This is a genomic window from Halomonas sp. A11-A (assembly GCF_003182195.1).
GTDB classification, from domain to species: domain Bacteria; phylum Pseudomonadota; class Gammaproteobacteria; order Pseudomonadales; family Halomonadaceae; genus Halomonas; species Halomonas alkalicola.
Window position 1 is genome coordinate 1 of the sequence record NZ_QGTM01000015.1, and the last position, 57671, is coordinate 57671.

At 65.3% G+C, this 57671-nt stretch carries 46 protein-coding genes, 1 tRNA gene and 1 pseudogene (1 of these 48 running past the window's edge); 38 read left to right on the forward strand and 10 right to left on the reverse strand.

Annotated features, from left to right (window positions below; genetic code table 11):
* Positions 1-192: 192 nt before the first annotated feature.
* The 6 genes and pseudogenes from DER72_RS10495 to DER72_RS10515 form a co-directional block, all read left to right on the forward strand.
* Positions 193-387, forward strand: a pseudogene (locus DER72_RS10495) (TIGR03751 family conjugal transfer lipoprotein); the annotation flags it as partial.
* Entirely contained in the window at positions 387-3314 is a 2928-nt protein-coding gene (locus tag DER72_RS10500; protein ID WP_110069945.1) for a conjugative transfer ATPase, read from the forward strand. The pseudogene DER72_RS10495 and the gene DER72_RS10500, both read left to right, overlap by 1 nt.
* A gap of 109 nt (positions 3315-3423) precedes the next feature.
* Positions 3424-4209 (forward strand): type IV toxin-antitoxin system AbiEi family antitoxin domain-containing protein, encoded by a 786-nt coding sequence (locus DER72_RS10505; protein WP_110069946.1) that lies wholly within the window; start codon positions 3424-3426, stop codon positions 4207-4209.
* On the forward strand, positions 4199-5119 hold the full coding sequence (locus DER72_RS10510) for a nucleotidyl transferase AbiEii/AbiGii toxin family protein (RefSeq protein WP_110069947.1): 921 nt from the start codon (positions 4199-4201) through the stop codon (positions 5117-5119). Before DER72_RS10505 ends, DER72_RS10510 begins: the two co-directional genes overlap by 11 nt.
* 303 nt (positions 5120-5422) lie before the next feature.
* The gene (locus DER72_RS16030; protein WP_146209049.1) at positions 5423-5710 is read left to right on the forward strand and encodes a hypothetical protein; all 288 of its coding nucleotides are present in this window, start codon (positions 5423-5425) and stop codon (positions 5708-5710) included.
* 123 nt (positions 5711-5833) lie between these two features.
* On the forward strand, positions 5834-6661 hold the full coding sequence (locus DER72_RS10515) for an SH3 domain-containing protein (RefSeq protein ID WP_146209050.1): 828 nt from the start codon (positions 5834-5836) through the stop codon (positions 6659-6661).
* Between the two features lie 132 nt (positions 6662-6793).
* On the opposite strand, the gene DER72_RS10520 is transcribed toward DER72_RS10515, so the two are convergent.
* On the reverse strand, positions 6794-7165 hold the full coding sequence (locus tag DER72_RS10520) for a histone-like nucleoid-structuring protein, MvaT/MvaU family (RefSeq protein ID WP_110069949.1): 372 nt from the start codon (positions 7163-7165) through the stop codon (positions 6794-6796).
* A gap of 238 nt (positions 7166-7403) precedes the next feature.
* Here DER72_RS10520 and DER72_RS10525 point away from each other — a divergent pair, with 238 nt between their 5' ends.
* Genes DER72_RS10525 through DER72_RS10545 form a run of 5 tightly spaced genes read left to right on the forward strand, consistent with a single transcriptional unit; the run spans position 7404 to position 12207 of the window.
* On the forward strand, positions 7404-7838 hold the full coding sequence (locus tag DER72_RS10525; RefSeq protein WP_110069950.1) for a TIGR03757 family integrating conjugative element protein: 435 nt from the start codon (positions 7404-7406) through the stop codon (positions 7836-7838).
* Positions 7835-8785: a TIGR03756 family integrating conjugative element protein gene (locus DER72_RS10530; protein WP_110069951.1), complete on the forward strand. Its 951-nt coding sequence runs from the start codon at positions 7835-7837 to the stop codon at positions 8783-8785. Before DER72_RS10525 ends, DER72_RS10530 begins: the two co-directional genes overlap by 4 nt.
* 13 nt (positions 8786-8798) lie before the next feature.
* Positions 8799-10283, forward strand: a complete 1485-nt coding sequence (locus DER72_RS10535) for an integrating conjugative element protein (protein WP_110069952.1) — start codon at positions 8799-8801, stop codon at positions 10281-10283.
* Positions 10283-10663, forward strand: a complete 381-nt coding sequence (locus tag DER72_RS10540; RefSeq protein ID WP_110069953.1) for a hypothetical protein — start codon at positions 10283-10285, stop codon at positions 10661-10663. The genes DER72_RS10535 and DER72_RS10540 overlap by 1 nt, the downstream gene beginning before the upstream one ends.
* On the forward strand, positions 10663-12207 hold the full coding sequence (locus tag DER72_RS10545) for a conjugal transfer protein TraG N-terminal domain-containing protein (RefSeq protein ID WP_110069954.1): 1545 nt from the start codon (positions 10663-10665) through the stop codon (positions 12205-12207). Before DER72_RS10540 ends, DER72_RS10545 begins: the two co-directional genes overlap by 1 nt.
* 29 nt (positions 12208-12236) lie before the next feature.
* On the opposite strand, the gene DER72_RS10550 is transcribed toward DER72_RS10545, so the two are convergent.
* Positions 12237-12626, reverse strand: coding sequence for a hypothetical protein (locus tag DER72_RS10550; protein WP_110069955.1), 390 nt, complete (start codon positions 12624-12626; stop codon positions 12237-12239).
* A 393-nt stretch (positions 12627-13019) separates the two neighbouring features.
* On the opposite strand from DER72_RS10550, the gene DER72_RS10555 reads away from it, so the two are divergent.
* The 10 genes from DER72_RS10555 to DER72_RS10600 all read left to right on the forward strand — a co-directional run bounded on the left by DER72_RS10555 (position 13020) and on the right by DER72_RS10600 (position 29922).
* Entirely contained in the window at positions 13020-14249 is a 1230-nt protein-coding gene (locus DER72_RS10555; RefSeq protein WP_110069956.1) for a DUF4236 domain-containing protein, read from the forward strand.
* A 131-nt stretch (positions 14250-14380) separates the two neighbouring features.
* Complete coding sequence (locus tag DER72_RS10560) at positions 14381-17647, forward strand: DUF499 domain-containing protein (protein ID WP_110069957.1); 3267 nt, start codon at positions 14381-14383, stop codon at positions 17645-17647.
* 9 nt (positions 17648-17656) lie between these two features.
* Complete coding sequence (locus tag DER72_RS10565) at positions 17657-18289, forward strand: hypothetical protein (protein ID WP_110069958.1); 633 nt, start codon at positions 17657-17659, stop codon at positions 18287-18289.
* 122 nt (positions 18290-18411) lie between these two features.
* Entirely contained in the window at positions 18412-21513 is a 3102-nt protein-coding gene (locus tag DER72_RS10570; protein WP_110069959.1) for a DUF1156 domain-containing protein, read from the forward strand.
* Positions 21514-21525: 12 nt separating this feature from the next.
* The gene (locus DER72_RS10575; RefSeq protein WP_110069960.1) at positions 21526-22920 is read left to right on the forward strand and encodes a DUF3696 domain-containing protein; all 1395 of its coding nucleotides are present in this window, start codon (positions 21526-21528) and stop codon (positions 22918-22920) included.
* Entirely contained in the window at positions 22917-23459 is a 543-nt protein-coding gene (locus DER72_RS10580; RefSeq protein WP_110069961.1) for a hypothetical protein, read from the forward strand. The genes DER72_RS10575 and DER72_RS10580 overlap by 4 nt, the downstream gene beginning before the upstream one ends.
* The gene (locus tag DER72_RS10585) at positions 23452-24135 is read left to right on the forward strand and encodes an RNA ligase family protein (protein ID WP_110069962.1); all 684 of its coding nucleotides are present in this window, start codon (positions 23452-23454) and stop codon (positions 24133-24135) included. The genes DER72_RS10580 and DER72_RS10585 overlap by 8 nt, the downstream gene beginning before the upstream one ends.
* 31 nt (positions 24136-24166) lie before the next feature.
* A complete protein-coding gene (locus DER72_RS10590; protein WP_110069963.1) occupies positions 24167-25864 on the forward strand; it encodes a DUF262 domain-containing protein in 1698 nt (565 codons plus the stop codon).
* Between the two features lie 15 nt (positions 25865-25879).
* Positions 25880-29650, forward strand: coding sequence for a helicase-related protein (locus tag DER72_RS10595; protein WP_110069964.1), 3771 nt, complete (start codon positions 25880-25882; stop codon positions 29648-29650).
* Positions 29651-29682: 32 nt separating this feature from the next.
* Positions 29683-29922 (forward strand): hypothetical protein, encoded by a 240-nt coding sequence (locus tag DER72_RS10600; RefSeq protein ID WP_110069965.1) that lies wholly within the window; start codon positions 29683-29685, stop codon positions 29920-29922.
* Positions 29923-30488: 566 nt separating this feature from the next.
* Here the strand turns inward: DER72_RS10600 and istB are convergent.
* From istB to DER72_RS10615, 3 genes are all read right to left on the reverse strand, one after another.
* A complete protein-coding gene (istB, locus tag DER72_RS10605; protein WP_110069966.1) occupies positions 30489-31244 on the reverse strand; it encodes an IS21-like element helper ATPase IstB in 756 nt (251 codons plus the stop codon).
* 16 nt (positions 31245-31260) lie between these two features.
* On the reverse strand, positions 31261-32799 hold the full coding sequence (istA, locus tag DER72_RS10610) for an IS21 family transposase (RefSeq protein WP_110069967.1): 1539 nt from the start codon (positions 32797-32799) through the stop codon (positions 31261-31263).
* Positions 32800-33060: 261 nt separating this feature from the next.
* Positions 33061-33137 (reverse strand) — tRNA-Met (locus tag DER72_RS10615).
* 188 nt (positions 33138-33325) lie between these two features.
* On the opposite strand from DER72_RS10615, the gene phbB reads away from it, so the two are divergent.
* A complete protein-coding gene (phbB, locus tag DER72_RS10620) occupies positions 33326-34072 on the forward strand; it encodes an acetoacetyl-CoA reductase (RefSeq protein WP_110069968.1) in 747 nt (248 codons plus the stop codon).
* A gap of 114 nt (positions 34073-34186) precedes the next feature.
* Here the strand turns inward: phbB and DER72_RS10625 are convergent, their stop codons facing one another.
* Positions 34187-36973 (reverse strand): DUF349 domain-containing protein, encoded by a 2787-nt coding sequence (locus DER72_RS10625; RefSeq protein WP_110069969.1) that lies wholly within the window; start codon positions 36971-36973, stop codon positions 34187-34189.
* Positions 36974-37235: 262 nt separating this feature from the next.
* Between DER72_RS10625 and minC the strand changes: the two genes are divergently transcribed.
* The 4 genes from minC (at position 37236) to sbcB (ending at position 40672) form a co-directional block, all read left to right on the forward strand.
* Positions 37236-37985 (forward strand): septum site-determining protein MinC, encoded by a 750-nt coding sequence (gene minC, locus DER72_RS10630; RefSeq protein WP_110069970.1) that lies wholly within the window; start codon positions 37236-37238, stop codon positions 37983-37985.
* A gap of 60 nt (positions 37986-38045) precedes the next feature.
* A complete protein-coding gene (minD, locus tag DER72_RS10635; protein WP_110069971.1) occupies positions 38046-38864 on the forward strand; it encodes a septum site-determining protein MinD in 819 nt (272 codons plus the stop codon).
* Positions 38861-39121 (forward strand): cell division topological specificity factor MinE, encoded by a 261-nt coding sequence (minE, locus tag DER72_RS10640; protein ID WP_110069972.1) that lies wholly within the window; start codon positions 38861-38863, stop codon positions 39119-39121. Before minD ends, minE begins: the two co-directional genes overlap by 4 nt.
* A gap of 63 nt (positions 39122-39184) precedes the next feature.
* Entirely contained in the window at positions 39185-40672 is a 1488-nt protein-coding gene (sbcB, locus tag DER72_RS10645; RefSeq protein ID WP_110069973.1) for an exodeoxyribonuclease I, read from the forward strand.
* A 199-nt stretch (positions 40673-40871) separates the two neighbouring features.
* On the opposite strand, the gene DER72_RS10650 is transcribed toward sbcB, so the two are convergent.
* Together DER72_RS10650 and DER72_RS10655 are read right to left on the reverse strand one after the other, a co-directional pair.
* Positions 40872-43706: an insulinase family protein gene (locus DER72_RS10650; protein WP_110069974.1), complete on the reverse strand. Its 2835-nt coding sequence runs from the start codon at positions 43704-43706 to the stop codon at positions 40872-40874.
* A gap of 46 nt (positions 43707-43752) precedes the next feature.
* Entirely contained in the window at positions 43753-44427 is a 675-nt protein-coding gene (locus tag DER72_RS10655; protein WP_110069975.1) for an SOS response-associated peptidase, read from the reverse strand.
* 220 nt (positions 44428-44647) lie between these two features.
* Here DER72_RS10655 and DER72_RS10660 point away from each other — a divergent pair, with 220 nt between their 5' ends.
* A complete protein-coding gene (locus DER72_RS10660) occupies positions 44648-45265 on the forward strand; it encodes a TetR/AcrR family transcriptional regulator (RefSeq protein WP_110069976.1) in 618 nt (205 codons plus the stop codon).
* Between the two features lie 2 nt (positions 45266-45267).
* Entirely contained in the window at positions 45268-45993 is a 726-nt protein-coding gene (locus DER72_RS10665; protein WP_110069977.1) for a 1-acyl-sn-glycerol-3-phosphate acyltransferase, read from the forward strand.
* Positions 45994-46064: 71 nt separating this feature from the next.
* Here DER72_RS10665 and DER72_RS10670 read toward each other — a convergent pair whose 3' ends face one another.
* Together DER72_RS10670 and DER72_RS10675 are read right to left on the reverse strand one after the other, a co-directional pair.
* On the reverse strand, positions 46065-47336 hold the full coding sequence (locus DER72_RS10670) for an HlyC/CorC family transporter (protein WP_110069978.1): 1272 nt from the start codon (positions 47334-47336) through the stop codon (positions 46065-46067).
* Positions 47337-47413: 77 nt separating this feature from the next.
* A complete protein-coding gene (locus tag DER72_RS10675) occupies positions 47414-48214 on the reverse strand; it encodes an inner membrane protein YpjD (RefSeq protein WP_110069979.1) in 801 nt (266 codons plus the stop codon).
* Between the two features lie 205 nt (positions 48215-48419).
* Between DER72_RS10675 and ffh the strand changes: the two genes are divergently transcribed.
* From ffh to DER72_RS10725, 10 genes are all read left to right on the forward strand, one after another.
* Positions 48420-49820 carry a signal recognition particle protein gene (gene ffh, locus DER72_RS10680; RefSeq protein ID WP_110069980.1) on the forward strand — a complete coding sequence of 467 codons (1401 nt, stop codon included), beginning with the start codon at positions 48420-48422 and terminating at the stop codon, positions 49818-49820.
* Between the two features lie 122 nt (positions 49821-49942).
* A complete protein-coding gene (gene rpsP, locus DER72_RS10685; RefSeq protein ID WP_110069981.1) occupies positions 49943-50191 on the forward strand; it encodes a 30S ribosomal protein S16 in 249 nt (82 codons plus the stop codon).
* A 37-nt stretch (positions 50192-50228) separates the two neighbouring features.
* Positions 50229-50780, forward strand: coding sequence for a ribosome maturation factor RimM (gene rimM / locus DER72_RS10690; protein ID WP_110069982.1), 552 nt, complete (start codon positions 50229-50231; stop codon positions 50778-50780).
* A gap of 29 nt (positions 50781-50809) precedes the next feature.
* Positions 50810-51571, forward strand: coding sequence for a tRNA (guanosine(37)-N1)-methyltransferase TrmD (gene trmD / locus DER72_RS10695; RefSeq protein ID WP_110069998.1), 762 nt, complete (start codon positions 50810-50812; stop codon positions 51569-51571).
* A 156-nt stretch (positions 51572-51727) separates the two neighbouring features.
* Entirely contained in the window at positions 51728-52084 is a 357-nt protein-coding gene (gene rplS, locus DER72_RS10700) for a 50S ribosomal protein L19 (RefSeq protein ID WP_110069983.1), read from the forward strand.
* Between the two features lie 113 nt (positions 52085-52197).
* Positions 52198-53097 (forward strand): site-specific tyrosine recombinase XerD, encoded by a 900-nt coding sequence (xerD, locus tag DER72_RS10705; protein ID WP_110069984.1) that lies wholly within the window; start codon positions 52198-52200, stop codon positions 53095-53097.
* A 3-nt stretch (positions 53098-53100) separates the two neighbouring features.
* A complete protein-coding gene (locus DER72_RS10710; protein WP_110069985.1) occupies positions 53101-53853 on the forward strand; it encodes a DsbC family protein in 753 nt (250 codons plus the stop codon).
* 163 nt (positions 53854-54016) lie between these two features.
* A complete protein-coding gene (locus tag DER72_RS10715; RefSeq protein ID WP_110069986.1) occupies positions 54017-55333 on the forward strand; it encodes a homoserine dehydrogenase in 1317 nt (438 codons plus the stop codon).
* 3 nt (positions 55334-55336) lie between these two features.
* Positions 55337-56725 carry a threonine synthase gene (thrC, locus tag DER72_RS10720; protein WP_110069987.1) on the forward strand — a complete coding sequence of 463 codons (1389 nt, stop codon included), beginning with the start codon at positions 55337-55339 and terminating at the stop codon, positions 56723-56725.
* An 11-nt stretch (positions 56726-56736) separates the two neighbouring features.
* Positions 56737-57671, forward strand: the 5' portion of a protein-coding gene (locus tag DER72_RS10725) for a DHH family phosphoesterase (RefSeq protein WP_110069988.1). It continues 868 nt past the right edge of the window; 935 of the gene's 1803 nt are visible here — the first part of the coding sequence; its start codon is at positions 56737-56739; the stop codon falls past the right edge of the window.

The following is a 57671-nucleotide window of genomic DNA, read 5'->3' on the forward strand; positions in this document are numbered from 1 at the left end:
GCGGCACGCAGCGACGGCGAGACCGTCTGGTCTTCCTTGAGCTGCTGCCGGACCCGCTCCAGGGCCTCGTCGACGTTGATATCGCTGATGGTCATATCACCGCATAGGTGTGCCGAATGATGCTGTGCACTATGCCAGAAAAATCAGCTGGTTGGCGATACCCCATCCGCAGCCACCTGAATAGTTACCAGCCAGTTTCGTCGCCTGCCCAACCCGGATCTGGTGATGTACGTCTTCCCTCATCTGGCCGGGTCCGAGCAGGTGCCGGTCCCTGGCTACTCCACGGTGTTTCCCCTCTACCAGCGCACCCAGTACGCCATGCCCGGCGAGAGCGCTCGCCCGAACGCGCTGCTGGAGGGTCGGGGTAACGAGGGGAGGGCGCGCTGATGTCCAAGTTCGACGACCTGATGAACCGGCTGTTTGGCAGCGCCCCGGCCGGCGACAGCGAGCCGGGCCAGACGCAGGAAGCCGTGCTTTCAGACCGGGATAAGGCCGAGCAGGGTGAGACGCAGGCGACCGAGACGCAGGCGCTGGCCACGCTCAACAGCGACGTTAACGGCCGGCCGCTGGCCCTGCCCCGGGGCAAGGCGCCCTCGGTGGCCGAGCTGCGCGCGCACTTCCGCCGGGCGCCCTCGTTCAGCAACTACCTGCCCTGGGTGGAGTACCTGCCCGAGTCGGGCTGCTTTCTGCTGGAAGACGGCGTCTCGGTGGGGGTGGTGGCCGAGGTCTTCCCCATCGCCACCGAGGGCCGCGCTCCAGAGTCTCTGGAGGCGATTCGCGACCAGATTGAGGCCGCCTTTCAGGACAGCCTGCCGGAGTATGAGCAGCACCCCTGGGTGGTGCAGCTCTTTGTCAAGGATGAGGTCGATGCTCGCCCCGACCTGGAGCGCATGCGCGACTATGTGCGACCCCGGGCCCGGGAGACCGAGTTCACCCAGGACTGGCTGGCGAGCATGGGTGCCCACCTCAAGGCCATCTCCAAGCCGGGCGGGCTGTTCCAGGATGACGGGGTGACCCAGACCCGCTGGCGGGGCCAGACCCGCCGCACGCGCCTGGTGCTCTACCGCTGGCTCGGCAAGAAGCGCCAGGCGGGAGAGCGTCAGCGGGGGCTCTCCCCCGAGCAGGCCGCCAATCAGGTCTACGACCGGCTGGCCGCCGCGCTGCACGGCGCGGGCCTGCGCCTGGAGCGCTACGACGGGCGCGCCTTTCACCGCTGGCTGCTGCCCCGCTTCAACCCGCGGCCGCGGCTGGCCCCCGATGACCCGGCGCGCTTCTACGCCCTGTGCGACTACCCCGAGGACGCCGATGACGTGGCCTGGAACTATGACCTGGCCGAGGGAATGCTCTTCAACTCGCCCCGGGGCGATGTGGAGACGGGGCTCTGGTGGTTCGATGGGCTGCCCCAGTGCTGCGTGGTGGTGGAGGAGATGCGCCGTGCGCCGGTGGTGGGCCACCTCACCGGCGAGGTGCGCCGCTCCGACGGCCAGGCGAGCAACGCCCTGATGGACAAGCTGCCCGAGGGCACCGAGGCGGTGCTGACCATCGTCGCGACGCCTCAGGAGCCCCTGGAGGACCATATCAATCGCCTGCACAGCAAGGCGGTGGGCGACAGCGTGCTGGCCCGCCAGGTGCGCGAGGACTGCGACACCGCCCGCCGCTACCTGGGCCAGAACCACAAGCTCTACCAGAGTACCCTGGCTTTCTTCCTGATGGGTGAGAACGAGCAGGACCTCCAGCAGCGCAGCATGGCGCTGGCCACTCAGCTGCTGCAGGTGAACCTCTCGCCGGTGGATCCTGAAGATGAAGTCGCCGGCCTGAACACCTACCTGCGCTGGCTGCCGATGAACTTCGATCCGGAGCAGGATCGCAAGAACCGCTGGTACACGCAGTTCAACTACGTCCACCACCTGGCCAACCTGGCGCCGGTGTTCGGGCGCGGCCGCGGGACCGGGCGTCCCGGGATGACCTTCTTCAACCGCGGTGGCGAGTCCTTCAGCTTCGACCCGCTGAGCCTCGAGGACCGCTCGGCCAACGCCCACATGCTGGTGTTCGGCCCCACCGGTGCCGGCAAGTCGGCCACCCTGAACGGTGTGCTGAGCCAGGTCATGGCCATGCATCGCCCGCGGCTCTTCATCATCGAGGTGGGCAACAGCTTCGGGCTGCTGGGCCAGTATTTCGAGCGCAAGGGGATGAGCGTCAACCAGGTCAAGCTCTCGCCGGGCTGCGGGGCCAGGCTGCCGCCGTTTGCGGCGGCCACGCGGCTGCTGGAGAACGAGGTGGAGGAGCGGCGTCTGGCCCGGGATGCCGAGGATGCCAACCCCTTTGAGGAGGCGCCTCTGGAGGAGGACGAGGAGCAGCCCGACGAGGAGCGCGACCTGCTGGGCGAGATGGAGATCACCGCCCGGCTGATGATCACCGGCGGCGACCCCAAGGAGGAGCGGGAGTTTCGCCGCGCCGACCGACGCATGGTGCGCGACGCCATCTACCGGGCGGCGGAGAGCTGTCGGGAAGAGGGCCGCGACTGCATGACCCAGGACGTGCGCGAGGCGCTCTATGCAATCTCCCGCGACACGGAGATCCCGGAGGAGCGGCAGCGCCGCGCCTATGACATGGGCGAGGCCATGGGGCTGTTCTGCGACGGCTTTGACGGCGAGGTGTTCAACCGCCCCGGTACCGCCTGGCCCGAGTGCGACGTGACCATCATTGACCTGGCCCACTTCGCCCGGGAGGGCTACGAGGCACAGCTCGCCCTGGCAGTGATCAGCGTGACCAACATGATCACCAACCTGGCCGAGCGCGACCAGTACAGCGGGCGGCCTATCGTCCAGGTCATCGACGAGTGCCACCTGCTCACCGTCAACCCGCTGCTCAGCCCCTATCTGGTCAAGGTGGGCAAGATGGGCCGCAAGCTCTCCCACTGGATCTGGATGGCCACCCAGAACCTTGAGGACTTCCCGGACGCGGCCCGCAAGCTGCTCAACATGATCGAGTTCTGGCTGTGCCTCTACATGCCCCCGGACGAGATCGAGCAGGTCAGCCGCTTCAAGGAGCTCACCGCCACCCAGCGCAAGCTGATGGCCTCCGCCACCAAGGTCTCCAAGAAATACACCGAGGGGGTGGTGCTGTCAGGTCGTCTGGAAGCGCTGTTCCGGGTGGTGCCCCCCAGCCTCTACCTGGCCCTGGCCGGCACGGAAGGCGAGGAGAAGGCCGAGCGCATGCGGGTGATGCGCGAGCAGTGCTGCTCGGAGCTTGAGGCGGTGCTGCACATCACCCAGCGGTTGGACGAGGCCCGGGGTATGGGGTCCGCGACGTAGGCACGGGTTTAGAAAATTCGCTGAGGTTGGCCTAATATTCCAATTCTGATGCTCAAATTAAACTGCTTTGGTTTATGATGAGCATCACAGTTAGCTGATTGGGCAATCTATGGCGACGAAAGTAAACCGGCTGTGGCAGCAGATCCCCCATGGCGCCGTGGTCACCACGGCGTGGCTGGAGACCCACGGCATCAGCGCCAACCATGCTGCCAAGCTCACAGAGGCCGGCTGGTTGAGGCGCCTTGGGCGCGGCGCTTACTGCCGGGCAGGCGACCCGCTGACCTGGGAGAGCGGGGTCTTTGCGCTGCAGGCGCTCAGCGACCCCGCTGCACCGCCGTTCTGGCCGGGCGGCCAGACAGCCCTGGCTCTGCAGGGCTTTGCCCACTACCTGCCCATGGGGCACGACACCACTCACTTGTATGGGGCGGGGCGCCGCTTGCAGCTGCCGCTGTGGCTGAGCTCAGCCGACTGGGCCGGGGCGATCGATCTGCATCAGGACAAGGGGCTGCCGGAGGATCTTTCCGGCAGCCTCATGGACTACAACCCGCCCGGGGTGGGGTTTGCCCTGCGGATCTCGACGCCGGAGCGCGCTATCCTCGAGTGGATCGCCATCACGCCAAACGAGCTGCTGTTCAGCAGCGAGCTGGTGGACACCTTCACCGGGCTCAATACGCTGCGCCCGCGCCGGCTGCAGGCGCTGCTGGCAGGGTGCCGCTCGGTGAAGACCAAGCGCGCTTTCCTGGTGCTGGCTCGTCATGCCGGCCACGCCTGGTACCATCGACTTGAAACCCACAGCCTCGACCTGGGGAAGGGCAAGCGGCAGCTCTGCAAGGGAGGGCGGTTGGACAAGGAATATCAGGTCACGGTCCCGGAGGCGTTCACGGATGAGCATTGAGGCCCGCTATCACGAACAGGTGCGCCTGTTGGTCGCGCTGTTGCCCTTTCTGAACGACGAGCCCTGCTTTGCCCTTAAGGGAGGCACGGCCATCAACCTCTTCGTCCAGCCCTTCCCGCGGCTGTCCGTCGATATCGACCTCGCCTACCTGCCGCTGGAGCCTCGTGACGAGGCACTGCAATGCTGCCGCCAGGCGCTGCAGCGGCTGGCACAGGCCATCGGCACCCAACTGCCCGGGGTAAAGGCCGAGCTCCAGGATAACCGCCGCGATGAGCTGAGGATCCTGGTGCGCCGCGGCCGCAGCCAGGTGAAGGTCGAAGTCTCACCGGTGCTGCGCGGCACCGTGCACCCGCCTCAGCAGCTTGACGTGGTCGAGGCCGTGGAAGACGAGTACGGCTTTGCCTCGGTGCCGGTCGTGTCGTTGCCAGACCTCTATGGCGGCAAGCTCTGCGCTTCGCTGGATCGTCAGCATCCTCGCGATCTCTTCGATGTGAAGCTGTTGCTGGACCAAGGCGGCCTGGATCGCAGCGTCTTCGAAGGCTTTCTGGTCTACCTGCTCGGCCACCCCAGGCCAATAAACGAAGTTATCAACCCGAGGATGAAGCCGCTGGAGGCCATCTACCGCGAGGAGTTTGTCGGTATGGCCATAACCGACATCCCGCTGCCGCAGCTGGAGGAAGTACAGTCCAGGCTGCTGGAACGGCTGGCCCAGCTGTTCACCGATGACGATGCTCGCTTTCTACTTTCGTTCAAGCAAGGTATGCCTGATTGGTCGTTATTCCCTGTTCAGGGTGTTGGCCAGCTGCCCGCTGTGATGTGGAAGCTTGCCAATATCAGGAAGATGAGGGCTGAGAAGCATGGTCAAGCCCTGGAGGCGCTTGATGAGGTTCTGAGAAAGCTCAGGTGTTAATAGACATAATGTACACTGGACAGTATCTAGCCAGTGCGCTAGGTTTCATTAGATATTTTTCATTGGCTGCTATCGACCCAAAGCCGACATGGTGGCAAAGGCTGCATGTTCGTTCATCGGGGATATGTAGCATGCATGATGATTGGTGTTATACTGCCGAGCTATACTTAAGTCATAGGGTTTTCAATGGGTTGTGAGTGTTTTTGCGTGCGGTATAATATTGTTGAACGCGCATGCTCGTTCAAGTCAATAAACGAGCGCGCTATCTAATACCTGTTATGCATGTCGCATGGAGTTCCTATAATGATTGAAACTATAAAAATACTTGCAGCAATTAGCAGCATCATCGGGTCTGCAATTCTTGCTTATCGTGTCACGGGTATATTGTCTTCGCTTTCGTTCGTGGCGAATTGCCATGAACTGAACATCCAGCAGTTGATGCCAGATCATCAGGGGGACATCTATAACCTAGGAAATTCAACCGCCCATGTTGAGAAGGCCCAGAAAAAGGGGCTTTTAATTACAGGCTTTGTGTTACTAATAGCATCTGGCGTGCTGCAGCTCGTCGCTTTGGTAATGGTGAATGCATAACCAAGCGCAGCACTTCGCAGCCTTCGGCTGCCGGACGCTCGCAAGCTCGCGCCGGTGTGCGCGGCGTTAAGGCTATATGGCGACAGTCCAAGTCACAGCTATCGATGATCTATAGGAAGAGCTTTGAGTAACCGATTCCGTTTCAATTCGATTATTGATGATATTGAGAAGTTCAACAAAGCTCTCAATCAGCAGCTTTCGCCCACCATTAAAGCTGTAAACGAGCTGAACAGGCAAATGGGTCCATATGCTGAATTTGCGAAGAATTTGCAAAAGCAATTGGCTCCATTCCGGAGCCAAGCTCTGGAAATCCAGGAGAACCTGAACCTATTCTCAAAAGGGCTCAATCAAGCACTTTTTCAGAATTCCGATTTTCTGAAAGCTTCTCGGCAAGCATCCGAAATCGCCCGAAGAATTTCGGCGTTACAGCCTGAAAATTTATCTGAGATTTATTCCCATGTGCTGCGTGAGTATGCAGATGGTACTGCTTCTGACCCGATTGAGAACTCGATCAATGAGATCGAGCAAAAGGCCTCATCATCCAGAACGACTCTGAGTCTTGAGTTTTACATAAGCCTAGTTTTTACTCTTCTGCTCGCGTTGATCCAGCAGAATGAGTCAAATGAATTCAATGACGAATTGATGCAGAGGCTGGATAGGCTAGAATCGGAACTAGTTGAAAAGTATGAAGTAGTTGCTAACGAAGAACAGGATTCATCGTTTTATATAGTGCAATTGAATGTTAACTTTCGCGAAGGGCCTTCTACCAAACACTCAGTTTTGGATGTTCTCTATCCGAATCAGAAGGTCAGGCTCGTAGAGCGAAAACAAAAATGGATCAAGGTTGAATTCTACGACCATATTGAAGACGTGCATAAGCAGGGTTGGGTTTACAAAAAATATTTGCGCTTACTCAATCCAAAAATACCGAGTACATATCAAAGGCCTTAACAAGTACGGTCAAGGGACGCTCCTGACGTCGCGCCCCTGCCGCTGGCGTTAAATATCAGAAATATCTCAATAGCCGCTTCTGGCCGAAAACTGCCCTGCCTGCCATGTTTCCGGCAGGCAGGACGAAGAAAGTTAGTCCTCAGTCCTCACCAGCCAACTCTCAACCGTCTCGGCACCATGCTCCTCTTTCCACGCCTTCAGCGTCTTCTGGTTGCCGCCACGGGTTTCGACGACTTCGCCGGTGTTCGGGTTCTTGTAGATCTTCAGCTTGCGCTTGGCGCGGCCGGTACTTGTGGTGCTAGCGGCCTTGGCGGTGGCCGGCTTCGGGTCCAGCAGCTTGATGACGTCAGCGGCTGATTTGTCGAACTCGCGCATCAGCGCCTCTAGCTTGTCCTTGAACTCCAGCTCGGCCTTGAGGCGGTCGTCGTTCTTCAGCTTGTCGAGCTCTTCCTGGAGCTGCTTGAGCTGCTGTTCTTTCTGCATGTAGGTGTTGAGAATGGACATGCGTTTCCTTGCGTTGGGTGAGTGTTGGAGACAAGTATGGTGGCTGCTGTTATTTGAATCAATGCCTCTCTTCAATTAGCCGGGGCTGTGGCAGTTGCCAGCATGATGATGGGTGCGCTGAGCTATTGATGGGTGATGCTTAAGAAAACACCCTGCGGCCGAGTTAACATTTCCTGGTGCCGCCCTTGATGGTCTCGGTAATGCTGTGTCAGTTCCTTGTTCTACTGGAGTGGCAAGCATGGAGAGACACCACCCGCGCCGCTGGCTGGCCGCTTTCGTGCTATTCCCTTGCCTCGCAGGCCCTGCACTTGCCGAGCCAGCTATCGAGGTCTTTACCACTGCCGGGGCGCCGGCAGTCAATGTGCCCTCGGGCGTGGCGGTGATCGAACTCGATGCCTCCGGTCGCCTGGATGCCGAGCTGTCGCAAGATCTTCCTGCTGATCCCGAACTCGCGGAGGCCATGATGCGTGAGCGCATGGCGACGCCTGAGTGGCAGGAGACGGCCGACCGCTATGCCGATAGCTATCTCGGGCTGGCCAGGGCCTGGCAGCTGGGTATCGAGAAAGTCCCTGCCGTGGTGATCGATGGCCGCTACGTGATCTACGGCCAGCCTGATGTGGCGGCGGTGCTGAGAGAAGCCGAGCGGTTAATGGGACAGGGGGGCCGCCGATGAGGCCCTTCAAGACCGTGGTGGCCGTGCTGGGCGGTGCGCTGCTGAGTCTGGGCGTAGTGGAGCGGCCTGCCCAGGCGCTGACGACGCCGCAGATCGTTGCCTCGTCGCTATCTACCCAGTGCCTGGACTATCAGGTCATCGGCATCTGCGTCTGGCTCAACTGCTCCTGGTCGGGCTGCTCGATCCGCACTTCGGTGCAGGTGCGCCACTATATCCCCGAGCTGGTGGTCTCCAGCTACGAGAACACCGGCGACAACCCCTGGTGGGAGGTAGCGGCGCTGTCGCCGCCGCTGGGCGAGGCGCTGGCTGGTGGGCAGAGTACGTCCGATGCCAACCGGGCTCAGCACGAGCACCTGCGCTTCAAGAACGTGGACGCCATCGGCCATCCGGCCGGCAAGGCCTTCAGCAGCTTCGCCAGCGCCTTCGGCATGACCTGCGCCGGGGCAGCGACGCCTTTTCAGCCCTACCACCTCTCGACCCTGGACGTCCTAGCGTGGCGCAGCGGCATTCCCGAGTCGCTCTACCCGGAGGCGCTGACGCCCGGCGTGCGTGAGCTGGGCCAGCCCGGCGACCTGTGGGGCAACATCTACCCGCGTAGCGGCTTTCTGACCCAGGTACACGACTACAAGACCGCGGCGACCACCGCCCAGCGCTCCGCCGATGTCGTCACCCGCCCCGGGCAGCCCCACGTCTACACGCCGCTGGTGGCCGCCAGCCGCGACGGCTATTGGCCGCCCGGGCCGGTCAAGGAGGGCGATGCCTCCACCCATCGCTGGCAGCGCCTGACCCCCAATATGAGCAACGCCTGCCGAGTGTGGCCGGACCGCGGCGTCACCGACACCTACGCCGACCGCCTGGACGCGGGCGGTGACTACGCCTGGTCGCTGTGGCGTCCCTATCGCTGCTGCCAGCGCCGCGGCCAGACCCTGCTCTACGCCGTCCCCTGAAGGAGAGAAGTCGATGAAAGGATCTCGCACGCGACGCTTCACCCTCACGCCGCTGGCCGGCGCCCTGGTGGCGGGGCTGCTGTCTACCCATGCTGCCCAGGCTCAGGCGCAATCCGCCGATGCCCTTTACTACCAGATCGGCGGCGCCTCGCCTTTTAGCGTCTCCGCCGGACGGGGCTACAACCCCAACAGCCGTGGAATCGGCATTAGCTGGAACATGAATGCCACCTGCGGCAACTTCGATATCGGCGCCACAGTCTCCAACCAGCTCAACGGCATCACCAACGGCTTCCAGAACCTGATGGGGACGGTGGTTCAGAACGCCCAGAGTGCCGTGGCCTCGTTGCCTGCCATGGTCATCCAGCGGGCCAACCCGGGTCTCTATGACCTGCTAAGCAACGGCGTGCTGCAGGGGCGGGTGGACTTCGACCGCGCCTCCATGTCCTGCCGCCAGATGTCCGAGCGCATGGCCGACATGGTCACCGGGCAGGGGTGGCAGCAGATGGCCGCGGCCGAGAGCTGGCAGAGCGCGGCGCAGTCCAACGCCGACGTGGTCTCGGCCCAGGAGCAGGTCGACCAGTCTGGCGGCAACCAGGGCGTGACCTGGGTGGGTGGCCAGCGTCGCGGAGGCAGCGGCCAGGAGCCGATTCGGGTGGTCGAGGACACTGCACGCGCTGGCTACAACCTGCTGCACGGCCGTGACGACACCACCAGCACGGCCCCCATTGCCGGGGGCGGTGGCGGCTGGGGATCGGTGGCCACCAACGAGGGCTCCTGGATTGGCGGCGGTGGGCTGGCCGGCGCTTCCGGTGGGAGCGGTGGCGGCGCAGGGTCAGGCAGCGGGGCAGGAAGCTGCCTGGGCGGCATGTGCACGGTCTGGCAGAGCCCGGAGGAGGCCGCCGAGTGGACCCAGACGGTAATCGGCGAGCAGTCGATTCGCACCTGCGACGGCTGCGAGCGCAGCGAGACCCGGGCCGGCAGTGGCCTGGTGCGCGAGCTGGAGCGTGAGCAGCAGGAGGTCTATGAGCTGCTTCAGGGGCTGGTCGACGGCAGCGAGCCGCTGACCCCGGAGAACCTGCGCCAGGTCTCCGCCGGCGACGGCCTGACCGTCTCCCGCGGAGTGATCGAGTCGCTGCGCAGCGACCCCGAGGCCTCGCTGCTGATCCACCGCCTGAGCGGTGAGATGGCCCTGGCCAGAACCCTGACCAAGGCGCTGTGGGCGCGCCGGCTGCTGCTGGCCGGCAGCAGCGACCCGGGCATCGCCGACAACGAGCAGGGCGTGACGGCGCTGGATCGCAAGCTGGTGGCCCTGGATCGGGATATCGAGTCGCTGCGCTCGGAGATGGAGATCCGCCAGGCGCTGGGCAACAGCGCTGCCGGCATCGCCCTGGAGCGGGCCGCCCGGCGCAGCCAGAGCGCCTCGCAGGGCGAGACCTTCCGCCCGGATGCGGCCCTGGACGGTCGCGGCCGCCCAGCCGGCGAGGAGGATGGTGACTGATGGCCCCACGTGTTTTCTCCTGGCTGAATCCGGCCCGCTGGCCATCGCTGCTGCTCGCCATGGCGGTGCTGGTCGTCATGTTCCTGCTGAGCGGCGCCATTCTCGCCGTCAGCGTGCGGCTGCTGGGCGGGCTCGAGGCCCACCATAGCGCCTGGCAGGCCGCCTGGCCGTGGCTGCTGGCCTGGCGGCTGAGCCTCTACGCCGCGCTGGCCTTGGTCTGGTGGCGCAGGGTGCGCCCCCTGGCGGTGGCGCGGCTACGCCGAGATCGCGACGATGGGCAGCAGGCGCTCGCCAAGCTGCGGCGGCTCGAGCTGATGGCTCTGGGCATCCTCGTCCTGCTGGAGGTCACCAACCTGATCAACCAGTTGGGAGGTGCCTGATGGGGGGCCTGCTGACCGCGCCGCTGGTGGTGTTCGACTACTTCGCCAACGCCATGACGCTGCTGGGCTGGATCATCAACAACGCCATCTGGAACGTCATGGTCGGCACCGGCATCGCCGCGGTGCCGTTCATCACCCTGGTGCTCTCCGAGTGGTTCAAGGCCCGCCAGGAGGGCGATGAGGCGGGGACCAAGGGCATCCTCACGGTCAACCGCATCGAGACCCGGCTCTACGCCATGATCCTGGCCTACGCCTTCACCTGCCTGCCGCTGCTGCAGGTCCAGCTGGCCACCGCCGATATCGACGAGAGCCGCTCGCTGGAGTGCGGCACTCGACAGTTCGCCTCGGGCGGCTGGTCCGAGGGGGCGTTCGGTGCGACCGAGAGCTCGATCGGTGGCCAGCAGGCCAGGATTCCGCTGTGGTGGGCGGGGGTGCATGCGGTGTCCCACGGGCTCACCGCCGCGGCGATTCACGCCATTCCCTGCTCGACGGACTTCGAGTCCATCCGCATGGAGCTGGACCTGCACAGCGTTGAAGACCCGGGGCTGCAACAGGAGGTCGGCGAGTTTCAGCGCCAGTGCTTCGGACCGGCGCGCAACCGGCTGCTGCAGGAGGGCGGTACCATCGAGGCGACCCGCGCCGTGGACGTGGACTGGATCGGCTCGAACTACTTCCAGACCACGCCCGGCTACTACGACAGCTTCTACGCCGGGCGGCCCATCGCCGGCTTCCCCTACGATGCCGACCGGGACGTCTCCCGGCCCAACACCGGCCCGGGGATGCCGGGCTACCCCTCCTGCCGGGAGTGGTGGTCCGCCGAGAGCGTTGGCCTGCGGGCCCGGCTGCACGAGGAGGTAAGCCCCGGGTTCTGGGACGACTTTCGCAGTGTCTTCACCAGCAGCGACGCCGAGGACTACGTGATCCGGCGCCTGGTCAGCCCTCGCTCGGGTGCGGCCAGCGGCAACCTGGATCAGGCGGTGGTGGGCTTTCGTGGGCTGGACGGCGGCGGCTTCTGGGATGCCACCGTGACCGCCGGCGCCATGGTGGGCGGCACCCTGTCGATCCTGCCCTTCCAGGCCGGCATGGACATGCTCAAGCAGGCGCTGCCCATGGTGCAGGGCATCCTGGTGATGGCCATCATCATCTGCCTGCCCTTCGTGATGGTCATCTCCAGCTACAGCTTCAAGGTTGCCGGCATGGCCACCTTCGGGCTCTTCGCCATGTGGTTCCTAACCTTCTGGTGGGAGCTCGCCCGCTGGATCAACGCCAACCTGGTGGATCTGCTCTACCGCAGCGATGCCGCCAAGCTGAGCTGGCTCTCCGCCGCCAATAACCTCTACGACCGCATGGTGCTGCAGTTCGTGGAGGGGATGATGTTCCTGGTGCTGCCGACGATCTGGGTGGCGGTGCTGGGATGGGCAGGCCTGAAGTCTGGTGCTGCTGTGGCCAAGGGCATCGGCGACGGCGGTAATCCATCACGACAGTCGGGAGAGAAAGGCGGCGGGCAGATGCAGTCTTCGGGTTCTGGAGGGAGGCTCAAGTGATGGGAGCGAGCCAGCTCAGCTGGCTCGGCTCAGTACATCCACTCGCCATCCTGATCGTAGACGGTGCCATAGCCGTCATCGTTGAGACTAGCTGAGGCTTCTTGGGCTGTTTCGTCATCCATACTGGCCGATAGCCCCTGAGCTACACCCCCAGCCACTACTGCCGCTCCTCCGGCCACCCTGCCGGCTCCACGGGCGATGCGCCTCCACCCCTCCTGGGTAGTGGCCGTTTGGGCGGTGGACTTGGCCACGCCCGCGGCAGAGTCGCGCAGCACGCTCAGCGACTCTATCGTACTCGCCTGGGTGTGCCAGCCATCGGACCAGCCATCCTGCTGCACACCGTCGAGAGCCTTCCGAGCTTTCCAAGCTGCCTGGCGGCCAGCGCTGGCGGCTTGGTTGAGAAGTGATTTCAGCGCCATGGGCGTCCCTCCCTGGGTACATCAGCCTTCTAGCATAGACGCTTGAAGGGTGAGCCTCCACCGGGTGGAGCTCACAAAGGCGCGAGGGCAAAGGCTGAAAGGCAAAAGGCCGGAAGGGAAGGGGGCTCAAGGGGAAGGGGCTTGCCCCGAAAGGCCGGGGAGGGTGCGGGCAACAAAGGGAAAGGGCAAAGGGTTGCTGCCGGCGCTGGTCGCTTCTCACCTTACCGTAGCGCCGCCTGCTTGAAGCGGCGCTGCAGAAAGAAACAGCAGCTTTTGCAGAAAGCCTCCTACCTAAATCACTGATTCTGCTGTTTTTGCACTATGCGCTTCCCCTGCGTCGGCGCACCTGTGCAGAATGAAGCGCTGTCTGCATCTACCGACAAGGAGGTCGCCGTGGGATTTCGCTTCCAGCGCCGCATCACCCTCGCGCCGGGTATCCGTCTCAATCTAAGCAAGCGGGGCCTCGGGCTTTCGGTGGGCCCGCGAGGCGCGAGCCTCAGCGTGGGGCCAAGGGGCGTTCACGGCCACGCGGGCATTCCCGGCACCGGGCTGGCCTATCGCCAGAAGCTCAACGCCCGGGGCCGTTCTGCCGGGCGCGGGAGCAGCGGCGCCGGCCGCGCAAGCCCCGCGGCGGGCCTGGAGGCGCTGCTGGCTCAGGGCGAGTCGCTGCCTATCCGGCTCGATATCGACGGTGATGGCGGCATCCATTACGCCCACGGTGACGGCACGCCCATGAGCGACGACGAGGCGCGGGTGCTGCGGCGGCATGCCGGGGAGTCTCTGCGCGAGCAGCTGGCACAGCACTGCGAGCGCCTCAATGCCGACCTGGATCGCCTGGGGCGGCTCCACGAGGAGACGCCCCATCCGGATATCACCGGCTACGTCACCCGAGACTTCGCCGAGGCGCCGCCGGCGCCACCGGCGCTGCGTCAGCCCGCCTGGTGGCATCGGCTATGGCCGCCCGCCAGGCGGCGCGTTGAGGAGGAGAACCGGCGCCGACAAGCGGCCTTTGATCGGGCCTACCGGGACTGGGAGTGGCGCAAGGCGACGCACGACGAGGCTGAGTTCGCACGCCACCTTCGCGAGGCGGAGGGTGTGCTGCACGACCCGGACGCCATGGAGCAGACGCTGCGTGAACGCCTGGAGGAGATCGACTGGCCCCGTGAAACCGCCATCGACTTCGACCTCGGCAGCGACGTCAGCACCATTGCCGTGGATATCGACCTCCCCTGTGAGGACGAGATGCCCGACCGCTACTGGACCATGCCTGCCAAGCAGATCAAGCTGACGCCTCGCCGGCTCAGCGACACCCGGCAGCGTGAGCTCTATCGAGATCACGTCCACGGCATCGCCTTTCGCGTGCTGGGCGCGGTGTTCGCACGCCTGCCCGCCGTGCAGGAGGCGAGAATCTCCGGCTATCGCCAGATCACCGACCCGGCCACCGGCGGTGAGCGCGACCAGTACCTGTTCAGCGTCAAGGTCACTCGCGAGCAGTGGAACAGGATCCACTTCGACAGGCTGGAGCAGGTGGATCCGGTAGCGGCCATGGAGGCCTTCACCCTGCGCCGCGACATGACCAAGACCGGCATCTTCCGCGACATCGAGCCGTTCAAGCTGGTGTAGCAACCGACTCTCAGTTCCCCTTACCCATCCGACGTGGCTGGCGTAACATTGCGTGCAAAGAGCCATAAACGAGCTGGCCAGGGCTCCAGGCCTCGTGGAGGCAGCTCTGGCGCCACTGCAGGGAGCAACCGATGCGCGACGTTCTATCCACCTGTCAGCCACGCCCCGAGATCCTGGCGGGCACCTTCAACCCCGAGATCTTCACCGCCAGCCTGAGCAAGGTGCTGGGTGACTATCGTAAGGGGGAAGCTCGCGAGGGAGCCGCTTCGCTTTACTCCGATCCGGTGGCCTTCTTCCGCGATGCCACGCACCCCACCCAGGGGCTGTGTACCATCCTGGACAACGCCCTGGCGCGGCTGACCAACGGTGACCTGTCGCGTCCAGCCATGCAGCGCCTCGATACTGCCTTCGGGGGCGGCAAGACCCACACACTCATCGCCTTGGCCCATGCCGCCATGCAGGGGCAGCCGCTGGCTGAGCACATGGCCGGCATCCTCGCGCCCGAGCGCTTGCCGGCGCCGGGCCAGGTGCAGGTGGTTGGCATCATCGGCGACACCGTGGATACGCTGCGTGAAACTGCCGGTGGCGCTGCGCCCAAACCGAATACCCTGTGGTGGATGATCGCCCAGCAGACGCTCTCCTCGGAGCAGCAGGCCTCGATTCAGTCGCGCCTGGACGATGCCTCGGCGCCGGCGTCGGATGAGTTCTTCGAGACGCTGTTCGGCGACCGACCGACGCTGATTATCATCGACGAGATCGCCCAGTATCTCTCACGCATGGAGGCGGCCTTCCCTGGTGTAGGCGCCGAGCAGTCGGCGGCCTTCCTGATGTCGCTCTCCACCTATGCGGCAGGCAGGGCCAATGTCTCGGTGGTGCTGAGCCTGGCCTCGGCCACCAATGCCTTCGGCGACTTCAACAAGCTGATCCGCAAGCTGCAGTCCACCCACAGCATGAGCTCGGCCGAGGCAGAGGCTGTAGTGCGCGAGGCGCAGCGCGGCGTGCTGGACGTGGTCAACCGAACCTCGGAGGCCACCACCCCGGTGCAGGAGGGGGATCTCTCTCGCATCATGGCCAAGCGCTTGTTTGTCTCCGTGGATCATGCGGCAGCCAGTGAAGTGGCCTCGGCATTTATCGAGACCTACCGCCAGGCTGGTACCGATCTTCCTGCCGGTGCCAATGACCCGCAGCTGCACGATCGTCTGGTGGCGCACTATCCGTTCCACCCCACGCTGATCGAGTTTCTCTCAGAGGAGCTGGCCCAGGTGGAGAGCTTCCAGGGCACCCGCGGCCTGCTGCGTACCCTGGCGCGCGCCGTGCGCCGTATCTGGGAGGCTAAGCTCGCCATCCCGCTGATCCAGACCGGTCATATCGATCTCTCGGACAGCACCATCCGCAATGAGCTGCTGGGCAAGACCGAGAACAGCGACCTCGTCCCCGTGCTGGACTCCGATATCAGCAAGGCTTCTGGCACCCAGGCCACCAGCCGCACCGTGGCCGGCGAGCTGGATGCCGCCAACCCTCATCCGGATGGCTACCCGGTGCATGAGTGGGCCTGGCGTGCGGTTTTCCTGCACAGCTTGATCGGCCGTGGAGGAGGCCTGCAGGACGAGAAGTTCGGTATCGACATCACCTCGGCGGTCTACGAGATGGCCTCGCCGGCCATCAAGCCCGCTACCGTGCGCTCGGCGCTGGAAACCATTGAGCGAGAGGCCAACTACCTGCGTGAGCGCAATGGGCGCCTCTACGCCGATACCGTGCCGACTCTCAACAACATTCTGCGCCGCATCGAGGGCAACGTCGCCCATGCCGAAGCGATGACGCGGGTCGAGCAGGTGGTGCGCAGCCTGATCAAGGGCTCCTCTGTGTTCGATGTTCACCCCAACATCGATAACAGCGAAGGCATCCCTGACAAGACCCCTAAGCCGCAGCTGGGCATCCTCGCCTTCGAGGTGGAAGAGATGGACCCGGCGCGCTTCATCGAGCGGCGCGGTGACGCGGTGCGTCAGTACCAGAACCAGGTCTTCCTGCTGGCCCCCAGCACCACTCATATCGCCGGCACTACCTGGACGGAATCGCGCACCCACCAGGAGCACCGCACCCGGCAGAACATCCTCACCCTGGCGCGCAAGGCCATCGCCGTGGAGCGCCTCAAGGAGAACCCCGAGAACTGGGGCGTCAGCCATGAGCAACTGCAGAAGGGTGAATTCAGGGAGCGGGCCGCCAAGAGCCCGGCCGAGCTGCGTACCGCCATCGACGAAAGCTATCGCTTCCTGATTTACCCGGGCCGTGAGGGCGGCCGAGTCGTGGTCCGCGATCTCGGCAAGCGTGGTGCCGGCCCCACCGCGGGCGGCTCCGGCGGTATGCACCTGGAGGATGCCATCCTCAAGCAGCTGGCCGATGAGGGAGAGCTGATCACCGACGATCGCGCCTCCACGGCAGAAGCCATCACTCTGCTCGGCAAGCTGTTCTTCGATAGCCTCAAGCAGGTCAACGTCAGCGACTTGATCGAGCGCTTCGCGACTCGCCGGAACTGGCCGATCCTGCAGCGCCCCGCGCTGTTGGCCACCGTGCTGGTGGAAGGCGCCAAGCGCAGCAGCTGGTGCCTTGGCCATATGCCCGACAAGGACAGCCACAAGCCTGATCCGCTCTACCATAAAGACAACCCGCCTCCGCTCACGGTAGAGCCTCTAGAGAAAGGTGGTGAAGGCTGGATCCTCTGCACCAAGGAGCATGCCAAGCAGCTTGGCTGGCTGGAGAGCATTGTCCGCGACCCCAACACCGTGGGTGCCTGGATACGTCAGGTGATCGATAGCCGCGATCAGGTCGATCTCGGCCAACTGCCACAGATCATCGAGCAGGAGCACGACAAGGTCGATGCTCACGTCTACCAGCAGCAGTTGGAAAACCTCTTCGCCCAGCGGCAGCTGGTGGCCTACCCGCGGGAGGCCTTTAATGAAGAGGGTGATGCCGACCCCGACCAGGCGATGACCGGTGACAGCGTGCCGGTGGGCGGGGTCACCAGCGGCATCGTGGTGCCCTACCAGACGGCCCAGGCCCGCGGATGGATCACCAAGCCCAAGGTAGAGAACCGATCCTTCGTGCTGCGTACGCCCGAGAAGATCAAGCAGCTCTTCAACCTGCTCTCCGGCACCGGGCTGGCCCAATCGCAGACCGAGGTGCAGGCGCTACAGATCCGTGCGGAAACCCCCGACAAGGCTCCTTTCCAGTTGATGTTTGGCCAAACTAAGGTAGGTGCTCTAGTCGAGAGCCGCGCCCTGTTTGCGGCGCTGAATAACCGCGTACGCTTTACGACCGAGAAGCATGAGGTTCGCCTGACGCTGGGTGAGCTGGACCCGAACTGCAAGTTCACCAAGATGCTAGAGCAACTGGAAGGATAATCACCGTCGATGGCCACTACCGCAAAGAAGGCGGCCCCCCGCGCGCGCCGCAAGAGTCACCAGGCCGATGAGGCGCAGCTGGCCAAGCTGGCCAAACGCTCGCCCTATGTGCTGCGCCTGACGCGCCACAAGGACCTGCCGCCGCCGGTGCTGATCATCAAGGAGCGCATTGCCCCGGAGGACCGCGACGACATCGAAGGGCTCACCAACCCGCGCGCCAAGCACGTGGAGCGCGGTACCCTGCATGGCGAGAGCGTGCGCGCCTGCCTGCCGGTGCTCAAACGCATCCTGGAAGAGGTGAAAGACGAGCAGGGCATTCCCCTTGGCCTGGAGAGCTATATGTCTACCCAGGGGCTCAAGCGGAGTGATCTCAACTTCCCCCTGGATGAGGCCGCCGGTGCACGCCTGGCGCTGTTCTTTCGCCTGCAGAGCAAGGTGAAGGACATCGACCGCATCGAGCTGATCGGCCGCCGGGTGGCGATGTTCTCCCGGGAGGAGGCCGTCTACTGGCTGGCCAACGTCACCACCGCCGACCCGGCGCTGCGCAGCTGGGCCACCAGTGGCCTGCGCATGCTGCTGTGCGGTGAGGCCGGTGACAAACGCGTGCCGCGCATCCTGGAGAAAGTGCGTGCTCGCGGCTGAGCAATGACATAGCAGTTGCCTGGCGGGTACCGCCAGGCACGCAAGGTAACCGGGCGCCAAGCGCCGCCGACATCATCAGCCAGGCCCGCCGCCTGGCTGTCGCTTTACAAGGAAGCAGCACCATGGATTTCAGCAACGACCAGCGCCTGATCGAAGCCGGCTTTCCCTGCCACCAGGTGGGGGCGGAGACCCAGCGTGAGCGCGGTGCCAGCTCGGCACTGCCGCCGCTCTACTACCTGCACGTCTGGTGGGCCCGGCGCCCCCTTACGCCTAGCCGTGCGGCCATCCTGGCCTCTCTGCTGCCTGCTGATGCCGACTCCGAGGAGTTTGTGAAAGGCCTTGGTATTCGACTGCAAGTAGCCGAAGTGGGTGGTGTTGGTTGGGTGCTGAATGAAGCCAAGCTTCGTGATCGCGTCACTGTGCAGGATGGTCAAGCGATACTGGAAGTGGATGGCGTCATTCACCGTGCCCTGATCAAGGAGCAGGAAGCACGTTACGAGCAGCAGTCACTAATCGGGGAGATGCTCAACAAGACACCTGAGCTTGCAGAGGAAGAGGCGATACAGAAATGGCAACAGCTAGTTAAGGATTTTCCTTATTTGCCCCAGAAGGGTGAAAGGCTCCACGTTCACGAAGAAATGGGTGACCCGGCTTGGTTCAAGGAGTTAATGGAACTTGCTAAGCAAGCTGGAGTGAGGGTGCCAAACCTTTATGGCTATGACCGTGCGTACCAGAATGCGGCACCGCTTACCAAAGACCCCAAGGTGATCCTCGATCCCACCTCGGGTGGTGGCTCCATACCCTTCGAAGCGCTGCGCTTAGGGCATAAGGTCATCGCCAACGAGCTTAATCCCGTCGCTAGCGTGATCCTTAAGGCTACTCTTGATTATCCGGTCCGTTTTGGCTCTGGATTGCTGAAGGATATTCAGCGCTGGGGTGAGCACCTTGAGTCTACCCTCGATGAAAGGATGCGCCCTTTTTTCCCTAGCTGCGATACTGAAATTGATCTTTCTCATCCTAAAGCAGTTGATCGAGATGCGTCGTACCTTTATTGCCGCCAGGTAACTTGCCCTCACTGTGCTGGCGATGCCCCTCTACTCAACTCACTGTGGCTTTCCAAGGTGGGTGACAAGTGGGGCGTGGCGGTCAAGCCCCAGCCCGATAGGACGGTGCGCTTCGAGCCCTTCCAGGTGACCAGCGGCAATCGTGGCCCCAACGGCGAAGACCTGGATGCCGGTACCGTTAGCCGTGGCGTGGGCCAGTGTGTGCACTGCCACCAAGCGATCTCGGGTGATGAGGTCAAGCGCCAGGCGCGTGGCGAGTCCGAACTGGGCAAATGGAAGGATGTGCTCTACTGCGTGGTTGGCATCCGGTTAGAGCCCAAGCTCGATAAACATGGCAAGGTGCAGCGTTTCGCCTCAGGTGAGCGGAAGGGAGAGATCAAGACAGGCAAGGTGCGCTACTTCCGTGCGGCGAATCAGAAAGATTTGGAAGCGCTGCATGCGGCAGAGCAGGAGCTGGAGGAGCGTCGCCTTGAGTTTGAGATGAAGGGGCTTATGCCAAATGAGCCTTTTCCTCAAGGTAACGATATGCGCCCGGTCAACTATGGCATGCCAACCTGGGCAGACCTGTTTACCCCGCGTCAACTGTTAGGCCATCTTAGTGTGATGGAGGCACTGCAGGAGGCGAAACCTGAAATTCTCTCAGAATTTGGGGAAGATAAGGGGCGGGCACTGATTACCTACCTTCAGTTTGCTATCGATAAGATTGTAGATTACAACTGCAAGCAGACACGATGGCACTTTGCTCGTGGAGTTTTGGTTGGGACATTTGGTCGACATGATTTCTCTCTAAAATGGACATTTGGTGAGATGGTGTATGCTGGGCCTTCTTCAGGGTTTAAATGGGGCCTTGCTCAAGCGACCGATGCCTATAAGGGGATAGCAGAGCTGGTGAAAGAGCGGAGTGCTCTGGGTGTCGAGGAAGGTGACATTTTTCAGGTTCAAGGCTCGGCGACGGATATGTCTAATGTCGCTGATGAAAGTGTCGATGCCGTTGTAATGGATCCACCTTATTATGACAACGTCCAATACAGTGAGCTCTCCGACTTCTACTATGTCTGGCAGAAAAAAACGCTGGGTGATTTGTATCCAGGTTGGTTTGACCAGGAAGTGACCGATAAAGCGCTGGAGGCAGTCGCCAATCCGGCACGTGATGGGTCGGCCAAGAGTGCCAAGGCGCGCTACGAGGAGCTAATGCAGGGCATCTTTGCTGAGAGCAAGCGGGTGCTCAAGCCGGACGGCATCATGACCCTGATGTTTACCCACAAGAGCTCCGATGCCTGGGAAACGCTGACCAATGCCTTGATTCAGTCTGGCTGGGATATCACGGCCTGTATGCCAGTCGAGTCGGAAAGCGGCTACTCCACACATCAGATGAACATGGCCTCCGCAGCCTCAACGATCTTTATCGCCTGCCGCCCGGCGGATCGCGGTGATCGCGAACCCTCCAGCTGGGCCTACGAGGTCAAGGGCAAGCTGGAAGCTGCGGTGCGCGAAGGCCTTGGCGAGTTCGAGCGCCTCAAGCTTAACCCTGTCGACCGCATGATCGCCTCTTGGGGCCGTGCGCTGCGCGTCTACTCCGCCCACTGGCCGGTGCAGGATGGCGACGATGAGGTGCCGCCGACACGTGCGATGCAGGAAGCGGCCCGCGTGGTGGCCGAGGAAGAGGTCAGCCGGCTTTCTGGAGGCCTGGTCACCGTCGATGACCTGGATGCCGAATCCCGCCTGGCGGTGATTGCGCTCGGTATCAACGGCCTCGGCGACTTCGCCTTCGATGATGCGTTGCAGATGAGTCGCTCTCTGAATTTCCGTCTTCAGCTCAAGAACGGTAACTACAAGTCCAGCGACGATATGGTGGCTTATGCCAACGTCGGTGAGGACGAGCGCGCCGCCCCGCTGGCCATCCGCGGCAATAAGCTGCGCCTGCTCAAGCCGGAAGAACGCGCCGCCGCCCGCCTGGAGAGCCCCCAAACGCTGTGGGACGTTCTCGGTGGGCTGATCGTGACGCATCGTGAAGGTGGCATCGTCGCCGCGCGTAACTACCTCAGCGAGCATGGCAAGCGCGACAGCGACGCCCTGCGCGGCCTGCTCAAGGTGTGGGCCAAGGAGTGCCGCGATGACGAGCTCAAGCGCGAAGCCCAGCTGATCGACTACGAGTTGTAAGGAGAGAGGCCCATGCTCACTGAGCTGCGACTGCAGAACTTCAAGGCCTGGCGGGACACCGGGCCCATGCGCCTGGCGCCGCTGACGGTCATTTTCGGCACCAACAGCTCAGGCAAATCGAGCCTGGGCCATCTGCTGATGGCTCTTAAACAGACGGCGTTGCTGACCGACCGCAAGCGTTCCCTGCATCTGGGCGACGACAACTCGCTGATCGATCTGGGCACCTTCGAGGACTGCCTGCATGACCACGATTTGAACCAGGCGCTAGGTTTCTCGCTGAGCTGGAAGAGCCGCACTCCACTTGAGCTGAGCGACATCCTCAATCCTGACCAGACCTTTTGTGGCGATGAGCTCACCCTGGAGGCAGAGATCGCTGCCAGCAAGGCGCAGCAGCCCGAGACGCGACAGTTCTCCTACTCCCTGGGCCAAGGCGATGACCAGGTGCTCAAGGTTCGGCATGGGCGCCGTGATGGCAAGGCATTTCTCAAGTGCGATCCGCTGCGCCTGGTGCATGCCCAGGGCCGAAACTGGGGCGTCGAATCGCCGGAGAAGTTCTACCGCTTCTCGGACAAGACACTGTCGCGTTACCAGAACGCGCACTTCCTGACCGACTTCGTGCTGGAAGCCGAGCAGCTGCTGGAGAACTTCTACCACCTCGGCCCACTGCGCAGCCCGCCCAAGCGCGTCTACCCTTGGTCGGGAGATACTCCGCCCGATGTGGGGGCCGAAGGTGAGCTGACTATTCCGGCGATACTGGCTGCCACCCAACAGGGGCGGCAGCTCAACCGCGGGCCCAAACAGAAGTATCAACCCTTCGACGCCTTTATCGCCGGCTGGCTGAAGAACCTGGGCATCATCCATGAGTTCAAGGTCGAGCCCATCGCGAAAGGGCGCAAGGAGTATGAGGTGCTGATCCAGGCCCATACCGGTGCGCCCTGGGTGAAGCTGACCGATGTCGGTTTTGGTGTCTCACAAATCCTGCCGGCCCTGGTGCAGGCCTTCTATGCGCCCCCGCACTCGGTGCTGTGGATGGAGCAGCCGGAAATTCACCTCCATCCGCGCGTTCAGGCCAATCTGGCGGATGCCTTCATCAGCGCGATCCATGCGCGAGAGAACGGCGAGAACCGTAACACCCAGCTGATCATCGAAAGCCACTCCGAGCACTTCCTCAACCGCCTGCAGCGACGCATCGCCGAAGGCGAGGTGTCGCCCGATGAGGTGGCGGTCTACTTCGTGACGCGCAATCGTCAGGGTGCCCACCTGGAGCCGCTGCGGCTCAACGAGTACGGGGATATCGAGAACTGGCCTGACGACTTCTTCGGCGACGACATGGAGGACATCACCCAGCGGGCGCTGGCTGCGGCACGCAAGCGCAAGGCCAGGAAGGCACAGGAGGCCGGTGCATGAAGCGAGCCGTGGTCGATACCAATGTGCTGCTGGTGGCGAATCACGATCATGACGATATCTCTGAGGAGTGCGTGATCACCTGTATCGAGGCGATCGACCGCCTGCGCCAGAGTGGGGTCACGGTGATCGATGATGAGTGGCGCATCCTGGGCGAGTATCGGCATAAGCTAAACCCGAACCGGGGCCAGCCTGGGCCTGGCGATGTCTTTCTCAAGCATCTGCTGCGGCAGCAGGCTAATCCCAAGCACGTCGCCGAGGTGTCGGTTACCGAGAGTGCCGATGACTGGTTCGAGGAATTCCCCGACCATGCGCTTCAGTGTGAATTCGACCCGCCGGATCGTAAGTTTATCGCCGTGGCGGCGGCCGATGCTGGGAACCCGCCCATCCTCCAGGCCGCGGACTGCAAATGGCTCAACTGGTGGCAGCCGCTGTCTCAGGCTGGCGTGCACTTCCGCTTCGTCTGTCCGGAGGACGTGGGGCGCTTCTACGCGCAGAAGTTTCCCAACCAGACCATGCCCGAGTTTCCACCAGATGAGTGACTTCTTCCGCTTCCCTCACACCCCGCACCTTGCCTGGCTGGGTGAGGGTGAGCCCCGTGACGACAAGCTGCTGGACACACCCGAGGTGGAGGCGCTGCTCGCGGGCGAGGTGCTGGTGGAGGAGAAGCTGGATGGCGCCAACCTGGGCATCTCCTGGGGCGAAAATGGCCAGATACGCGCCCAGAACCGGGGTGCCTACCTGGAGCCGCCTTTTCGCGGGCAGTTCTCTCGCCTCAACCAGTGGTTGATGCAGCACCTGGCAAGTTTCCAGGCGCACCTGCCCGAGCATGTGATCCTCTTCGGCGAGTGGTGTGCGGCACGCCACTCCCTCGACTACGCCAGCCTGCCCGACTGGTTCCTGGTCTTCGATGTCTACGATCGCCAGGCCCAGCGCTTCTGGAACCGGGAGCGGCGCAATGAGCTGGCCGCGCGGCTCGGCCTGGCCACCGTGCCCCTGTTGAAGAGCGGGCGCTTTACTGCCAGGGAGCTGGAAGCGCTGGTACGCAACGGCCGCAGCGGTTACCGGGATGGCAAGCTGGAAGGCATCGTGATTCGACAGGATGGCCCCGAGTGGTGCGAGCGCCGCGCGAAGCTGGTGCACCCTGACTTTGTCCAGCAGATCGAGGCGCACTGGCGGTCAAGGGCGTTGGAATGGAATGAGCTGGGAGTGAACTAGATTTCGATATTTGGACGAGGAGTATGCAGGGATGAATTCGATAACAGGTCAAGATAAGAAAGTGCACGAAATATTCTCCAAGGAGAATAAGTTCAATATTCCTGAGTATCAAAGGCCTTATTCTTGGGGTGTGGATCAATGCGATGAGCTGCTGGGAGATTTGATTGGGTTTAAAGAAGAAGAGTCTGACGACTACTTTCTTGGCAGTATAGTTGTCGCTAAAAGCCATGACGATAATTTTACTTTTGATGTTGTCGATGGGCAGCAACGCCTCACCACCTTGACGATCTTGCTTTCTGCTATTTCGCATTGCCTGCGTGGTGAAAAAGGAGAAGGTGCATTTGAAAAATATGTTGCCCCTTCTGATATTTCGTTGAACATACCTCCGCAGCCTAAGCTTTATCTCAGGAAGAATGATAGAGATTTTTTCAAAAAATTTATTCAAGACCCGGGCGGTATCGAAGAGCTTAAGTCTGTCAAGGAATCCAATTTGAAGGATTCTCAGCTTAATATTTACAAAAACGCAATGTTTTTTTTGACCCGGCTTGGGGGCATGGATTCAAAGGAAGTATTAGAGTTCGGGCGCTTTGTTGTTGCCAGATGTGTGGTTGTTTTCGTAACAACTCAAGGGATTGAAACTGCATATCGTATCTTTTCAGTCATGAATGACCGAGGTCTTGATCTTAAAGCATGCGACCTTCTCAAGGCGGAAATAATAAGCAAGATAGAAAGCTCAGAAGAAAGAACGGACTATAATGAGATATGGGAGGAGATGGAGGAGCGACTGGGACGCGATTCGTTCAATTCGCTATTCCCATATGTGAGAATGATTAAAGCTAAGACAAAAGCTAGGAATTCTACCGTAGAGGAGTTTAGGCGAGAGGTTGTTAAGGGTTGTGATCCAAAAAGTGTAGTTAATGATACTCTGCTTCCTTATAGTGAGGCGCTTACTATAATCAGCCATCAATGCTATCAAGATGGAGGGAGTGAAGAAGAGAAGAAAATAAATCAGTTGCTGACTTGGCTAGGCCGGCTAAACAACTCGGACTGGGTGCCTGTTGCCATGGAGCTGGTAAGGATATTTGGAAACGACCCCAAGATACTGCTTTCGCACCTGGAAAAGCTGGAGCGCTTGGCGGCCGCAATCCTTATTCGTGGTAGCTATGTCAACTCTCGGATAAAGCGCTACTCTAGAGTGCTGGCAGCGATAGAAGACCGAGAGGATCTGCTCCAGGCTGGATCCGCGCTGGACATTGCTGAGGAAACTCAGCTTGAAGTTCTCAAGTACCTCAACGGGGATGTCTACTGGTATGCAGGTCCGATAAAGAGCTATGTGATGCTTCGCTTGGATTCATTCTTATCTGGAGAGGGTGTGGATTATGAGCATAGCGTCACGACAATTGAGCATGTGTTGCCACAAAATCCTAAAAAAGAATCGGTGTGGAACAAAGAATGGTCAGAAGAAGAGCGTGTGAAATGGACGCATCGGCTTGGCAACCTTGTACTCCTTTCTAGGAAGAAAAATCCACAAGCTTCCAATCATGACTTCAAGAAGAAGAAAGAAGTTTATTTCAAGACCGACAAGGGGGTTTCCCCCTATGCATGTACGACGCAGGTGTTGAATCATGAAACTTGGACGCCAAAAGAAGTTGAGGAACGACAGAGGGATGTGCTCAAGGTGTTGGCAAATAATTGGAGCTTGAAAGGAATTGAGCTCGTTGAAATTTAAAGATTGGAGGTAGGGATGACAATCCGTGATTACCCCTGGGAGCCCAGCTACGCCACATCTGATATCCGAGACGATGGCAAGCAGGTGGATGTGCTTCACGACTTCTATATCCCGGCGCTGAGCCGGGCGACGCGCTACGACCGTGTCGCCGGCTACTTCAGCTCTTCGTCGCTGGCGGCAGCATCTCAGGGGTTTTCGCGCTTCATCGAGAATGGCGGGGAGGCGCGCTTCGTGGTCGGGATGCAGCTCGATCCTGATGATGCGGCAGCGATCCTGCAAGGCGACGAGCAGCGAGCCAGCCAGGCCATGTTGGCAGAGTTGGCATCGAGTCAACAGTGGCCTTCTGCCATGCGACATGGTGTCGAGCTGCTGGCGTGGATGGTGGCCAATGGCTACCTCAGCCTTCGCGTTGGCCTGCGGGTGCATGCCAAGGATGGATCACCGCAACCTCTGGATTACGCCCAGGATGGCTACCTCCATGAGAAGTGGGCGATTCTCGGCGATGGCCAGGATGAGCTTTACATTTCCGGCTCGCTCAACGAATCCAGGACGGCGCTGGCTATCAATGCCGAGAACATTAATGTGCATCCGTCATGGGAGGATTGGGGGAGGAAGGCGATCCCTCAGAAGCACCGTAACTTCAAGGCGCTGTGGCAGGGCAACCATCCGGCGATCAGGACCTTTTCCCTCCCTGAGGCGGTCGAGGCCGAATTGGTAAAGATTGCCCGCAACGCCGGTAGCCTGCGCGAGATCGACGGTACGCCGATGGCCACACACACGAAGCAGGTGAGAGAGAAGGATGAGCTCACACCGAGCTTCGCCGAGCGGCTACGCTTTGCCCTGCTGCGACTCGCGCCCCTGCTGCCGGGCGGGGAGCGTGTCGCCATCGAAACCACGCCCATCGAGCCCTGGCCGCATCAGCGCTTTGTGGCCAATCGCCTGCTGGAGACCTACCCCCGCAACCATCTGCTGTGTGACGAGGTAGGCCTTGGCAAGACCATCGAAGCAGGGCTGGCCTTCCGGGCTCTGTGGCTGAGTGGCCGTGCCAGCACGATTCGGGTGTTTGCGCCGGCCTCGCTGACCTCGCAGTGGCTGGTGGAGATGGCCGAGAAGTTCTATCTGTCCTTCGTCAGGCGTACCAGCCGCAAGGGGCGCTGGGAGCGTATCGACCTGCTGGATGGCGAGCCGATGCAGGGGCAGGGCCAGATGTTCGATGCACCGCTGGAGATCATCTCGACTGGATTGGTGATCAACCGCCACGGCGGTAGGCTGCTGGCCAATCTTCCCGAGACCGACCTGGTGCTGGTGGACGAGGCCCACAAGGCCCGGCGCCAGACGCCTGACAACCAGACCGTCATGCCGCGCTTCAACAAGCTCTACCAGGAGCTGCAGGGTGCGCTATATGGAAAGTCGCGTACTCTGCTGCTGGCCACCGCCACGCCGATGCAGCTCAACCGCGTGGAAGCCTTCGATCTGCTGAAGCTGATGCCTTCCGCCGGGGCTGTCCAGTTCTCCGAGGATCTGTGTGAAATCTTCTACCGGGTGCGCGACAAGCTGATCCACCAGGAGCCGATGGCTCATTATGAAGGCGAATGGCTGTGTCGCTACCTGAACAATGTGCGGAGCTCTTCTCCGGAGCAGTGGCACTTCGTCAATGAGCATGTGCTGAGCCCGTTCGGTAAAACTGGACTGGAGGACTTCACTGATCGTTCATTGGAGCCGATGATCTGGGACGAGGTGCAGCCGGCGCTGAGTCTGTTGGCACCGCTGGGGCGCAGTATGCTGCGGCACACACGCTCTCTGCTGCGCGCCTACCAGCGGGAAGGGCTGCTGAATGCCAACCTCGCCTGGCGGGAAGTTGCCCCCAGCATCATTCCGCTTGGCGGCATCGAGCGTGACGTCTATGACCAGCTGCAGGAGTACTGCGCCGACCTGGCAAGTCATATGGCTGCCAACATGGAGGAGGGCCGGCAGCGCGCCGCCATCGGCTTCTACCTGAGCTTCTTGCGGCTACGCTTCGCCTCGTCCTTCCATGCGCTGCACTGCTCACTGAAGCGACGCCTGGACAAGATCCAGCAGACGCTCGACCACAAGGCGCAGCAGGTCGCGACATCGGATGGCTCACGTGAAGAACTCGAAGAGCTGAGAGACGATGAGGTGGAAGGGTTGGTGCTCAAGCACCGCACAGAGAGTGACCTCACCTGGGAGCAGGGCGCCGTGTCGAGGCTGATTGCCACCATGGACAAGCTACCCGCCACGCCACGCAAGATGCGTCAGCTGCTGGAGCATATCGACCAGCGGCGCATCAATAGCAGCGACCGGGTCCGTCAGCTGGTGCTGTTCACGCGCTACACCGACACCATGGAGTACCTGCATGAGGAGCTGCGGCGACGCTTGCCGGGCTGCCCGATCGGTACCTTCTCCGGTGCCGGTGGCACACTCCGGCGAGCCGGGGAATTCCAGCCAGAACGGATGGACCGTACCACCATCAAGCAGCGCTTCGTGGCGGGTAACATTGATATCCTGCTGTGTACCGATGCGGCCGCCGAGGGCCTCAACCTGCAGAGCGCCGACCTGCTGATCAACTTCGACCTGCCCTGGAACCCGATGATGCTGGAACAGCGTATTGGTCGTATTGACCGCATCGGCCAGCACCACACGCAAATCCAGGTGCTGAACTATCTCTATCAGGGCAGCGTTGAGGAGGTGGTCTACTCACGCTTGGTGAAACGCTTCCGTGAGGCGTTGACCGTTTCCGGGGAGCTGCAGTTCTCGCTTCTGCCCATCCAGCCCGAGGACTTCGAGGACTACGCCAAGGCCGAGGGGGAAGAGGGAAAGATCGACGAGGAGGAGCTGTTTCGCCGGGCGCAGGAGCACGCGAAGCGGATCCAGGAGCGCCAACAGCTCACCGAGTTCAAGGCCGAGGAGCAGAAAGCCGCCTACGAGCATTTGGAGGCACAACAGCGCCGTGAGCCGCTGCCGGTTTCACTGGAAAGTATCTGGCGAATTATCAGTGAGAGTGCCTACCTGAAGGCGCTGGGCGGTGGCGTTGAGAGCTTCGCCCAAGGCGACGCTTTCCGCCTCGTGGACGTTCCAGGCGTACCGCGCGACACGCTGCTGACTACCTCCCGTGAACTGTTTGAGCATGGGTTGGGCGCCGAGGACCGACGACGCCTGCATTTCGCCACCTACGGTGACCCAGTCTTCGAGAAGCTGCTCGACTACATGTTGCAGCCCTTCGAGGCCGTGCTGGCGGCATGGCAGACGCGCAAGCCACTCTCGGCACTGCAGCTCGGTGGACAGCGATGGACGACGGCGGATGACCTTCTGGAAAGTGAGCTACCTGAAGGCGGGGAGATCGAGCTTGTAGCTCGGGCACAGCGGCTGCCGGGGCGTCAGGATGATCGTGTTGGCCGACAGCAGAAGGTGATGCTCGATGCCGCGGCCGCCAGCCTGGCCGAGCAGAAGCTCAAACCCACCCCCGATACGCCCAACAATCAGATTGCGGAGCTCGACCGCTTCCGAGCCGATGTTAACCAGCGCCATGGCCAACGAGTGCACCTCAAGTTCGATGCTCCTGATCGTAATGGCATGCTTGCCTTGAAGGACACGTTGCTCTGGCCCGTTCGTGAGAAGGCTGCCGGTCTTCAGGTCGATGCCGACCCTCTGTTGCTTTCAGCAACGCGCGACGTGATCTACCGTCAGCTGGGTGATATGAAGAAGGACAGTCGCACTGGGCATGAGGTCGCGAAGAGGTTGAGAGAGTCGGCTGCCAGTATGTCCTGAGTGGTTGGGTCTCACGGCTCAATGAGGTGTTAATGCTACAAACTTCCTATCGACACTACCCCAGCTTCACCCGCCGCTACGTCCGCTCGGTGATGAAGATGATGGGGCTGCCCAAGAAGCCCAGCATCGAGGCGGAGCTCTTCGGCCAGATGGTGCTGGACGAGCGGGTAGCCCACTCCATCAATGGCGAGGTGCTGATGCTGGAGGGGCACCATGGCTGCGAGGGCTGTGTGTTGATGCCGGAGTCGTCTCTGTCGAACTGGCGGCGATGAATTCATAGCCTGCTGATGATACAGGCCATCATGGTGAATCGGCAGGAAGGCCGCAAGGCGCGAGGTCAGCGAGGGAGATCGAGACAAGGACTGCAGCGAACACGGTGGTAGAGGGTCTCCAATTCGCTTTCATTGAGCTCCAGAGTGCGAATCTGCTGCTTCCCACACTCACTGCACTCCGTCACGGCTGTAGTAAAGACAGATCGGCAGCAGGGGCAGTAACTCGCTTGTTTCGCACCGGCGTGAAATATGGCTTCCAGCGCTACCGCGCACTTCCTGGCGTCGGAGTCCCTCTGGTCACGCTTCTCCTGCCTGTCTTTCTTCTTCTCCTTTTCCTTTTCCTTTCGCCTGTGTTCGGCCTGAGCCTGCTGCTCTAGCAGCCTCTCCAGGCTGAGGGTTTGTTCTGCTACGCGCTGCTCGTGGAAGTGAGAATAATCGTCAAGTGATGCCAGATTGATGGTGAATTTGGGAGATGCGTATTCCGACGAACGTGACCGGTCATTCCGGGGATCGTGACCGATCTGCTCACTCCTCTCTCGCTGGCTCTGGTTTTGTAAGCTGACCGGTCACGATGGGTCAACTTCTGCCGCTTGCGGGGCGGCGCTCTTGCGCATCGATTCTCCTCTGAGTGTCAGGCGGTGGGCGCTGTGCAGCAGCCGGTCCAGGATGGCGTCGGCCACCGTCGCCGCGCCGATGTAGTCGTGCCAGTGCTCGATGGGCAGCTGGCTGGCGATCAGCGTCGAGCCCCGGCCATGCCGGTCCTCGATCACCTCCATCAGGTCCTGGCGCTGCGGGGCGGTCATCTTCTGCATCCCCCAGTCATCGAGGATCAGCAGGTCGGTCTTCTGCAGCTGGCCCATCAGCCGGGCGTAGGAGCCGTCGCCCTGGGCGATGCGCAGCTGCTCGAACAGGCGCGGCACCCGCAGGTAGCGCACCGAGTAGCCTTGCCGGCAGGCCTGGTTGCCCAGGGCGCAGGCCAGCCAGGTCTTGCCGCACCCGGTGGGACCGGTGAGGCACAGGTTGAGCGCCTGGCCGATCCACTCGCCGGTGGCCAGCGGTGCCATGCGGCCCCGCTCCAGGCCGCGAGGATGGCGGTAGTCGATGTCCTCGACGCAGGCCGTCACCCGCAGCTTGGCGGCCTTCAGCAGCCGGTCGAGGCGGCGGTTATCGCGATGCAGGACCTCTCGGTCGAGCAGCATGCCCAGGCGATCCTCGAACGGCAGGTCGTAGGTGTCCGGCTGGGTGAGCTGGTGAGCCAGGGCGTCGTGCATGCCGGTCAGCTTGAGGCGGCGCAGGGTGTCGAGCAGGGGCTGGGTCATCATCGGTCGTCTCCTCGGGTCAGTGGTAGTACTCGGCACCGCGCACGTTGGTGTGGGGCGGCAGGTCATCGAGCGCCTCGGGGAGCGTCAGCATCGGCTGCTGATCCAGCCCCTGCTTGAGGATCGAGGCGATGCTGCGGTAGCGCGTGGTGGGGATCGCCAGGGCATGCGCGCAGGCCTGCTCCAGCCGGGCCTTGCCGTAGCGCCGGCTGAGCTGCCACAGACCCAGGCAGGCACGGTAGCCATGCTCGGGATGGGGGCGGTCCTGCAACTGCCGCTGGGTCATCTCCAGGGTGGCGGCGCCGATGTCCTTCGCCCAATCCAGGAAGCGGCTTGGCGACCAGTCGCGGTGCGCCTGGTGGCGCTTGGGCATGTGCTCGGCCAGGGTCGAGAAGCGACCCGGGGCATGGCGCGGGTGCGCCGCCACTCGGTGGCCCTTGTGGAACACCTCCACCATGGCGTGGGTCAGGCGCACCTCCAGCACCTGGCCCACCAGGCTGTGCGGGACGCTGTAGAAGCGTTTGTCGAGGTCGAGGTGGTAGTCGATGCCGGGCTTGGCCTTGCGCCACTCGGCGTACTCGTAGGGCGTCTCCGGCAGCGGGCGCAGCACCGGCCGGTCGATGGCCTGGAACAGATCGCGCCGGCTCTCCTCGCGGCCCTGGAAGGGGCGGCGGTTGAGGTCTTCCAGCAGCTCGCGGATGGCCTGGTTCAGCGAGGCCAGCGTGAAGAAGGTGTGGTGACGCAGGCGGGCCAGGATCCAGCGCTCCACCAGCAGTACCGCGGCTTCCGCCTTGGCCTTGTCCTTGGGTTTGTAGGGCCGCGCCGGCAGCACCGCGACCTGGTAGTGCTGGGCCATCTCGGCGTAGGTCGCGTTGAGCTGGCTCTCGTAGCGACACGCCCGCGTCACGGCGCTCTTCAGGTTGTCGGGGACGAGCAGCTCGGGGACGCCGCCCAGGAACTGGAAGGCGCGCTGGTGAGAGGCAATCCAGTCGGGCAGCGCCTGGCTCCAGGTGGCCTCGGCGTAGGTGTAGCTGGAGGCGCCCAGCACCGCCACGAACACCTGGGCCTGGCGCAGCTCGCCGGTGGCCTGGTTGATGATCGGCACGGTCGGGCCGCAGTAGTCGATGAACAGCTTCTCGCCGGCGCGGTGGACCTGGCGCATGCTGCGCCGCTGGCGTTCCCGCCAGGCGCGGTAATGGTCACAGAACCGACTGTAGCGGTAGGCCTTGTCGCCATGGACCTCGACGTACTCCGCCCACAGCAGCTGCAGGGTGACGCCCTTGCGCTTGAGCGCCTGGTGGACCTGGAAGTAGTCCGGCGCCGAGAAGCGCATCGGCGGCGACTTGGCCGGGAACAACCGCGCCTCCAGCGCCGCCTCGTCGGTGCCGTCGGGCAACGGCCAGCGGATGCCGGCCACCTGGGCCAGGCTGACGTACTTGCTGACCACGCCCTTGGAGAGGCCGCAGGCCCGCGCAATCTTCTCGTGGCTGAGGCCGGCGTCGTACTTGAGGCGCAACACCTCGGTGATGGTTCGCATGGGAATCCTCGGTGCTGGCATGTCTCCCTCCTGGAGCGCAGGCAAAAGGAAGGGTATGCCGTAAAAGTCCGAATCATTCCAGCGAGTTAGGTGAGATTCCGGGAACGTGACCGAGGATTCCGACATCGTGACCGCGGATTCCGGGAAAGAGGCCAACTTCATCGCCATGATCTACCTGATTGGCAGCCCGGTGGGCCGCCTGCTCGATCAGGCCAAATCCACGTAAAACGACGAAGAACCCAAAAAAGCCAGAACCTGTCGGTTCTGGCTTTTTTCGGTATTTGGTAGCGGGGACCGGATTTGAACCGATGACCTTCGGGTTATGAGCCCGACGAGCTACCAGACTGCTCCACCCCGCATCAACGTGGGGCACATTCTACAGGCATTACCCCTTTAGTCAAGGGTCCGGGTTCAAACGCTCGTCCCGGCACCGCTTCATGGTCCATACTCCGTGGAGTTGTCATCAAACTGGCAACGCTGCAAAGAATAATTGGTATGCAGGCCGAGGTGGCCTGGCCACAGCGTCATGATAATCAGGGAGGTTACAATGGCCAACAATGAAATCGTTGCTTGGGTGACCGGTGGAACCGGCGGCATCGGCAGTGCCATCTGTCGTTCGCTGGCCGATGAGGGCTACCAGGTGGTGGCCGGCTACCACAATCCGGAAAAGGCCAAGAGCTGGCTCGAAGCCCAGAAGACGGATGGTTACAGCAACATCGATATCGCCGGGGTGGACCTGGTGGATTTCGAGGCCTGCATGAACGGGGTCAAGGAGATCGAGGCGAAGCACGGCCCGATCGGCGTGCTGGTGAACTGTGCGGGCATCACCCGCGATGGCACCATGAAGAAGATGACCCCCGAGCAGTGGCACGAGGTCATCGACACCAACCTCAACAGCGTCTTCAACACCTGCCGCAGCGTGCTCGACAGCATGCTGGAGCAGCAGTACGGCCGGATCATCAATATCTCTTCCATCAACGGCCGCAAGGGCCAGTTCGGCCAGGTGAACTACTCGGCCGCCAAGGCGGGCATGCACGGCCTGACCATGGCATTGGCCCAGGAGACCGCCACCAAGGGCATCACTGTGAACACCGTGTCGCCGGGCTATATCGCCACCGACATGATCATGAAGATTCCCGAGAAGGTGCGCGAGTCCATCCGCGAGACCATCCCTGTCAAGCGCTTCGGCAAGCCGGAGGAGGTCGCTCGCCTGGTGGCCTATCTGGCCCACGAGGAGTCTGGCTTCATCACCGGCGCCAACATCGACATCAACGGCGGCCAGTTCATGGGCTGATCGCCCCGGTTTCCTGCGCCCCCTGGTCACCGATCGGCCGGGGGCGACCGTAACGACAAGAAGCGCGAGGCGATCCCTCGCGTTTCTGCCTTTTCTGGCCTCAAGGTTCTGGTCTCAGGGTGGGGGCAGGCGGGTCAGGCGCTCCAGTAAGCGATCCAGCTCCCCCACCTCGCGGCTCCACAGCGCCGGTGCGACAGGCCCCGTGGCCAGCAGCTCGCGCAGCACGCCGTGGACCTCTTCGGCGCGGGAGAGCTCGCGCCCGAGGTTCTCGTTGAGGCGCTCCACCTGGATCGCCAGGCGCAGCGGGTCGTCGCGATGGCTGACGCTGCCCACGGCAAGCAGGGAGAGATGCACTCGCACCCTCGCCAGGCGCTCCGCTACCTCCTCGTCGGTTTCGGGCGCCTGGCGCGCGGCGTTGCGGCGGGCGTGGGCGCTGCGCATGTCATCCGCCAGGCGCGGCGACTCGGGCAGCGCCACCTCGCGGGGCTCGCCGCCGGCCAGGCGCTCGGCGTCGGCTGCCAGGTGGGCGAGCAGCAGCGGCTGAACCTCTCGCCAGCGCTCCACCTCTTCCACCACCGCCAGGCGCTCGAGGCGCTCGCGTCGGGCGCGCACGATGCCCGACCAGCGCCGGCGCATGCCCTCGGTGCGGCGTCCGCCGGGGAGGGGCTCCAGAGCGGCGGCCTCGGCAATGGCGGAGGCGAGCACCGCCTCGTCGGCGCTGCCGGCGGGGTGCCAGGCGTCCAGGCGCTCGATCAGCGCCTGCATGGCCTCCTGGCGTTCCCGGGCCTGACGGGCGCGGTCGTCGCGCTCGGCTTCCCGGGAGGCGAACACTTGGTCGCACAGGCCGCGAAACTCCCGCCACAGCGCCTGCTCCTCGCCCCGCGGGGCACGCCCCAGCTCGCGCCAGCGCTGCTGCAGCGCCTTGACCGCTTCGGCACGGCGAGCCGCGGGCATCGCCTGGCCCAGCAGGGCGCGCACCTGCTCGATGAGGTCGCGCTTGGTCTCGGCGACCGCCCGGGCACGCTGGTCGATCAGCGCCTGAAGCGCATGGCGGATGCGGGCGAAGCGACGACCGATGGTCTCGGCCTGGTCGCGGGGCACCGGCGAGGCGCGTCGCCACTGGTCGCGGGCGCGGTCACGGATCTCGCGCAGGGCATCGGGATCGGCCTCCTCGGCGGGCTGCTCGAGAAGCGTTTCCAGCTGATCGCAGAGGGCCTGTCGGGTGGCCAGGTGGGTCTGGCGCTCGGCGTCGAGGCGCTCGCGCCATGGGGCGAGCCGCTCATGGATGCGGTTGGAGGCGGCCCGGAAGCGGGCCGACTGTTCGCGATTGGCGGCGGCGTCCCCCAGCGCCTTCCACTCCTTGACCAGCTGGCGGTGGCGGCGGTCCAGCGCGGCGTCGACGAGGCTCGCCTCCTCGGCCAGGGCCTCGATGGCCTGCAGCAGCTGGTCGCGCTTGGGGCCGGCCACGAAGCTGCGCCAGTCGCGCAGCTCGGCGAGCCGAGCCCCCAGTTGTCGAAGGCGCGCACGCTGGGGCTGGGGCAACCTGTCGTCGAGCCCGTCGGCGGCCTGGCGCAGGCGCTGGTGAAGACGGCTGGCGCCCTTGAAGGCGCCGCGCTCCAGGAGGCTCTCCAGGTCGTCGAGGTCGGCGATGAAGCGGGCCAGGCGTGCCGTCTGGTCTTCCTCGTCGGCCGGGGCATCCGGTTGTGCCAGGCGCTGTCGAGCCCGCTGCAGCAGCGGGGCAGGGGCCAGGCCACGAGGCCAGTCGATGGCCCCCAGCAGCGCCGTGAGGCGGTCGTCATCGCCGTCGGTCAGGGCCCGCTCGAGCTCGTCGGCGCGCTCCTCCAGGCGCACCCAGGCCTGGCTGATGCGCTCGAAGCCTTCGCGGGCGGCATCATAGCGCTGGCGGAGCATCTGGTCCGCCAGGTGCTGATCGGAGAGCGCCTGCCAGCGCTGGGCCAGCAGCTGCTTCTGGGCGCGCAGGCTGGCAATGTCCTGGGCGGTGACCACGTCGCTGCGCCCCAGGGCCTCGAGTCCCTCCTCCAGGACCTCCACCAGCGCCTCCCTGGCCTGCTCGGCGTCCTCGCGGCGCGCCTCGGCGGCTTCGCTGGCGCGCAGCTGGGCCTCGTGGTCGCTGATCACCTTGCGACAGCGCAGGCAGGCATCATGGTAGCGGCGCTCCTGAGTGGCGTCGGGGAGGTCCTGAAGCGCCATCCATTCGCGCTCCAGATGGCGAAAGCGGCCGCCATAGAGCGGCTCCCAGGGGGCGGTGGCGTGGCGCTCCAGGTCGGCCAGCAGCCCCTCGCGGCGCTCCCGGGCGGCGGCCAGTTGCGCCGAGTCGGCACGCAGGCGGTTGAGGCGCTCCCGGGCGCCACGCATGACCTGGCGATCGCGGCGTGCCTGCTGGGCCAGGCGAGCCAGTCCGGCTTCGCTCTCGACCCGTGCGGCGGCGGCGTGGCGCACGGCGGCGATGCCGTTGTCGCAGGCCTGGCGGATCAGCGCCTCCTCGCTCTCCAGCCTGGCCAGCGCCGCCAGGCGCAGCTGCTGGTTGTCGCCCTTCAGGCAGAGCTCGGCGAGCAGCGCTTCATCATCGAGCCGTTCGACCAGGGCGATGCGCGCGCCCAGCTCCAGGTTGCCGCTGCCGCCGGCGAGCAGGGCGAGCAGCCGATGGGTGAGCTCCGCTGCGGCATCGCCCCTGCCGAGCAGGGCGATCAGCCGCTCGGGGTCGTCGAGGCGGGCTAGCGCCTCGCTACGCACGCCGGGATCCTCATCCAGGGCGAGCCGCTCCAGCGCCTGGCGGTGCTCCTCGCGGCTGAGATCGAGGCGTGCGACGGCCTGTCGCCGTACCTGGGGGGCGGGGTGCTGCCAGCGCGGGGCAAACAGGTGGCGGAGGAGTCCGGACATGGGCGATCCTGATCAAGGGGCGCATCACGCACCGGGACGCGCCAGTCGGTTATTGTCGGGAGGGCCGGGAAGGGCCGCCAGGCGAAGCTTGGGCCTTGCCTGGGTATCTAAGCATGCGGTGCCGATTCGGAAAAGCCCGTGCTGTGGCCGTCTGGAGACACTGACAGTGTAGGCTTGCTGGGCGTATGATCAGTTGCAGGGGGCGCGGTACTCGCTTAGCTTTGGTGGCGTACCCCGACCAACACCGATGTGGAGTTCGGCAATGAGCCTCAAAGTGGACAGGGATGGCATGGCCTTCACCTTCAAGGGCGGCATGCTGCCGATGACGGTGATGGAACTGAGCAGTGCCGACCCTGAGCAGATTCGTGAGCAGCTCGCCGGCAAGCTCAGTCAGTCCCCGGCCTTCTTCCAGCACACCCCGGTGGTGCTCAGCGTCGAGAAGCTCGACGAACCTCACCTGGCCCTGGAGCGGATCTGCGCGGTGTGCCGTGCCCACAAGCTGCTGCCGGTGGCGGTGCGTGGTGGTGCCGAGCCGGTCAAGCAGTCGGCCTGGGCGCTGGGCCTGGGCTGGTTCCCGCCACTGGCGGCGAGCCGCCCCAGGAGCCTTGAGAGTGTGCCGCCGGTCGAGGCCGCGGTGGTAGCCGAGGAAGAGGCGGCGCTGACCTCCCCGCCGGGCGTGGCCAGCGGCGGAAGGATCTTCCGTGGCACGGTGCGCTCCGGCCAGCAGATCACCTCCCCGGAAGGGGACCTGGTGGTCATCGGTGCGGTGAACGCCGGCGCCGAGGTGCTGGCTGCGGGCAGCGTGCATGTCTACGGCGCCCTGCGCGGCCGCGCCCTGGCCGGCATCCATGGCGACCCCCTGGCTGCCATCTTCTGTCGTGAACTCCACGCCGAGCTGCTGTCGGTGGCCGGCAACTACAAGCGACTCGAGGACATCGACCCGCGCCTGCTGGGCGCCACGGTGCAGGTGCGCCTCGACGGAGACCAGCTCGGCATCACCGCGCTGACCTGAGGCACGACAGGACCGAGACGGTCATCCTCTTACCATTCAATGACAGACAGGAAGCGACTCTTGGCCAAGATCATCGTTGTGACCTCCGGCAAGGGAGGCGTCGGCAAGACAACCAGCGCGGCAGCCATCGCCACCGGCCTGGCGCTGCGCGGCAACAAGACCGTGGTCATCGACTTCGACGTGGGGCTGCGCAACCTCGACCTGATCATGGGCTGCGAGCGTCGCGTGGTCTATGACCTGGTTAACGTGATCCAGGGCGAGGCCGGGCTCAGCCAGGCGCTGATCCGCGACAAGCGGGTCGACAACCTGCATATCCTCCCGGCCTCCCAGACCCGCGACAAGGACGCCCTGAGCCAGGAGGGGGTCGAGAAGGTGCTCGAGACCCTCGCCAAGGACTTCGACTACATCCTCTGCGACTCCCCGGCGGGCATCGAGCGCGGCGCCCAGCTGGCCATGTACTTCGCCGACGAGGCGATCGTGGTCACCAACCCCGAGGTCTCCTCGGTGCGTGACTCCGACCGCATCCTCGGCCTGCTGGCCTCCAAGACCCGGCGCGCCGAGCGCGGCGAGGAGCCGATCAAGGAGCACCTGCTGGTCACGCGCTACAACCCGGAGCGGGTCGACCTGGGCGACATGCTCAACCTGGACGATATCCGGGAGATCCTGGCCATCGACCTGATCGGCGTGATTCCCGAGTCCGAGGCGGTGCTGCGGGCCTCGAACCAGGGCGTGCCGGTGACCCACGACGCCGCCAGTGATGCCGGCCAGGCCTACACCGACACGGTGGCCCGCCTGCTCGGCGAGGAGGTGCCCCTGCGCTTCCACGAGTACCAGAAGAAGAGCCTGCTGAGCCGCATGTTTGGAGGTGTTCGCCGGTGAAACTGCTTGAATTCCTGAAGCGAGAGCGCAAGAAGACCGCGTCGGTCGCCAAGGAGCGGCTGCAGATCATCGTGGCCCACCAGCGCAGCCAGCGCGGTCAGCCCGACTACATGCCCCTGCTCGAGAAGGAGCTGCTGGAGGTGATCCGTCGCTACGTCCAGGTGGATGACGACGCCATCAACATCAGCCTCGACAGCGAGGACAACTGCTCGGTGCTGGAGCTCAACGTCACCCTGCCGAAGGGCTCACCCGGCTGAGAGGCGCGCGGGGCTGTGCTAGGCTGTGGCCTCCATCCCGTCTGACCGTCGGAGAGCCCGCCCATGGCGCCGCCCGCTGCCCCGCTGACCTTCCTGTGGCATGACTACGAGACCTTCGGTGCCGATCCGCGCCGTGACCGCCCGGCGCAGTTCGCGGCGATCCGCACCGACGCCGACTTCAACGAGGTCGGCGAGCCGGTGGAGTGGTTCTGCAAGCCCGTCGACGACTTCCTGCCCCACCCCCAGGCCTGCCTGATCACCGGGATCACCCCCCAGCAGGCGCGCCGCCGGGGCCTGCCCGAGGCGGAGTTCGCCGGCCGCATCGAGGCGCTGATGAGTGCGCCCGGCACCTGCGTGCTGGGCTACAACAGCCTGCGCTTCGATGACGAGGTGACGCGCCACCTCTTCTATCGCAACCTGATCGACCCCTACGCCCGAGAGTGGCAGAACGGCAATTCCCGCTGGGACCTGATCGACGTGGTGCGGGCCTTCCACGCCCTGCGCCCGGCGGGCATCGAGTGGCCGCGCCGCGCCGACGGCGCGCCCAGCTTCCGCCTCGAGGACCTGACCGCCGCCAACGGCATCGCCCACCAGGGCGCCCACGATGCCCTGGCCGACGTGCGCGCCACCATCGCCCTGGCGAAGCGGCTGCGCGAGGCCAACCCCCGGCTCTTCGACTACCTGCAGGGGCTGCGCGGCAAGCGCGCGGTGGCCCGGCTGCTCGACGTGCCGGGGCGCAAGCCGGTGCTGCACATCTCGCGTCGCTACCCCGCCAGCCGCGGCTGCGCGGCCCTGGTGGTGCCGCTGGCCGAGCACCCCACCAATCCCAACGGCGTGATCGTCTACGACCTGTCGATGGACCCGACGCCGCTCTTCGACCTCTCCGCCGAGCAGATCCGCCAGCGGGTCTTCGTCAGCAGCGACGACCTGGCCGAGGGCGAGGAGCGTATTCCCCTCAAGGTCATTCACATCAACAAGTGCCCGGTGCTTTTCCCGGCCAGCGCGCTCAAGGACGTGGAGGGGCCGCACCGGGGCGAGTATGGCGAGATCGTCACCCGCCTGGGGCTCGACGTCGATGCCTGTCGCGAGCACTGGAAGCGCCTCGCCGCCCGCCCCGAGGTGGCGGCGCGGGTCAGCGAGGTGTTTGCCGCACCGCCCCCGGCGGGCCCGGAGGACCCCGACCTGATGCTCTACGCCGGGGGCTTCTTCTCGCCGGCGGATCGCCAGCAGATGCAGCGGGTGCGTGACAGCGACCCCTGGGACCTGGTGGGGGCGCGCTTCGCCTTCCAGGACCCGCGCCTGGAGGAGATGCTGTTCCGCTACCGGGCGCGCAGCTACCCGGAGACCCTGGAGGGGGAGGAGCTGGCACAGTGGGAGGCCTATCGCTGGGCGCGCATGAACGATGCCGCGGTGGCCGGCCTCACCCTCAAGGGCTTCGCCCGCGAGATCGAGCGGCTCAACCAGGGCGAACTCGGCGATCGCGAGCGCCAGGTCCTCGAGGAGCTGGTGATGCATGTGGAGGCGATCATGCCCCCTCAGGCCTTCGACTGAGGCATCGCTCCTCAAGCCTTGGAGACCACGGGCTACCAGCGAGGCTGTTGCTACTGGTGGGAGCCACGCTCTGCGGGGCGAAGGTTATGGCCTCGGCACCGGCGGCAACACCGCCGGGCGGCTGCGCCGCCATTCGCCGGAGCCCAGCTCCCACCATTGCTCCTCGCTTATCTTTGCGTTACTCCTTACCCCCCACTCTTCATTCTTCCACTTCCGGCAGTGGCTCCAGGTGCTGGGCGAAGGCCAGCACGTCGTCCGGCTCGTCGCCCGGGTCGAAGGTGACCCGTACCACCGCCGCCTGGCGCAGCTCGGGCCACAGTTCGCGCAGCTCGTCGGCGCCGACCGCCAGGACCCGCTCGGCGAGTCGCTCGCGGCGGTCGAACTCGGTGTCGCCGAAGGACATCGCCTGCCACAGGCGGCCGGCGCGCCCGGCCAGGCTGGTATCGCGCTGGGTCAGACGGTCGTGGACCGCCTGGCGATAGGGCGCCAGGGCCTCGTCCTCCAGGGCCGCCAGGGTCTCCTCGAAGTCGTCCAGGAAGGCGTCGATGCGCGCCTCGATCGCCTCGCTCCCGGTATCCGGGGACTGCACCAGCAGCGCCAGCCCCGGGGCGTCGAGCATCGGCGAGTAGCCGGCATGGACCACATAGCCCAGCTGCTCCTCGGTGCGCAGCCGCTGGTAGAAGGGGGTGTCGATCAGCCGGCCGAGCACCGCCAGGCGGGCCTGGCTGGTCAGCGAGCGGTCGGGCCCCTGGAGGTAGCGCAGCACCACCGACTCCTCGCGGCTGGTGTGGGGGGTCAGGCTCGGCAGGTCGGTGTCGGCGCGCAGCGGCGTGAGGTCGGGAATGGCCGCTGCATCGAGGCTCGGCGCCAGGCGTTCGGCGACCCGCCGGCCCAGGGCCTCGGCCTCCTCGGCGCCCAGGTTGCCCACCGCCATGGCCTCCAGGCGCAGCTCGGCCAGCAGGGCATCGCGGTAGTCGCGCAGGTCATCCGCGTCGAGCTCACGGCTCGCCTCCAGCAGGGCGGCGCTGGGCCACTGGGGGCGTACCAGCGCCTCGGCGAGGGTGCGACTGGCCTGGCGGTGCAGCGCCGCCTGGGGGGCGTTGCGCCACTCCCGCTGCAGCCGGTAGCGCACCCGCGCCACGCTGGCGTCGTCCACCTCGCCCTCCTGCAGCTGCTCGAGCACCCGCTCCATCATCCGCTCCTGGCGGTCGCGCCAGCCGGAGAAGGCCAGGGTGATGCCGCGGGCGTGGGCATAGGCCTCGACGTGCTGGCCGGCCAGGCGTGCCGGGTAGAGGGCCTCGTTGAGGCTGTCGTCCAGCCATCCGGCGAGCAGGCGGGCGAGGGCGGCGTCCCGGGCGGAGCTGGCCGCGCCGGGGTGCTGGAGGCTGAAGCGCCACTCCACCTTGGGGGTGTTGAAGGTGGCATCGGCCATGTGCCAGAGGTCGAAGGCCGGCTCCGCCACCAGCCGCCGCGGGCGCTCGTCCTGGTCGTCGAGCAGGTCGAGGTCCTCGGCGATGTAGGGGTTGGGGGCGGGCAGGGCCAGGCCGGAGAGCGTCGGCGCCTCGTCGTGTCTGTCTTCACCCCAAGGGGCGTGAAACCAGGGGGAGCGCTCCTCGCCCTCCACGTCCGGAGCGCTGTAGAGGCGGATCAGGTTGTCGGGGGTGAGGGCGTCGAGGTAGGCCTCGCTGCGCTCGCGCTCGAAGCCGTCCATGCGATAGGCCGCATACTGCACGTCCTCCACCGGGAAGCGCGAGAGGTTCATGGCCAGGCGCATGGCCTCCTGCAGCGGCGCGCCATGCTGCTGGAAGCGGAACTCCTGCTCGGCAAGGCTCGCCTTCTCGTCGTAGCGCCACGCCTCCAGGCCCTCCTCGCGGACCTGGTCGATAGCGGCGAACAGCGTCGCCTCGATGGCATTGCGGGCCTCGGCGCCGGCGGGAGTCAGGCTGACGTTGATGCTGAACAGGGCGTGCCGGCCGTCACCGCGGGCGACACCCGCCGAGAGGCCGTCGGCCCAGCCGGCTTCGCGCAGCACCGCCAGCAGGCTGCCGTCCCCCTCGTGGCCGAGCAGGTGGGCGATCAGGTCGGCGGGCTTGTGGCGGTACTCGGTGATGGGATCGGGAATCGGGAACAGCAGGCGCAGCTGGCGGCTGTCGCGCACCGACTGCAGCGCGACCCGCCGGGGCAGGGTGTCGGTAAGCGCCAGCGGTTCGGTGATCTCGGGCGGCGCGAGCCCGCGGTCGGCGATGTCGGCGAAGCGGCTCGCCACCATGCCCTCGAGCTCATCCAGCGGCTGGGGCGCCACCAGTGCCAGGTGCATGACGTTGGCATCGTAGTAGCGCTCGTAGAAGTCGATCACCCGTTCGCGCAGGCTGGGCTCGCCCTCGGGGCGGTCGGCCAGTGTCTCGCGGCTGCCCACCGAGAAGCCGGTGGTGGGGTTCTCGGGGTTGAGCAGGCCATTGAGCACGTCGTTCTCGCGGCGCACGTCGTCGCGGATGCGCGCCATGTACTCGGAGTGCACGATGTTGCGCTCGCTCTCCAGCTGGTCGGCGTTGAACAGCGGCGAGATGAAGAACTGGCTGAAGCGGTCCAGGGCCCCTTCCAGGGCGCTCGGGTCGATGTCGAAGAAGTAGTTGGTGTCCTGGGGCGCGGTGAAGGCGTTGTGGGTGCCTCCGTGGCGCGAGATGAAGCCCTGGTAGGCGTCGGCCTCGGGGAAGGGCTCGGTGCCCAGGAACAGCATGTGCTCCAGGAAGTGGGCCAGGCCGGCGAGGTCCTCCGGGTCCTGGGCGCTGCCCACCGAGACGTTCATGGAGGCGGCGGCCTTGTCGGCCTCGGGGTCGCTGACCAGCAGGGCGGTGAGGCCGTTCTCCAGGGTCAGTATCCGGTAGTCGCGGCTGTCGTGGGGGCTGACCCGCGGCGTGGTCACCCCGGCGATGGCGTCCGCGTCGGGGTGGGGCTCGGCCACGGCGGGTGCGGCGATCAGCAGGGCCGCGGCGGCGGCCAGTCCGCAGCATCGGGCAGTCAGGGTGGATGGCATCGTCTCTCCTGTGGATCTGGGCGTCGCGGTTCGCGGCATCGGGGCCTCAGTCGGGCTGGCGCAGCATGGGGCCGACCGGGTGGGCGCAGGCGGCATCCTGATGCGCGGGGCTGTTCACTCGTCTTGATACCGGGAAAGCGCCCAACAGTTCCCGTGGGGCGGGGACGAGCATGGCCTGGGCTGCCTCCGACGGCGTCTCGGGGTCGAGCCAGCGACGCGCGTCCTCGGGGGCGATCACCGCCGGGAGCCGGTCGGTGAGTGGGGCCAGCAGCGGGCCGGTGGGCACCGTGATCAGCGCCAGGGAGTCGCTGTGCTGGGCCAGGCTGGTGTGGAAGCGGCACCAGAGCCCGGCCAGCAGCAGCGGTCCGCGGTCGACTCGGGTCACCAGGAAGGGCTGCTTGAAGCGCGGCTGCGCCTTCCAGACGTAGACGCCGCTGGCCGGGACCAGGCAGCGCCTCGCCTGGAAGGCCTCGCGGAACATGGGGCGCTCCTCCAGGGACTCGGCCCGGGCGCAGTGGGGGGCATGGTCCAGCACCTCGAGCCAGGGGGGCGTCAGGCCCCAGAAGAGTCGGCCCAGGCGCGGCACGCCGGCCTCGAGGCGAATGGCCGAGAGCATGCGCCTCGGCGCCAGGTTGGGGCTGGTCACCAGGGGGGCGTCGATGACCAGCCCCGGCAGCAGGCGCGCGAGGTCGAGGGGGGCGATATGCAGTCGTCCGGCCATGGGCGCTCCGCGGGGGATGGGTCGCTCAGGGTAACCAAGGGGCGGGCCGGAAGAAAGGGTGAGGCCGGCTCCTTGGCCGCTGCTGAGAGGGGAAATCGGGGCGGGGAGGGCGTGGGTATCGAAAACAGTGTTCGAACTGCGCTATCCTTGGGTTCCGGAGTGCGTCGACGTCGCCGCGCTCCTGCTAACGCAACCGCCCGTAGAGGCTCGCGAGGAAACCATGGCCCGTCCCAGACAGCATGCTCCCGAGGCGCTCCATGCCCAGGTCATGGCGGCTTGCGATGCCTGGCTGCAGGAGAATCCGGTGCACACCCTCTCCCTGCGCGCCCTGGCCCGGGAGGTGGGCTGCGCTCCCAGCACCCTGCTCAAGCTCTACGGCAGCTTCAACAACCTGCTCCAGCACGTCAACATCGAGACCCTGGCTCACCTGCGCGAGGTGATCGAGCCGCTGAGCAGTCAGGCCACGCCGGAGCAGCGGCTCACCGCCCTGGCGCGCGCCTACTGGCAGTTCGCCCAGCGCGACGCCTACCGCTGGCAGCTGCTGTTCGACTATCCCCTGGCCCAGGAGGGCGAGCTGGACCAGCGCCAGAGCGACATGATCGAGGGGCTCTTCCTGCGCGTGGAGGCGACCCTCAAGGAGTACCAGCCGGCCCTGGATGACCTCGAGGCGCGCCGCCTGGGGCGCACCCTGTGGGGCAGCGTCCATGGCCTGGTGCTGCTCGGGCTCAACGAGCGCCTGGGCTACTGGCAGGGCCAGCAGCTGGAGGTCGGCGAGCTGCTCGACCAGTTGCTCTGCACCATCCTGGCCGGGCTCAAGGCGAGGCCGACCGGGACGTGAGCATGCCGGGGTGGGAGACCGTGGGGTGGGGCGTGCTGGTCGGCCTGGGGGCGGTGCTGGCCTGGCGGGTCGTTCGCCGTCCCAGGCCCCTGGTGCGCTGGCTGGTCTACCTGACGGTGCGCCTGATCTACCGGCTGCGGCTGAGCGGCACGGCCCATATTCCCGCCCGCGGGGCGGCCCTGGTGGTCTGCAACCACGTCAGCTTCATGGATGCCCTGGTCATCGGCGGCGCCAGCCGGCGCCCGCTGCGCTTCCTGATGGACAAGCCGATCTACGACTCGCCCTGGCTCAACTGGCTGTTTCGCCTGGTGGGGGCGATTCCCGTGGAGTCGGAGCGCCATGATCCGGGCAACGTGCGGCGCGCCCTCCACCAGGTGAGTCGGGCGCTGCGCGATGGCGAGGTGGTGATGCTCTTTCCCGAGGGGCGCCTGACGCCGGACGGCGAGATCCACGCCTTCCGGCGCGGCCTGGAGCTGATCCTGGCCCGTGACCCGGTGCCGGTGGTGCCGGCGGGGCTCTCGGGCCTGTGGGGCTCCTGGACCTCCCATGCCGACGGCCCGGCCCTGAGTGGCCGCCCGCGGCGCTTCCGGGCGCGGGTGGCGCTGCATTTCGGTGAGCCGCTTGCCCCGGGGCGGGCCACCCGGGCGGTGCTGGAGCGGCGGGTGAGGGAGCTCAAGGCCGAGGCCGACCAGCGGGCGCTGCCCGCGGGCGTCGAAGCCCTGGAGTGATGCCGAGACCGGCCGTCCGGCGCTGCCCGCGGGCGTCGAGGCCCTGGAGTGACGCCGCTCCCGGGCCGCCCTCAGCGGCGGCGCGGGGCCTGCCAGCAGCGTGCGGCGGTGATCAGGTTGTCGCGCACCTCGAGGATCTCCATGCGCACGCTGCCCACCTGCAGGCAGGCGGGGCCGTCGGGAAAGGCCTCCAGGTGCTCGAGGATCAGGCCGTTGAGGGTCTTGGGTCCGTCGGTCGGCAGCTGCCAGCCCAGCGCCTTGTTGATATCGCGAATGTTGGCGGTGCCGTCGATGAGCTGGCTGCCGTCCTCCTGACGGTGGATCTCCTGCTCCATGCCCGCCACGTCGGTGGTGAACTCGCCGACGATCTCTTCGAGGATGTCCTCCAGGGTCACCAGGCCCTCCACGTCGCCGTATTCGTCCACCACGATGCCGATGCGCCGTTTCTGCTTCTGGAAGTTGAGCAGTTGGGTGTGCAGCGGGGTCGACTCGGGAATGAAGTAGGGCTCGCGGGCCTCCTGGACGATGGCCGCCTTGGTCACTTCGTCGCGTGATAGGAAGCGCGCCGCGTTGCGCAGGTGCAGCATGCCGATGATGTTGTTGATGTCGCCCTTGTAGACCGGCACCCGGGTGTGCTGGCTGGTACGCACCTGGGCCAGGATCTCCTCCAGGCCGTCATCCAGGTCGATGCCCACCACCTCATGGCGCGGCACCATGATGTCGTTCACGGTGACGTTCTCGAGATCGAGGATCGACAGCAGCATGGCCTGGTGGCGCTGGGGAATCAGGGTGCCGGCCTCATGGACCACGGTGCGCAGCTCGTCGCGGGTCAGATGGTCGCCGCCCCCCTCGATGCTCTTCACGCCGAGCAGCTTCAGCAATCCGTTGGAGATGACATTGACCAGCCACACCAGCGGGTAGAGCAGCTTGAGCAGCGGCTCCAGCACGCGGGAGACGGGAAAGGCGATGCGCTCGGGCTTCACTGCGGCGTAGGTCTTGGGGGTGACCTCGGCGAAGATCAGCACGATGATGGTCAGCAGCGCCGTGGCCACGGCGGGGCCGGTGACCTCGCCGAAGAAGTGGATGGCGATGATGGTGGCGATGGAGGCCGCCAGGTTGTTGACGAAGTTGTTGCCGATCAGGATCACCCCGATCAGGCGGTCCGGCCTGGCGAGCAGTCGCACCACGCGCCGGGCCCGAGAGTCGCCACTGTTGGCCTGATGGCTCAACCGATAGCGGTTGATCGACATCATGCCGGTCTCGGAGCTGGAGAAGAAGGCGGAGAGACAGATGAGCAGGAACAGCAGGCCGAACAGCAATCCCAGCGGGAAGTCGTCGCTCAAGTCGAAGGATCCTCGTTGCGTGTCAGGCCCGATTTGACGGGACGGGCGCGCGCGCTGTCAAGACGCCGGGAGCGGCCTCAGCCGCGGCCCAGCAGCACCTCCAGTACGAACTTGCTGCCGAAATAGGCGACCAGCAGCACGCCGTAGCCGCCCAGGGTCCAGCGCACTGCGCGCATGCCGCGCCAGCCCAGCCGGTGGTGGCTGAACAGCAGCACAGTGAAGATCACCCAGGCGGCCAGCGACAGGATCGTCTTGTGGGCCAGGTGCTGGGCGAACATGCTGTCGAGGAACAGGAAGCCGCTGAGGATCGACAGGGTGAGCAGCCCCACGCCTCCCCAGATCAGCTCGAAGAGCACGCGTTCCATGGTGGTCAGTGGCGGCAGTGCCTGGACCAGCCCGCGGATATGGTGCTGGCGCAGGGCGCGGTTCTGCAGCCCCAGCAGCACCGCTTGCACGGCAGCGATGGCCAGCACGGCGAAGGCCAGCAGCGAGCTCAGGGCGTGCAGGGCGATGCCCGGCGTCAGCCCTTGCGCGCGCTCGGGGCTCGGCAGTCCCGCGGCCAGCAGCAGGGCCAGGCCGGCCAGCGGCAGGATGCCCACTGCGGAATTGAGTATCGGCTTGAACAGGCTGACCAGCAGCAGTACCGCGACCACGCCGGCGCTGATCAGGATCACGCTGGTGGAGAGGCCGGGCAGCACGGGCACGCCGTGACCGAACAGGCCGATGGCCAGCGGCAGATGGCTGAGCAGCCCGAGCAGCGCCATGCCGCGCACCAGCAGCGGCTGCGGAGAGGCCCGGCGCAGCAGCACCATGCCCTGCCAGGAGGCGGCGGCCAGGTAGAGAAGGAAGGCCAGGAAGGCCAGGGAGAGCGCCTGCATCGATTGCGTTCCGTGCGCCGGTGGAAATGAATGACGTGAGCGTTAATGGCGAGGGCTACTATAACCAATCCCTCGGGCAGCGCACAGCGTGGCGGGTGCGTCACCCTGCCGCCAGGGTCGGCGGCGGATGGCGAGCGCATGGAGACTGCCGGCCACAGCGCGTATAATCGGTTCCACTTTCGGGCCGTCGTCTCTGGAGAGGCCAATGTTTCAGAATCTCAGCGAGCGTCTGTCGCAGACGCTGAAGTCGATCAAGGGTCAGGCGCGCCTGACCGAGGAGAACATCAAGGAGACCCTGCGCGAGGTGCGCCGGGCGCTCCTCGAGGCCGATGTCGCCCTGCCGGTGGTCAAGGACTTCATCGAGCGGGTACGCGAGCGCGCGGTGGGGCAGGAGGTCTCCAAGAGCCTCTCGCCGGGCCAGCAGTTCGTCAAGATCGTCCAGCAGGAGCTCGAGGCGACCATGGGCGAGGCCAACGAGGGGCTGACCCTCAAGGGCTCTCCCGCGGTGGTGCTGATGGCCGGCCTGCAGGGCGCGGGCAAGACCACCTCCGTGGCCAAGCTGGCGCGCTACCTGAAGGAGCGCGAGAAGAAGAAGGTGCTGGTGGTGTCGGCGGACGTCTACCGTCCGGCGGCCATCGACCAGCTCGAGACCCTGGCCGGGGAGGTCGGCGTCGACTTCTTCCCGTCGCGCTCCGACCAGAAGCCGGTCGATATCGCCGAGGCAGCGATCAAGCACGCCAAGATCCAGTTCCACGACGTGCTGCTGGTGGATACCGCCGGCCGCCTGGCCATCGACGAGGCGATGATGGCCGAGATCCAGGCGCTGCATAAGGCGGTGGCGCCCCAGGAGACGCTGTTCGTCGTCGACGCCATGACCGGCCAGGACGCCGCCAACACAGCCAAGGCCTTCCACGAGGCGCTGCCGCTGACCGGGGTGATCCTCACCAAGGCGGACGGCGACGCCCGCGGCGGGGCGGCGCTGTCGGTGCGCCACATCACCGGCAAGCCGATCAAGTTCATGGGCGTGGGCGAGAAGGTCGACGCCCTGGAGCCCTTCCACCCGGATCGCATCGCCTCGCGGATCCTCGGCATGGGCGACATGCTGTCGCTGATCGAGGAGGCCGAGCGCACCGTCGACAAGAAGAAGGCGGAGCAACTGGCGAAGAAGGTCAAGAAGGGCGAGGGCTTCGACCTCGAGGACTTCCGCGACCAGCTCCAGCAGCTCAAGAAGATGGGCGGCATGGGCGGCCTGCTCGGCAAGCTGCCCGGCATGGGCCAGATGGCCGAGCTGGCCCAGGGCCCCGGCCCGGAGAAGGAACTTGGCAAGCTCGAGGCGCTGATCAACTCCATGACGCCCCAGGAGCGCCGCCGCCCCGAGATCATCAACGGCTCGCGCAAGCGGCGCATCGCCGCCGGCGCCGGCCTGCAGGTGCCCGACCTCAACCGCCTGCTCAAGCAGCACAAACAGATGCAGAAGATGATGAAGAAGGCGGGCAAGAAGGGCGGCATGCAGAAGATGATGCGCGGCATGTCCGGCATGATGGGCGGCGGCGGTCCCGGTGGCATGGGCGGAATGGGCGGCCCCGGTGGGATGCCCTGGCGGTAGGCCCGAAAAAGGTTCCCAAGCGGGGCTGTTTTCCGTAGAATGCTGCCTCTTCACTGGCAGGACCGCGATGTCGCGGTCATTGTTGTGACCGAATTCAACTCAACCGAAGGACTGACTAGGCCATGGTTACCATTCGTCTGGCTCGTGGTGGCGCCAAGAAGCGTCCCTTCTACCACCTGACCGTTACCGATTCCCGCAACTCCCGCGACGGCCGCTTCATCGAGCGTCTGGGCTTCTTCAACCCGATCGCCCGCGGTCAGGAAGAGCGCCTGCGCGTCGACCTCGAGCGCGTCGCTCACTGGCAGAGCCAGGGCGCCATGCTCTCCGACCGCGTCGCCGAGCTGGTCAAGGAAGCCCGCAAGCAGGCCTGAGCCTGACTTGCTGTTGTCAGTGATCACGAGGTCGTCGATGAGCGAACACGCTACCGTGCAGCCCGCTGACGATCATGTGGTGCTGGGCAAGCTGACCAGCCCCTATGGTGTCAAGGGCTGGCTCAAGGTGTACTCGTACACCAGCCCCATGGAGGGCGTGCTCGACTACCCCGAGTGGGTGTTGAGATGTGGCGATCGTCTGGAGCGTCGGCGCCTGGTACAGGGGCGTCGTCACGGCAAGGGCCTGGTCGCGCTGCTCGAGGGGTGTGATACCCGTGAGGGCGCCGAGGCGCTGGCCGGGGCGGAGATCCTGCTGCCCAAGGCCGAGCTTCCCGACCTCGACACCGGTGAACTCTACTGGCACCAGCTCGAGGGCCTGCGGGTCGTGACCCGCGAGGGCGTCGTGCTGGGTTGCATCGATCACCTCTTCGAGACCGGCGCCAACGACGTCATGGTCGTGAAGGGTGCGCTGGACCCCGAGGCCGTCGACGGCGGAGAGCGGCTGCTGCCCTACCTGCCCGAGCAGGTGATCCTCGAGGTAGATCTCGAGGGTGGGGTGATGACCGTCGAGTGGGATCCCGATTTCTGATGGCCGAGGGCTCCCCCGAGCAGGCGGCGATGTGGATCGGTGTCGTCTCGCTGTTCCCGGAGATGTTCGAGGCGATTACCCGCCACGGCGTTACCGGGCGAGCGGTGGAGAAGGGGCGCATCGCGCTGGAGTTCTGGAACCCCCGGGACTTCGCCACCGACCGCCATCGCACCGTGGATGACCGCCCCTACGGCGGCGGCCCCGGGATGCTGATGAAGGTCGACACCCTGCGCGCGGCTATCTTCGCCGCTCGCGAGCGGGCCGAGCGGGCCACCGGGCAGCGCCCGAAGGTGGTCTACCTGTCGCCCCAGGGGCGACGGCTCGACCAGGCCGGCGTGCAGGAGCTGGCGTCGGGTCCCCCCCTGGTGGTGGTGGCCGGACGCTATGAAGGCATCGATGAGCGCGTGGTGGAAGCGGATATCGATGAGGAGTGGTCGATCGGCGACTACGTGCTGAGCGGCGGCGAGCTGCCGGCCATGGTGCTGATCGACGCCGCGGCGAGGCTGGTGCCCGGGGTGCTGGGCCATCAGGACTCTGCGGTCGAAGACTCCTTCAACGACGGGCTGCTGGACTGTCCGCACTACACCCGCCCCGAGGAGATCGACGGGCGCTGCGTGCCGGAGGTCCTGCTAAGCGGCAACCATGGCGCCATCCGGCGCTGGCGGTTGAAGCAGTCCCTGGGGCGCACCTGGCAGCGCCGCCCCGACCTGCTCGAGGGCAGGACGCTGGACCGGGAGCAGCGCGAGCTGCTCGCCGAGTTCATCGAGGAACACGCCCTGTCGACCCGCTAGGACAGGGCGGAGGTGCGGGACACGACAAGCCCCCGAGGCCGTGGACCCGTGTCACCCATCATCTCCCGCGCTCTCGAGCTCGCTCGGGCGCCGGGATCACGATTCATCGGCACTCCAAGCCGACTGATGAATCAGGTTATCAAGGAGTTAGTTGTCATGAGCAGCAAGAACAAGGTGATCCAGGCGCTCGAAACCGAGCAGATGAGCAAGGAAATCCCGGCCTTCGCCCCCGGCGACACCGTCGTCGTCCAGGTCAAGGTCAAGGAAGGCACCCGTGAGCGTCTCCAGGCCTTCGAAGGCGTGGTGATCGGCAAGCGTAACCGCGGTCTCAACTCCGCCTTCACCGTGCGCAAGATCTCCCACGGCGTCGGCGTCGAGCGTACCTTCCAGACCTACAGCCCGCTGGTCGACTCCATCAGCGTCAAGCGTCGCGGCGACGTGCGCCAGGCCAAGCTGTACTACCTCCGCGAGCGCAGCGGCAAGTCTGCCCGCATCAAGGAAAAGCTGGCCTGAGGCTGCCGCCTCGGCCGCTGGTGGGCCGGGCGCTGCCCGGCCCCGCGAGACCCCGTCACCGCACCCGCGGGGCGGGGTCTCGTGCCATCTGGGCCACGCCTTCCTGACGCGCCATGACCTCGCCCGACAACGCTTCCCGCATCGATGCCTTCCTCGATGCCCTGTGGCTCGAGCAGGGCGTGAGCGAGCATACCCTGGCGGCCTACCGCCGCGACCTCTCGGCCTGGGCAGGGCGTCTCGACGCCCGGGGCGAGGCGCTGCTGGCGCCGGCCCCGGAGGCGCTGCCTGGCTGGCTCGATGAGCGCCGCGAGGCGGGCTATCGCCTGACCAGCAACGCCCGGCTGCTCTCGAGCCTGCGGCGCTTCTACCGCTGGGCCCTGGAATCCGGCCTCATCGAGGGCGACCCGCTGGCGGAGGTGCGCCTGCCGCGGGTGCGGCCGGCCCTGCCGGACACCCTGGAGGAGGCCGAAGTGGAGCGGCTGATCGCCGCCCCCGATATCGCCACCGACCTGGGGCTGCGCGACCGGGCCATGCTGGAGGTGCTCTACGGCGCGGGGCTGCGGGTCTCCGAGCTGGTCGGCCTGACCACCGATGCGGTCAACCTGCGCCAGGGGGTGGTGCGGGTGCGCGGCAAGGGCGACAAGGACCGGCTGGTGCCGCTGGGCGAGGAGGCGGTAGAGTGGCTGTCACGCTACCTGCGTGCGGGGCGTGGCGGCCTGATGCGCGACGTCACCCGTCCGGCGCTCTTCCCGGGCCGGGATGATCGTGCCATGACCCGCCAGGCCTTCTGGTACCGGATCAAGGCCCACGCGCGCAGCGCAGGTATCGAGCGACCGCTGTCGCCCCACACCCTGCGCCACGCCTTTGCCACCCATCTGTTGAATCATGGGGCCAACCTGCGTGTCGTACAGCTGCTGCTGGGTCACAGCGATCTCTCGACCACGCAGATCTATACCCATGTGGCGCAGGCGCGCCTGGAGCGCCTGCACGCCGACCACCATCCCAGAGGCTGAACGATGAATATCCCTTTCCGGACCCTGCTTGGCGGCCTGCTGGCCACCACCTTCGGCGTTTCCCTGCTGGTCCAGGCCGACGCTCCACAGGGCCAGGCCGAACGGCTGGCCGAGCGCCTGGCGGTCAACGGCCAGCCGATGCCGGTGCAGAGCGTCAGCGAGACCCCCGTGGCCGGCTTCTTCGAGGTGCGCCTGGAGACCGGCGAGCGCTTCTACAGCGACGCCGAGGGGCGCCACTTCCTGGTCGGCGACCTCTACGAGAACGGCGAGCAGGGGCTGGTCAACCTGACCGAGCAGGGCCGCAACGGCGAGCGCGCCGCGCGCCTGGCCGAGGTGCCGGAGGCCGAGCGGGTGATCTTCCGCGGCGCCGGTGAGAGCCGCGCCGAGCTGGTGGTCTTCACCGACACCACCTGCCCCTACTGCCGGCAGCTCCACGAGGAGGTGCCGCGGCTCAACGAGCTGGGCATCGAGGTGCACTACCTGGCCTTCCCGCGCACCGGCATGAATGCCCAGGGTGCCCGCATCCTGCAGCAGATCTGGTGCGACGCCAATCCCAGCGAGGCGATGAGCAGCGCCAAGCGGCAGGAGTCGCTTTCCGGGGCCGCCAACTGCGACAATCCGGTCGAGGCGCAGTATCATCTGGGCCTGGAGCTCGGCGTCCAGGGCACCCCGGCCATCGTGCTGCCCGACGGTCGTCTGGTCCCCGGCTACGTGCCGGCGGAGCGACTGGCCGCCATGCTCGGCATCGAGGGCTGAGCCCCGCGATCCATTAAACGACAGACACCGGCTCGAGCCGGTGCAGCGGCCTGCCTCGGGGCAGGCCGCATCCGCTGAGACACAGCGTCCGGCCACCTGGCCTGGCCACAGCGCCAGGCCAGGTGGCCGGACCACAAAGAATCATCCGAGCAGGAGCGAGACATTGAAACCGGTGAGAGTAGGAATCTGTGGGCTGGGTACCGTCGGCGGCGGTACCTTCAACGTATTGACGCGCAACGCCGACGACATTGCGCGGCGTGCGGGCCGCCCGATCGTGATCGAGCAGGTGGCCTACCGCACTCCCAACCCCGAGTGCGACCTCACCGGCATCCAGACCACTGCCGACGTCTTCGAGGTGGCCACCAACCCCGACGTGGATGTGCTGGTGGAGCTGATCGGCGGCTATGACGTGGCCCGGGATCTGGTGCTCACCGCCATCGAGCACGGCAAGCACGTGGTCACCGCCAACAAGGCGCTGATCGCGGTGCACGGCAACGAGATCTTCGAGGCCGCCCATCGCAAGGGCGTGATCGTGGCCTTCGAGGCCGCCGTGGCCGGTGGCATCCCGGTGATCAAGTCGCTGCGCGAGGGCCTCGGCGCCAACCGCATCGAGTGGGTGGCCGGCATCATCAACGGCACCGGCAACTACATCCTCACCCATATGCGCGACGAGGGCCGTGCCTTCGAGGACGTGTTGGCCGAGGCCCAGGCGCTGGGCTACGCGGAGGCCGACCCCACCTTCGACGTCGAGGGCATCGACGCTGCCCACAAGCTGACCATCCTCGCCTCCATCGCCTATGGCGTGCCCTTGCAGTTCGAGAAGGCCTTCACCGAGGGCATCTCCCGGGTCACCGCCGAGGACGTGGAGCAGGCCGACAACCTGGGCTACGTGATCAAGCACCTGGGCATCTCCAAGCGCACCGACCAGGGCCTGGAGCTGCGCGTGCACCCGACGCTGATCCCCAAGGAGCGGCTGCTGGCCAATGTGCACGGCGTCAAGAATGCCATCGCCGTGATGGGCGATGCCGTGGGCCCGACCCTCTACTACGGCGCCGGCGCCGGTGCCGAGCCCACCGCCTCCTCGGTGGTGGCCGACATCCTCGACGTGGCCCGCGATATCGCCACCGATCACCACTACCGGGTGCCCTACCTGGCCTTCAGCGGCATCAGCGAGGACGTCAGCCAGCTGCCGATCATGCCCATGGAGGAGATCATCTCCGCCTACTACCTGCGGCTGCTGGCGGTGGACCGCCCCGGCGTGCTGGCCCGGGTGGCCACCATCCTCGCCGAGCAGGGCATCTCCATCGAGGCGCTGATCCAGAAGGAGGCCACCGAGGGTGAGCTGGTGCCGATCATCCTGATGACCCACCGCACGGTCGAGAAGCAGATGAACGAGGCGATCCGCCAGATCGAGGCCATGGCCGATATCGCCGGACCGGTGACCCGGATCCGCGTGGAATCACTGGACGAGCAGGAATAACTCATGCGCTACATCAGCACCCGCGGGCAGGCGCCCGCGCTCTCTTTCGAGGAGGTCGTGCTCACCGGCATGGCCAGCGACGGCGGCCTCTACGTGCCGGAAACCGTGCCTCAGCTCTCCCACGACGACCTGGCCGCCATGGCGGGCCTGTCGTACGCCGAGATCGCCTTCCGGGTGATGCAGCCCTACGTCAACGGCGAGATCGATGACGAGACCTTCCGCACCATCGTCACCGAGGCCTATGCCACCTTCAGCCATGACGCCGTGGTGCCGCTCAACCAGCTCGACGCCAACCACTTCCTGCTCGAGCTCTTCCACGGCCCGACCCTGGCCTTCAAGGACGTGGCCCTGCAGCTGCTCGGTCGCCTGCTCGACCACTTCCTGAAGAAGCGCGGCGAGCGTGCGGTGATCATGGGCGCCACCTCCGGCGATACCGGCTCCGCGGCCATCGAGGGCTGCCGCCACTGCGACAACCTCGATATCTTCATCCTCCACCCCTACCAGCGGGTTTCGGAGGTGCAGCGCCGCCAGATGACCTCGGTGCTGGCCGACAATGTCTTCAACGTCGCCATCGAGGGCAACTTCGACGACGCCCAGGCCATGGTCAAGGCGAGCTTCGCCGACCAGTCCTTCCTGAACGGCACCCGGCTGGTGGCGGTGAACTCCATCAACTGGGCGCGCATCATGGCCCAGATCGTCTACTACGTGGCCTCCGCGGTGGCGCTGGGCGCGCCGCACCGCAAGGTGAGCTTCTGCGTCCCCTCGGCCAACTTCGGCAATGTCTTCGCCGGCTACATGGCCTACCGCATGGGCCTGCCGGTGGAGCGCTTCGTGATCGCCACCAACGCCAACGACATCCTGCACCGCACCCTGGCCGCCAACGACTTCTCCAAGCAGGAGCTCAAGGCGACCCTGGCGCCCTCCATGGACATCGTGGTGTCGTCCAACTTCGAGCGCCTGCTGTTCGAGGCCTACGGTCGCGACGGCGCTGCGGTGGCCGACCTCCTGGAGCGCTTCCAGGTCGAGCCGACCGCCCTGGCGGACGCGCCCCTGTCCCGGCTGCGAGAGAAGTTCGCCAGCCATAGCGTGGATGATGCCACCATCCTCGAGGTGATCCGCGAGGCGCACCACCGCACCCAGGAGATCCTCGACCCGCACACCGCCACCGGCTACCGCGCCGCCGAGCGCGAGCGGGGCGATGCGACCGTGCCGATGATCACCCTGGCGACCGCCCACCCAGCTAAGTTCGCCGAAGCGGTGGTCAAGGCGGGCTTCCCGGGCGTGCCGCTGCCGCCGCACATGGACGACCTGCTGGAGCGCGAGGAGCGCTACACCGTGCTGCCGGCCGAGCTCTCTGCGGTGCAGCAGTTCGTGGTCGACAACCGCCGCTAGTGGAGGGCGGTGTGAACGCCGCAAGCGATCCCATCGATCTTAACCAGCGCCTGAGGCCGCGCATCCTGCCGCGGCCCCGGGACGCTGCCCTCTACGCCCGCGCCCAGCGCGAGGGACTCTCCGAGCTCCAGGCGCGGATCCTCGCCGGGCGCCTGGCGGGCTTTACGGGCGAGCTCTCGCCGCTGATCTCGCCCAGCCTGCGCCACCTGGCCCACCCCGAGAAGCTGGTGGATGCCCGCCGTGCCGCCGAGCGCATCGCCCAGGCGGTGGTCGACGGTGAGCATATCGGCATCCTCACCGACTACGACGTGGACGGCATCACCTCCCACGTGGTGATCCGCCGAACCCTGCACGAGCTGTTCGGCGTGCCGGAGGCGAAGCTGCATAGCCTGATCGGCCATCGCATCCATGACGGCTACGGCATCAGCCTGCCCCTGGTGGAGCGCACCCTTGCCCTCTCGCCCCGCCCTAGCCTGGTGATCACCGCCGACTGCGGCAGTAGTGATGAGCCGCGCATTGCGCGCCTCGCCGCGGCGGGCATCGACGTGGTGGTCAGCGACCACCACGCTCTGCCGGTGGAGGGGCCACCGCCCTCGGCCCACGCCGTGGTGAACCCCACCCGGGAGGACTGCGCTTACCCCGACCCTACCATCGCCGGCTGCATGGTGGCCTGGCTTACGATGTCGCTGGCCCGCGGCGTGCTGGTCGAGTGGGGCGTGCTGCCCGAGGCCACCCCCAAGCTCTCGCCCTGGCTCTCCTACGTGGCGCTGGGCACCGTGGCGGACTGCGTCTCCCTGGGCGGCAGCCCCGCCAATCGCGCCGTGGTGACCCACGGGCTGGCCCTGATCAACCGCATGGAGGCCGCCTGCTGGCGGGCCATGGCCGAGCGCCTGGGTGCCGACAGCGTGCCCTTCGACGCCGAGACCCTGGGCTTCCAGATGGGGCC

Excerpts from the sequence above, each read along its gene's own strand:
- DER72_RS10500 (WP_110069945.1), top strand. The coding sequence starts at position 387 with ATGTCCAAGTTCGACGACCTGATGAACCGGCTGTTTGGCAGCGCCCCG.
- DER72_RS10505 (WP_110069946.1), top strand. The coding sequence starts at position 3,424 with ATGGCGACGAAAGTAAACCGGCTGTGGCAGCAGATCCCCCATGGCGCC.
- DER72_RS10510 (WP_110069947.1), top strand. The coding sequence starts at position 4,199 with ATGAGCATTGAGGCCCGCTATCACGAACAGGTGCGCCTGTTGGTCGCG.
- DER72_RS16030 (WP_146209049.1), top strand. The coding sequence starts at position 5,423 with ATGATTGAAACTATAAAAATACTTGCAGCAATTAGCAGCATCATCGGG.
- DER72_RS10520 (WP_110069949.1), bottom strand. The coding sequence starts at position 7,165 with ATGTCCATTCTCAACACCTACATGCAGAAAGAACAGCAGCTCAAGCAG.
- DER72_RS10525 (WP_110069950.1), top strand. The coding sequence starts at position 7,404 with ATGGAGAGACACCACCCGCGCCGCTGGCTGGCCGCTTTCGTGCTATTC.
- DER72_RS10530 (WP_110069951.1), top strand. The coding sequence starts at position 7,835 with ATGAGGCCCTTCAAGACCGTGGTGGCCGTGCTGGGCGGTGCGCTGCTG.
- DER72_RS10535 (WP_110069952.1), top strand. The coding sequence starts at position 8,799 with ATGAAAGGATCTCGCACGCGACGCTTCACCCTCACGCCGCTGGCCGGC.
- DER72_RS10540 (WP_110069953.1), top strand. The coding sequence starts at position 10,283 with ATGGCCCCACGTGTTTTCTCCTGGCTGAATCCGGCCCGCTGGCCATCG.
- DER72_RS10545 (WP_110069954.1), top strand. The coding sequence starts at position 10,663 with ATGGGGGGCCTGCTGACCGCGCCGCTGGTGGTGTTCGACTACTTCGCC.
- DER72_RS10550 (WP_110069955.1), bottom strand. The coding sequence starts at position 12,626 with ATGGCGCTGAAATCACTTCTCAACCAAGCCGCCAGCGCTGGCCGCCAG.
- DER72_RS10560 (WP_110069957.1), top strand. The coding sequence starts at position 14,381 with ATGCGCGACGTTCTATCCACCTGTCAGCCACGCCCCGAGATCCTGGCG.
- DER72_RS10565 (WP_110069958.1), top strand. The coding sequence starts at position 17,657 with ATGGCCACTACCGCAAAGAAGGCGGCCCCCCGCGCGCGCCGCAAGAGT.
- DER72_RS10570 (WP_110069959.1), top strand. The coding sequence starts at position 18,412 with ATGGATTTCAGCAACGACCAGCGCCTGATCGAAGCCGGCTTTCCCTGC.
- DER72_RS10575 (WP_110069960.1), top strand. The coding sequence starts at position 21,526 with ATGCTCACTGAGCTGCGACTGCAGAACTTCAAGGCCTGGCGGGACACC.
- DER72_RS10580 (WP_110069961.1), top strand. The coding sequence starts at position 22,917 with ATGAAGCGAGCCGTGGTCGATACCAATGTGCTGCTGGTGGCGAATCAC.
- DER72_RS10585 (WP_110069962.1), top strand. The coding sequence starts at position 23,452 with ATGAGTGACTTCTTCCGCTTCCCTCACACCCCGCACCTTGCCTGGCTG.
- DER72_RS10590 (WP_110069963.1), top strand. The coding sequence starts at position 24,167 with ATGAATTCGATAACAGGTCAAGATAAGAAAGTGCACGAAATATTCTCC.
- DER72_RS10595 (WP_110069964.1), top strand. The coding sequence starts at position 25,880 with ATGACAATCCGTGATTACCCCTGGGAGCCCAGCTACGCCACATCTGAT.
- DER72_RS10600 (WP_110069965.1), top strand. The coding sequence starts at position 29,683 with ATGCTACAAACTTCCTATCGACACTACCCCAGCTTCACCCGCCGCTAC.
- istB (WP_110069966.1), bottom strand. The coding sequence starts at position 31,244 with ATGATGACCCAGCCCCTGCTCGACACCCTGCGCCGCCTCAAGCTGACC.
- istA (WP_110069967.1), bottom strand. The coding sequence starts at position 32,799 with ATGCCAGCACCGAGGATTCCCATGCGAACCATCACCGAGGTGTTGCGC.
- phbB (WP_110069968.1), top strand. The coding sequence starts at position 33,326 with ATGGCCAACAATGAAATCGTTGCTTGGGTGACCGGTGGAACCGGCGGC.
- DER72_RS10625 (WP_110069969.1), bottom strand. The coding sequence starts at position 36,973 with ATGTCCGGACTCCTCCGCCACCTGTTTGCCCCGCGCTGGCAGCACCCC.
- minC (WP_110069970.1), top strand. The coding sequence starts at position 37,236 with ATGAGCCTCAAAGTGGACAGGGATGGCATGGCCTTCACCTTCAAGGGC.
- sbcB (WP_110069973.1), top strand. The coding sequence starts at position 39,185 with ATGGCGCCGCCCGCTGCCCCGCTGACCTTCCTGTGGCATGACTACGAG.
- DER72_RS10650 (WP_110069974.1), bottom strand. The coding sequence starts at position 43,706 with ATGCCATCCACCCTGACTGCCCGATGCTGCGGACTGGCCGCCGCCGCG.
- DER72_RS10655 (WP_110069975.1), bottom strand. The coding sequence starts at position 44,427 with ATGGCCGGACGACTGCATATCGCCCCCCTCGACCTCGCGCGCCTGCTG.
- DER72_RS10660 (WP_110069976.1), top strand. The coding sequence starts at position 44,648 with ATGGCCCGTCCCAGACAGCATGCTCCCGAGGCGCTCCATGCCCAGGTC.
- DER72_RS10665 (WP_110069977.1), top strand. The coding sequence starts at position 45,268 with ATGCCGGGGTGGGAGACCGTGGGGTGGGGCGTGCTGGTCGGCCTGGGG.
- DER72_RS10675 (WP_110069979.1), bottom strand. The coding sequence starts at position 48,214 with ATGCAGGCGCTCTCCCTGGCCTTCCTGGCCTTCCTTCTCTACCTGGCC.
- ffh (WP_110069980.1), top strand. The coding sequence starts at position 48,420 with ATGTTTCAGAATCTCAGCGAGCGTCTGTCGCAGACGCTGAAGTCGATC.
- rpsP (WP_110069981.1), top strand. The coding sequence starts at position 49,943 with ATGGTTACCATTCGTCTGGCTCGTGGTGGCGCCAAGAAGCGTCCCTTC.
- rimM (WP_110069982.1), top strand. The coding sequence starts at position 50,229 with ATGAGCGAACACGCTACCGTGCAGCCCGCTGACGATCATGTGGTGCTG.
- trmD (WP_110069998.1), top strand. The coding sequence starts at position 50,810 with ATGTGGATCGGTGTCGTCTCGCTGTTCCCGGAGATGTTCGAGGCGATT.
- rplS (WP_110069983.1), top strand. The coding sequence starts at position 51,728 with ATGAGCAGCAAGAACAAGGTGATCCAGGCGCTCGAAACCGAGCAGATG.
- xerD (WP_110069984.1), top strand. The coding sequence starts at position 52,198 with ATGACCTCGCCCGACAACGCTTCCCGCATCGATGCCTTCCTCGATGCC.
- DER72_RS10710 (WP_110069985.1), top strand. The coding sequence starts at position 53,101 with ATGAATATCCCTTTCCGGACCCTGCTTGGCGGCCTGCTGGCCACCACC.
- thrC (WP_110069987.1), top strand. The coding sequence starts at position 55,337 with ATGCGCTACATCAGCACCCGCGGGCAGGCGCCCGCGCTCTCTTTCGAG.